Raw genomic sequence first — 57,671 nt, 5'->3', positions numbered from 1 at the left:
ATTTACGACCGGCTCTGTCATTCAAATCGAAGGCGGCGCGATCCTTTCGTAATTCTGTTCGTCATTCGACCCAAACATCGCCGTACCGGACAAATTTTGCTCGGTGCGGCGGTTTTGTATTACTTGATGGTTAGCAGAAAACTGATTATAAGAACTTAACGGGTACGATAACGCAATTGGACCAGGCTGCCCGGGAGATAGGCAGCCTGTTCAGCTAATTTCATCAACAGAGAAGGTATAAATGATCTTATATGGAATACACATTATTATTCATTTAATGGAGGGAATCATGTCTATGTTTAGAGCTGATGCATGGAAGGGCCTCGTTCTATCAATACAAGAGAACGTTACGCCACTCGTTCATTAAGACTAACGGGTACGATAGTTAAAACACTTAAAGGGATGCCGAGCGGCATCCCTTCGCTGCGCTAACGGGCAGGATAATGAAAATGTAAAATCCGTGTCAGAGCAAACGCTATTGACAAATAAACTACTACGTGTTACTTTATAGCTGTAGTAAGTATCACTTCATACCAGCGGTACAGAATAGCAAGGGGTGATTGTGCTGGAAAATCTAACGGAAATGCTCAAAGGGGCGCTTGAGGGCTGTGTCCTTGAAATTATAAGCCGCAAAGAAACCTACGGCTACGAAATAACGCGGCGGCTGAACGCCCTCGGCTTTACAGATGTTGTGGAGGGAACGGTGTACACCATCCTGATCCGGCTTGAAAAAAACAAGCTGGTGGAGATCACCAAGAAGCCCTCCGACATGGGACCGCCGCGAAAGTTTTTCGCGATCAACGACGCGGGGCGCGAGGAGCTGCGGAGGTTCTGGGAAAAATGGGAGTTTGTATCATCGAAAATTAACGAGTTAAAGGAGAAAAAATCATGAATTTTTGGGAAAAGATCACTGGCAGCGACATGACTAAAGAATTGAAATCTTTTGAATCGCGAGTCAAAAAGCTGCCGGCTGATTATCAAGCGGCATGGGGAGAAGTTTGGGCCAACATTTGGCACTACTCAGATTTCTCCGGTCGCAACCTCATGCCAATTCTTGACGGTGTGCTTGGTCTGTTCGAAGAAACGGCGGCGGACGGTCAGAGTGTCCAAGAGGTTTTGGGTGACGATATCAAAGGCTTCTGTTCAGCGCTGGCCGGCGAAGAAGGGGCAAAGTCTTTTCGTGACAAGTGGCGTGAGCAACTCAACAATAATATCGCTAAAAAATTAGGTAAATAGGAGGGTAAAATGATGAGTATACGAGATATCATCGAAGGCAAAAAAGAGTGGCGAGCGCACATGGCGCGTGTCAAGGCGCTCCCGCAAGATTATCAAATAGTTTATAAAGAAATTCAAAAATATCTCTTTAAGGTCGGCCCTGTTGAGCTAACAAACGGGACGGGTTTGCTCTCGGGGATTATCGATCTTTTTGAAGAGGGCGCGGCCTTGGGGAAAGGCGTGCTCGAAGTGACGGGCAGTGACGTAGCGGCTTTCTGCGACGATTTAATCAAAGATTCAAAAACTTACGCTGACATCTATCAAGCATCTGTTGACCAAGAAGGTAACAAGGCCATGAAAAAGGTGATGGATAAAAAACAGTAAAAAGGGGGAAACGGGATGGAAAAAGCAATTGAAGTGAAGGGTCTGCGAAAGTCCTTCAAGGACACAGAAGTCCTAAAGGGCGTGGATTTTGAAGTGAAGCGAGGTGAGATTTTCGCCTTGCTTGGCTCCAACGGCGCGGGTAAGACGACGATTGTCAGAACCCTCACCACGCTGCTCAAACAGGACGGAGGCACCGCTACCGTAAACGGATTTGACGTCGCTTCAAAGCCCGACCATGTGCGGCAATCGATCAGCCTGACCGGGCAATTTGCCGCCGTGGACGAGATATTGACCGGGCGGGAGAATCTTATTTTGATCACCAAGCTGCGGCACCTTAAAAATCCGCGTCAGTTTGCGGACGATATGCTTACACGCTTCGGTTTGACAGATGCCGCGGACCGAAAGGCATCTACTTATTCGGGCGGTATGCGCCGCAGGCTCGACATTGCCATGAGCCTGATCGGAAAACCGCAGCTCATTTTCCTCGACGAGCCGACCACAGGGCTTGACCCCGAGGCGCGGATTGAGGCTTGGAAGATTGTCAAGGAGCTTGCCGACAGTGGCACAACGGTATTCCTGACCACTCAGTATTTGGATGAGGCGGAACAACTCGCCGATAAAATTGCCATTTTGCATAAGGGAAGGATTATTGCCAATGGCACGCTTGAGGAACTGAAAAAGCTGTTCCCGCCCGCAAAGACGGAGTACGTAGAAAAACAACCTTCATTGGAGGAGATATTCCTCGCAATCATTGGTAAGAAGGAGGAAAAATAACAATGAATGAGCATTTTTTCAGCGACATGAGCGTGATGGTTGGACGTTCCATGCGCCATATTTTCCGCAGTATGGACACCATCTTCACGGTTTGCATCACTCCGATTGCAATGATGCTGCTGTTCGTTTATGTGTTTGGCGGCGCAATCCAAACCGGTGCGGATAACTATGTGAACTACCTGTTGCCTGGCATACTGCTTATGGCTATTGCTAGCGGGGTGGCCTACGTGGCTTACCGCCTGTTTCTGGATAAGCAACGGGGCATCATTGAGCGGTTTCACTCCATGCCGATTGCACGTTCCACTGTGCTGTGGGGGCACGTGCTGACCTCGGTGGTATCCAATGTTATCTCGGTTGTCGTCATCATTCTCGTAGCGCTCATTATGGGCTTTCGCTCGTCGGCAGGGGTACTGTCTTGGCTTGCCGTAGCCGGTATACTCGTGCTGTTTACGCTGGCTCTGACTTGGGTCGCGGCGATTGCCGGACTGTCCGCGAAATCGGTGGAAGGTGCTAGCGTGTTTTCCTATCCGTTAATCTTCCTGCCATTTATTAGCTCTGCCTTCGTGCCGACCGACTCAATGCCGAAAGTCGTTCGTGCCTTTGCCGAAAACCAGCCGGTGACCTCTATTGTAGAAACCATCCGTGCACTATTGTCAAGTCAACCGGTAGGCGATGATATATGGGTCGCTTTAGCGTGGTGCTTAGGGATAATGATCGTCGCATATCTATTTGCGGTGCGCGCATACAAACAGAATGCAGCTTAATGTCTGTATGCACAATAATGATAGTGGTCAACAAAAACATCAAGTAAAGGGCCCACCATATGTCAAAGCGCCCGCTTCACCAGTTTTGCTCGTTGAGATTGAGGCTGTCGCAGCGAAGTGATGTTCTATTACTCCTTTTATATCGAAGCAAGAGGCAATAAAGATAACCAGGGAGCAGACTGCCACGGGTGGACTGTTCTCTTTTTTATTGAAATAGGCGCCAAATCGTGGATGCCGGTATATAAATTGTAGTTTCTGAACACCCAATGCAATACCACATTATGCGAGAGGAGTACGAAGAGGAGTCTATTTCTGGTTTTTCTTAATTTCCAAGTATTTCTTTTTAGTCTAAGCGGAAGGTTTTACAGGTATTAAGATAGCTTGACCTTCTATTTGACGAAAATCGAATGATCGTTTATTATGCAGTCATGCGATACTAAGATGAGAAAAAGCGAGATGCAATTTTTAGAGCCACGAGGTTATTGAGGAAAGTTTGGATGAAGTAATCCAAATGAGTTGGGATGTTAAAAAAGTTTAATCATGATTTTGGTATTAAATTTAACGAACATTCCATTATTAAATGTAACGCCTAATAATTAAGGAGTGATTTGTATGTGACTGTTGAAGCCAGCCGTGCCGATGTCGGTTCTCCAAAACACTCAATATTGCAATCGAGTAAATCTGAACTGATCACTGACCAAATATTTATGTTTGGTTTAATCCAATAAAGCTTTTTTCTGGAAAAGCAAAAGCTCGCCTTTGATCTGCTCATGCATAAGAATTGCATTCTACAACGACCTCGTCTTCGGCGATGCCCGGTCATTTCTATTCTATAAGCTAGATGTACGGGCGCCGATTAAATCTAATGTAAGGGAAGGAAATTACAATGTCTGAAACTTCACTTATCACCACCCCATTTGATGCTTCATCCACTGCCAGCGATGTTGTTGCAGGTCTCGATCTCACCAACCGCAGAGCCATCGTTACTGGCGGAGCGTCTGGAATAGGCATTGAGACGGCTAGAGCACTAGCCGAGGCGGGCGCCCATGTAACGCTTGCTGTTCGCGACCTCGATGCTGGCAAGCGCGTAGCCGAAGATATTGCTGCAACTACCGGAAACCAGCTCGTTGAGGTGGCTCTGCTAAACCTTATCGATCGGTCGTCGGTGGCCTCGTTCGTGGCGTCGTGGGATGGACCGCTTCACATATTGATCAACAACGCCGGCGTCATGGCAACGCCAGAGACGCGAACGCCTGAAGGCTGGGAACTTCAGTTCGCCACCAATCATCTGGGACATTTTGCGTTGGCTAATGGCCTTCATGACGCATTGGTGGCAGCCGGCAGTGCCCGCGTCGTGTCGGTTAGCTCCGCAGGCCACCTCCGTTCACCGGTCGTGTTCGACGATATTAACTTCCTACTTCGTCCCTACGACCCATTTCTTGCTTATGGGCAATCCAAGACTGCCAACATACTATTCGCCGTTGAAGCTTCGAAATGCTGGGCCGACGATGGCATCACAGTTAACGCGTTGATGCCCGGTGCCATTCATACTCCAGGGGTTGCCGGATTACAAATCACCGCCGAGCAACGGGCGAGCGGCCAGGACTTCGTATGGAAGACACCCCAGCAGGGAGCAGCTACCTCTGTACTGTTGGCAACCTCGCCTCTGCTCGACGGTATCGGAGGCCGATACTTCGAGGACTGTAACGAGGCCGGACCAAATGTGCCCGGAAATCGAACCGGCGTCGCTTCTTACGCCCTTGATCCCGAAGCGGCCGCGCATTTGTGGCAGGTGTCAATTGACGCGCTGTCCTAGCCGTTTTAAAATGAAGTCCACCAGAAGGATCTGGTGACCTCATAATACGAACGGGTTCGATAGCGTTATACAGATCACACGAGGCAGCCGACATCAACTGGCTGCCTTCTCCCAACTAACGGGTAACGTTAGTTCAACACGCACAACAGATGAAGGCGGAAATGACAACTTGTATATTTTATGTTAAAGGAGGTATCGGCTTTGAGCAAAAAGGTAGATTATAAAAAAGATTATAAGCAACTTTATATGCCAAAAACAGAGCCAGAAATTGTGGTAGTGCCGAGGATGCCATTCTTTATGGTCAGTGGATCTGGTGATCCCAATGGCGAGGAATTCGCCAAGGCAACAGAAGCTTTGTACAGCATGAGTTATGCGGTGAGAATGTCCTATAAAAGTGAAGATGTGCCCGTTGGATATTATGAATATACGGTTTTTCCACTCGAAGGTGAATGGGATTTGCTTGACCGGTCAAAACCCGCGACAGACAAAAATAATTTTAAGTATACGATAATGATACGCCAACCCGATTTTTTGAATCAAGAAGGGTTCGAGCGATTTTTGGAACAGACGAAAAGGAAAAAACAAAACTCTTTTCTTGAGAACGTTCGGTTTGAGCAAGTGGAAGATGGATTGAGCTGTCAAATGATGCATATTGGAAGCTTTGATGATGAACCGAAAAGCTTTGCCCGAATGGAAGAGTTTTGTACAGAACAGGGATTTAACCGTTCAAGCAAAATACATCGGGAAATTTATTTGTCTGATCCCCGTAAGACTGAACCGTCCAAGATGAAAACGGTGTTAAGATTCTCTGTTAATAAAGCCTGAATAACGGATATGAGAATTCGAGTAATGTTCTGCTAACGGATTACGATAGTGGAGGAGCTTGCCTTTTGGCAGTTCCTCTTTTTCTTCATTAAAGAACGGGTACGATTGGCTCGATGCTGAAGGGCTGCCGCGCGGCAGCCCTTCACTACGCTAACAGGCAGAATTGCGTAATAAATTTATAAAGATAGGGACCTCATCGTGCTACATGTTAGTTGTAGTATTGAGGTTTTTTTCTTTATTTTATCTCAATATTTCCTTCAAATAAGATGTGATATGATCTTTCTAGTTTCACATAAAGGGAGGCGTAGCAAGCATGAATCATCCTAATCGTTTAGCTGACGACAGTTCTAGGCCGCATATTGCATTTATCGAATCCGGTTCTTATCCCGTAAGGAACGGTAATTTGATTCGCCCTTTAGTGGATAGCGCCCCTACCTTCCGGCGCATTTGTGAGGCCATCGAAGAGGCGCAGCACAGTATCTGGTTAACGATTACATTCATGGACCCAGATTTCCAGATGCCGGGCGATCGCGGCACTCTGTTCGATGTGTTGGACCGTGCGGTAGGGCGAGGGTTGGATGTTCGGATTATTTTCTGGCGTTCAAATACTGAGAGCAGTGGGTATGGTCAGGACTTTTCAGGATCTGACACTGACCGCGAAATGCTCGCTGCACGGGGATCGCGCTTTCGCGTCCGTTGGGACCGAACATATGGTAAGTATTGCCAACATCAAAAAACTTGGCTTATGGATGCAGGGTATGAATCCGAGACGACATTCGTCGGCGGAATCAATCCGACCTTCAAGGCTTTTGAACCCGGCCACATTGGTGAAGGGCATCGGCACGATGTCTATGTCGAAGTGACTGGTCCTTCTGCGACCGACGTGCATCACAATTTCGTTCAGAGATGGAACGAGGCCAGCGAACGTCTGGAAGCTGACGGCGTATGGGCCCATAACGGTGAGGATGAGCTACTGTTCCCGACACGAGTATCCACTCCGCGTGGAGACACCCAAGTGCAGATTCAAAGACAAGTATATCCGGGCCGTTACAGCGATAGTTACCCTACGCCAGGAGGATCTCCTTACGATATAGCCACTGGGGAACGATCCGTTTTAGAGCAATACAAACAGGCTATTGACGGCGCGCAACGTTCCATTTACCTTGAAAATCAGGCTTTACCGGTTCCGGAAATCGTGGCGAGACTGGAGGAAGCCCTAACGCGTGGAGTGGAGGTCGTTCTCCTCGTTCCCGATCCCGAATCCTATGTTCTTGCATTCAGTGGGATGGATATAAGAAAGTTCTTCGACCAGATGGAGGCACTCTGCCGATACGGGAATTTCACTCTTGTCGGTATTGCAGGGCCGAATGGACAGGGAAGGCGAAGCAATATCTACATCCATGCCAAGATCATGCTAATCGACGACTCGTGGGCAACGATCGGTTCCTGCAATCTTCACTCGAATTCACTTTATGGTCATACGGAGATGAACGCATCATTCTGGGATCCTAAAGTAGTGAGTTCACTTCGCCGTCAGCTTCTGTCCGAACATTTGGGTCAAGACACCCGGCAGCTTGACGACCGTGAGGCGCTTAGGCTTTACCGGAACATCGCACGCGAAAACCAGCTTAGACGAGAAAAGGGCGAATTCGATTGGAAAGGTCTTGCTTATCTCTTGGACCCTGCGAATTATGGGAAATAGCGGTTTGTGGATAAGGACAAGCCCGAAGCGCTTGGCGTTGCGAAGCAGCTAGGCTTGGCTGCGGGTACCGGCTATGATGAATTCCATCCGCTGGAAAACATCTCGCGGCAGGATATGATGGTGCTGACCGCTCGTGCTTTGGAGAAAGTCAAGCAGCTGAAAGCCTCGGGAGATCCCGCCATTCTGGCTTCGTTCAGTGACAACGGGGACATCTCAGCTCATGCGAAGGCGAGTCTGGCTGCCTGGCGGAGGAAGGTCTAATCTCCGGCTCCGGAAACAAGCTTAACCCTCAGGCGCCAACGACACGAGCAGAAGCGGCAGTATTCCTCTACCGGATATACAACCAATATTAAAGGTTAATGCAACGAAATATACTCCTGTCGGCTTTTACGCGGCAGGAGTTTTCATTTTATGGCCGACAACTTTATTTCGTGTTTTGACAGGGTTTTTGCTTATTAAAATCGTACAGTCTAAAAGTTATTTTCAAAAGACAAACGATTTTTCCAGATATCAAGCGCATAAAATCAACACTGTAAGTCCGAAACTATTTTTTCTTTGGACCAAGAGTACAATTTGAGCCTTAAGCACACAACAGGGAATATTTCCCCTGTATACGAACTGGGGTTCCCGTCATATAATATATAGGAACTAATGTTCGTGTCGAGGTGATTAAAATGGAACGGACAATATTTTTGGTTGACGGTCAATCATTTTACGCTTCGGTCGAAAAGGCAGCGCGGCCGGATCTGCGCGATAAACCAATAGCCGTTGGGGATCCGGACCGTCGCGGAGGAATCATACTTGCGGCCTGTCCAATCGCAAAGGCACGCGGGGTTACTACAGCCTCACGTGTTGGTGAAGCTATGGGGAAGTGTCCGGATCTAGTCGTCGTACGCCCTCGTATGCAAACATACGTCACGATATCACTGTTTATTTCCGAAATCTTCGCCTCCTTCACGGACCAGGTCGAACCGTATTCGATCGATGAACAATTTCTCGACGTAACCGGCTCCATTAAATATTTCGGATCGCCGCTGGAGATTGCGCGCCAAATTCAGGAACGCGTACTTTTATCGACCGGCGTATGGTCGCGGGTGGGGATCGGGCCAACGAAAATTCTCGCTAAAATGGCGACGGACAACTTCGCCAAGAAACGTCCAGACGGTATTTTCGAATTGAACCAGGGTAATATCGAAGCGGAATTGTGGCCGCTGCCGGTCCATCAAATGTTTATGGTCGCGAACCGGATGACTCAGCATTTTGTCCGGATGGGACTAAACACAATTGGAGACATAGCGCGGCTGGACTTCGGCGATTTTAAGGCGCGAATGCGGCGTCGAATGGGCCGCCAAAGCGATATTCAGGCTGGTTACTACTGGCAGACAGCACGAGGAATCGATCCATCACCGGTTGTATCGAACATCAGGTCGCAGATTAAGAATATAAGTCACGGCAAGACGCTCAGATGGCGTCTGTATACGAAGCTTACGGATATCGAAGTCGTACTGCTGGAGTTAGTTGTCGAGGTGTGTCGGCGGGCCCGCCGTTACGGGTATCAAGGCCGCGTAGTATCGGTAGGCGCGGGAGAAACGAATGGGGAAAGGTCGGCGGGATTCGGCCGTCAAATGACGTTATCTCAGCCGACATCGTTAACGCATGAGGTCGCGGCTGCCGCGCATGCGCTGTTTATAAAGCATTGGAGTGGAATGCCCATTAGCCATCTCAGCATATCATTAGGGCAGTTATCCGTAGACAGCGTAATCCAACTGACCCTATTTGAGGACCGTTCTCGCGCATACCGTAAGGAACGTGCGATCGACGAAATCAAAAACCGTTTCGGGAGCGACGCCATCATACATGCTTCTTCGCTTCTTGAATCTGGAGTCGCCCGCGAGAGAGCGGAACAGATCGGAGGTCACTTTAAATGAGCAAACTCGACGGCAATGAACGGTGGAAGTCCAAAATGCTGCTGACTGAACATGCTGAACAATATGACCGGAAACAAGCAGCAGGCACCGGAAAGAATTTGACGATGGAAGAACGCATCATGATCCGCGATTATATCCTATTGCCGCATATGGAGAAGATGATTCAGAAAAGCATATCCGATATCGAGAACTCATCTAACGTGATGAAACGACTCTACCTGGCCGCGGGCCATAAAGTCTTAACCACGATAGCCGAAGACTATTATCGATTACGGAGCGAGTTGAAGAAACGGAATATTCGCGTCGTCACGGAAGAACAAGAAGACATGGTGATTTATCATAAGTGTTATTACCGGGGTTACGAAGAACGATTCGGAATGACGCGCGACGTTATGCGCTCGGAGATAGGCATTCGGCTGACGAAGTATACAACGGAGCTGACAGCGCGGCTGAAGGCGAAAGTGTGAGTGCAGTTTATGAGAGCGACACAAGCCTCGATCGTCTGCAATCGAATAAACATGCAGCGCACAACGGCAAGCTTTCTTGGATACTCGCCCCCGATCGTCCAATAGGATGACATCCTACCTTGAATTTTGCTCTTGACTTGGAGTGTACTCCAAGTTGTAACATGAGCTTCAGCAAGTAAATTCTATCTCCAGGAGGCGTAATCATGAACATTTCGAAGACTGTTTTGATAACGGGTGGGAATAAAGGTATCGGGTTCGAGAGCGCCAGACAATTGGGCAAGCTGGGATTCACAATTTTGGTCGGTTCAAGAGATCAATCCAAAGGGCAGGAAGCCGCAGCTTCGCTGAAGAATGAGAACATAGATGCTGAGGCAATAACGCTTGACGTTACAGACCTGGATACCATTCAATCTGCTGCGAAGCGTATTGAAGATCAGTATGGTGCGCTTGATGTTCTGATCAATAACGCTGGCGTGAGCTTGGATAGAGGTCTTCCTCCGAGTCAACTGGAATTGACCGTTCTTAGGAATACTTATGAGACAAATGTTTTCGGCATGTTTTCTGTTACTAAGGCAATGCTCCCTTTGATTAAAAAATCGCCTGCTGGCAGAATTGTAAACCTTTCAAGCGGCTTGGCTTCCTTGACCATGAATATTGACCCGGAATCCGATGCCGAAAAATACGGAGTAAATTTGCTCGCCTACATGAGTTCGAAAACGGCAGTCAATGCACTGACTGTCTTGTTCGCCAAAGAATTAAAAGATACGCCGATCAAGATAAATTCAGCTGATCCAGGGTACACAGCTACGGATTTGAATGGCCATACGGGATATCGTAGCGTTGAACAGGGAGCTTCTATTGTCGTGATGCTCGCCACCCTTCCGGGCGATGGTCCGACCGGCGGTTTCTTTGATGAAAACGGAGTGATACCGTGGTAATACGTCAGGAGGCGGAAAAAATGATCGACATTCCTGAAACCGTAAGCTCAATTAAACAGGCGGCTGAATTCACGGGTCTGTCGGAAGATACGATCCGCTATTACGAGAAAATCGGCTTGCTCCCGTATGCCGACCGCAAAGCAAGCGGTCACAGAACGTACAGTAAACATCAATTGGAAGGCATGGTATTTTTAACGAGACTCAGAGCAACCGGAATGACACTGGAAGAAATGAAGCATTTCCGTAAGCTTTACGAAAGGGGTGAAGCCTCACTCCCTCAGAGAGTTGCCATTCTAATCGAACACAAGGAAAGAATTCAGAAGGAGATTGACCGATTACTGGAGACACAAAGGATTATTGAGTACAAAATTGACAATTATAATCAGGTCCTTGTAAATCCGGACTTAAACAGTACAGCCTGTGACCTGTAGAATAGTAATGAACCATAAGCTCCGAAAAAGAGGTCGATAAATCCCCAGCCTGTCGTGCAGATTATCCTACGCCATCACTTTCTAACAAGGAATAAAAATTATCGCGGTCATCGTTATCAAATTTGCCAAGCGTCCGTACCCTGACAAATTCATGTCCGCCATACATGTCTAGTTCCTCGCCATACCTATTGTAGAGTGCGATCATATTGCCATCCCGATCCAACTCCAAGTACCCGTAACATTGTGGCTCAGGCGCTTCACCGTAAAGGAGCGAAAATCTGATTTTGTCCACTTTGTTCATGCAGCCTCTCCTTCTGTCTATAGTAACGACCTTGCATGCATTTGCTCTATCTTTTGTGTGAATATCCCTTATCTTCCCATCGACCTGAAGAAAATTTTACATGAAATCGGATGATTTGAAAAAAGCGATACTGCTCTTCATATTCGGATATTTATTCCTATTTCGAAGCATAAGGGGGAGGTGCCCCGCTATGTCGCTTATTTGCACATTATCTCTTGACGAAACGAGGTTTGGGGATTATGATAACGTGCCGGTCAACTCCAGGAAATAAATCAATAAAAAGACTTTGCAAGGTATTCTTGAAAATTATAAAAGGGTCCCGGAGCAAACATTATTGCCCCGGAACCCTTCAAAGTAAGTCTACATGTGGATTGCAGCTTTAATCTGCTTCGTGTAGAAAAATCGTACAATGAAAAAATAAATGATTTGTATAACCAGGAAAACACAAAGCACAATCGCGGATTCCTTGGCCAGATCATAGAAGAAAAGGTGGGATAGCGCCGTCAATGCCACTGCCCCGTGAATGAGCGCGACGATTATCGGAGCGAAAAACAAGATCGCCGTTTGCCGGTTGAGCACCTTTTTCAGTTCTCTTTCACTTAAGCCCATTCTCGCAATTGTCATGAATTTCTGTTTATCCCCGTCCGCATCCATGTACAGACGGAAATAAAGGAAGCTTCCGGCCGAGACGAAAAAGACGACTCCAATAAACAGTCCGACAAACATAATCGGTCCATATTGTTTATTTAATTCGTAAATTTCATACTCGCCGGAAGTAACCTGATCCGGCAATTGCCGATACAGTTTTTCCGCAGCCGCCAATACATTCTGCTTTCCTTCCGCCGCTTGCCAAGCATGAAAGCTTCTTATGTCAGCCGGGGCAGGGAGCTTTTCGTAATCTTTGTCCGAGACGATATAATAATCCGATGACGGCAAAGCTTGTGAATACAGGATTTTCTCCGGCTGCAGGACGACACCTGACTTGAGTTCGATCGCTCTGTTCTGCTGCTCATTTTTCCCTCCAAAGGTTATTCCTTCAGACTTCACTATGAACACTTGTCCGTCCTTAACGTTGACCGTATCTTCACCAATCAGCTCCGCAAAGCGGTTGAAATCGGATTGCTTTGCAATAAGCGCTCTATCGTTGCCTTCTTCGAAATAGCGAAGAACGGCATGCGCTTTGTTTGCCTTTATATGTTCTTCCTGCAGCGTCTCGTTAATCAATGCCACATCCTGCTCTTCATTATCATCTGCATAATAAGTGAAAGTGTTCGGGTTAGATGTATTGAGGCCTGCGGTCAGAAACGTTTGAAATCCGAACAATGTCCCGATTGCGCTAAACGCTACCGTTGAAATGACGGCCACAAGGAAGAACGTCCGGGCATTATCCTTCATCCGGTAAGAGAGGTCAGAGAACAGAATCATATTTGTTTTACGCCAGGAGAAAGACTCCCTGTACTTTAGCCGCCGTATCACAAAGACGCTTAATTGCGTAAAAAACAGATATGTGCCGATGATTACCATTACAATCACAGGCAGCATCGCGGCAATTACAATCGTTCCCTTCACAATTAATGCAATCGCATAACCTCCGCCAAGCAAGAGGGCTCCTACAACGGTTAAGAACAGATTCGCTTTCGGTTCCCCTTTGGACTTCTTGTCTCCTTTGAGCAAGTCAATCAGCTTTCTGCTTCGCAGCACGTAGGAAACAAATACTGAAATAAAGAAAAACAATACGATAAAGGAAACAAAGGTTAAAATGACCGCAAGGACCGGTATATAGAAATTCAACTTATTATCGATGATCAGCGCATTCTCGGCCAACAGCAAAATTGCTTTGGCAAATACCAACCCAAGCACAATGCCGCCCAGTGTGGCAAAAAAACCGATGATCATGTTTTCCAGAAACACCATCGACCGGATTTGCTTCATCGACATCCCATGGATCATCAATAGTCCGAATTCTTTCTTTCGCGACTGTAAAAAGGAGCTCATCGAATAAAGGATAAAGAAGAAGGAGAAAACATAAATAATCCCAGCAGCAATGTTCATGCCTTGAGTAACACTGCGATTCATCTCATCTCCGCTCAACGCAGGATGAAACGCAAATATGGCAAACGTAAAAAAAACCATGACCGTAAACATGCTGCTTAGGAAATAGGCTGCATACAGCCTTTTGTTGCGGGCGACGTTATTAAACGCGAATTGACGAAAGGTCATTTGCGTGCCCTCCCATTAAAGAAAGTGTGTCGATGATCTTTTGGAAGAAGGCCTGACGATTATCGCCTCTGTGAATTTCCGAATACAGCTTTCCATCGCGAATAAACACGACCCGGTTACAATAGCTTGCCGCCAGCGGATCATGTGTTACAAGCATCATGGTCGTCCGCTCATTCCGATTGATGGATTCAAGCATTTCCATGACGTCCTTGGAGGATTTGGAATCCAGATTTCCGGTCGGTTCATCGGCAAGCAGCAGCTTCGGAGAATGAATCATCGCTCTGGCAACAGCCGTTCTTTGTGCTTGTCCGCCGGAAATTTCATATGTGCGTTTTTTCATGATTTCCGTAATTCCGAGCTTGTCAGCGATCGCATGCGCTTTTTGTTTCATTTCCGTCACGTTGCTGCCATCCAATGTTAACGGCAGGACGATGTTTTCTTCTACCGTCAAGGTATGGAGCAAATTAAAATCCTGAAATACGAAGCCGAGCTCACGGCGGCGAAACTTAGCCAGTTCATCTTTTTTTAGACGGTGGGGGTTATTTCCATTAATATGGACCTCGCCGGTCGTCGGTTCGTCAATCGTTGCAATGATATTGAGCAGTGTCGTTTTTCCGCTTCCGGACGGACCCATAATTCCGACAAATTCCCCCTGCAGAATCGTTAAATCGATATCCGTTAGAGCGTGGTAGGTGATTTTTCCCTCATATATTTTGCCCACCTGTTTTACATTCAGCATGCACAAGATCTCCTTTCCGTTACGATCATTTGATCTATGGTTAGCATACCGCTGTCCATCGCGCTTTAACTATCGATTATTCTTTCAATTATCTTACATGGGTGTAAGGTTCTGAGTACGGGAGAAAATAAGCCGGATTTCCGTCCCTTTGCCGACCTCCGAATCCAACTCGATCCGGTGCCCAAGATAATGGACCGCTTCTTTCGTCAAATAAAGCCCCATTCCGGTAGATTCCCGGAAGATACGCCCGTTTTCACCTGTATAAAAAGGGTCGAACACCCGCCTTTTATCCGTTTCCGGAATACCGGCGCCAGCGTCTCTCACTTGCAGTACTGCTTCTCCAGCCTTTTCATAGATGGACACGATGATGGTGTCGCTTTTTCCGGACGAATACTTGACCGCGTTATTGATCAGCTGGGACAGAATGAAAAACAGCCATTTTTCATCCGTTTCCACCGTAATCCCTTGCTTTTCCTCTTCAAGCCTCGGATACACTTTGTTCCTGATGTAAAAGCGGCGGTTCTCTTTGTTCACCTCATGTACGATTTTAGCTAACAGAACTGGCTTGATATGAAAATCTTGTTCGATTGACCGAAGCCTTGCCATATAAAGAATCGTGTTCAAGCCCGTTTTCATTCGGTCCGTCTCTTCCCGAATATTGGACGAATCGGGTTCATCCAGATTTTGCGCCGTCAGCTCAATGACGGACAGAGGCGTTTTCATCTGATGCACCCATTGATCCATAAACTTTAAATGCTGCTCCTGCTGATGCTCCAACGTTTTGATCTGATTCTTATAAAACCTGTATTGATCCCGCAACAGCTGATCAAGCGCCGCCGACACGGGGGCTTGTTTAGTCCTTTGCAAGGAATCATCGAGTGAATCCAGCGGTTCGCTCAGACGCTTGTAAAACCTGCGGCGGCCGATATATTGGTAGGAGAGGTAGCAGGCAAGAAAGAAGAAGCCGAGGAAAATCGCATAAAGTGCCGGAAGAATGGAGCGGTAGCCATCGAGCCAATAAATGGACAGAATGAAAAAAAACTGCACCGCCTGAACCGCAATTAACAAGGCGTGCTCTCTTAAAAATAGCTTCATCCCTCTCCCTCGATGTTCCAGGTGACATTCAACCGGTAACCCGTGCCGCGGACAGTTTCCACCGCATCCATGAATCCGAGCTGCTGAAACTTCTTTCTGACCCTCGTTATATTCACATTCAACGTATTTTCATCCACATATGCCTGATCGTCCCATAGCTTCTCCAGAAGATCCTCACGGCCAGCCACGCGCGGATGGCGTTCCATCAAGGTTTCAATAATATCGGATTCCTTCTTCGATAACGACACCGTTTTTGTATCAAAGCACATTTCCAGCCTTTCCGGAAAAAACTTCAGCCCCTCATGCTCGAGCACTCTCTCCTCCGCTTTTGACGCATATTCTCCATAAGCGCGGCGAAGCTGGCTGCGGATTTTCGCCATCACAATTTCCGGAGAAAAAGGCTTCGTAATAAAGTCGTCGCCGCCATTCTCCAATGCCATAACCTGATCCATTTCTCCGACTCTTGCCGAAATAAAAATAACCGGGCAAATCGACTCCTTGCGAATTTGCCTGCACCAATAATAGCCGTCATAACTCGGCAGATTAATATCAAGCAACACCAGATCAGGCGAATGTTCATGGAAGGTGCCCATAACGGCATGAAATTCGGTCACTTTGACTGCCTGGAAGCCGTATTTATGGATATAGGATTGCAAATGCTCCGCAATTTTCGGGTCATCCTCCACGATCATAATCTTTTGCATAGCCGCACCTCTATTCAAGACTATTGTTTCACAGAATGCATGTATCCATAACAATATGATATATAATCATCTGCATTGCAACCGATCATTAATACCTCCAAGTTCTTGTCGTTTAATATTGACATGTCTAAACATACAAAAACGATGACACGATTGTACCATCGAAAATAGCACAGGAGGATCCCTGGATCCACGCTATTACAGGCGCAAATCAACTATGCCGCAACTGCACCTGCATTCGGTAGTGGATTTTATAAAGATTCTATTAAGTAACCCCACTATCAACAATAAGTAAATAAAAAATACCTCGGATACACGAAGGTATTTTTTATTTAGAAGCTATTCTAATCAGTGCGTTTTTCCCCTTCAATAGCAACAATCGTCAACTTGTCAAATGCTCCATCCAAGCTTCCAAGCTCAACTCCTTCTCCATTTTCATCATAAGTACCATAAGTTGTGACGCCAGCCATCCATTGATGCAAGAAATAAACATAGGACCCGTTATAAACAGGACGCTTTCCCCATTCTTCGCTTACGGCAGGAACGAGATATGCAATCACATCAAGTTGATTTGCTTTCTTCGTCGTAACATGCCCTTCCCAAATTTGCCATGCCGCATGATCTTTAACCTCATAATACCGAGTATAGTCCCCTTCTATGATAAAGAATTTTGAGTTTGGCCATATGGGAAATAATACTGCGTTGTACGGATGTCAGGGGTAGAACCAAGGTGTTCCTGCAAACTGATTTTTGGCAGAGCAAGAACTGCTTGTCGAGCAGTTGCTATATCTTGGCTCTCGATGTCAAGATCACTGGATGCGTTATAAATCACGGCAGTTTTCGTTTCCGTATCCCATGTAACAAAGGCATCCAGTGATTCTCCAATAAAACGCAAAGGTACATAGACGGAGCCGTTAATATTTCGTGGAGACACACTAACTGTCACATTATTTGTGCCTAGCATGCCCTCCTTTTTCCCAACTGTAAGCTTGAGGACTTCTTTGGAAGTCTTATTTATAACGGTGACTGTTTTTGCTTTATTATCCCAATCAACGCTAAAATCGGGAAGGAGAGAAACTGTCCGAATAGGTACCATTGTAGTTTGATTAATAATGACAGGTTTTTGATCCGTCAGTTTCTCCCCATTCACATTCAAACTAATCGACAAATCTGCCGCTGATACCATACTTCCAATAGAAAAGACCATGACCGCCAAAAGTAAACTTGTGAATACAGATTTTTTCAACATTATTACAGCCTCCTTACTTAATTTAATAAGCATTTTCAAATAAATCTTTTCTGATCAAACAGTTTAGTGTTATATCGTCAATTTATCTTGCCATCCCTCCTTTTCTTAAACACAAATTACCTTACCTTTGTTGCGCAAATTGTTCACCATGTTTAAATTTTATTACCTAATATTAAACATGATAGTAATAAAATGTTTGTCATGCGATTTGAACTTCATAATAGAGCATCCTCTTGGATGATGGGATTAAGAGGGCCATGCCCGGTTGCGTACTACCAGCGCACCGAGGTTCGTTTTTTTGCAAAGTGAAAATTTTACGCTCTACAGGAATGCTAACTGGGTACGATAGTGTAATAACGAGGAGCAGGTTACCGCTGCAGCTGCTTCTGCTTTTGTTTGAAATAATGAAGCAGATTAGTTTAATAACGGTATATAATTGATTAAGTAAGATATCACTTGGAGGGGATCGAACCACGGAATGAATTTACAAGAATACTTGACTATGAGGAGTTTTTGTCTTAGTTAAGACATATAAAAGTCTTGAACCATTTGAGGTTCTTAACCAAGGGATTGATATTTTCCCTAACACAGAAACAACTCATTTCTTCTTGATATTCTTAAAAATGAGGACGAACAAAAAACATGCAAGAGATACAAATAACACTATGACTACAATGCCAAAGAGACTTATTACACCCACTTCTTTGTCACCCCTTATTAAAAGAATTTTTCTTTAGATTTTACCATAAAGAACGGTTTTTCCGTCTTTTTCCAAATAAATTAATTTATTGATCTAACGGATCACGATAGTTTAACAAACCTTTATGACGAGGATATCGCAATTGATCGGCTTCCACGTTTTGATTATGGGAAGGATAGTTACCAGCATACAAAAATACTGGAGTTGATTCTATGAAAACGCAGGAACAGGTTGTTCCCGTACTGAATATTATTGGACCTGTTGGCATTGGAAAGTCGAGTACCGCAGATGCCATATCAGAAATTCTGGGGCATGACTATACTCTTCCGCATGCGGTAGTCGACCTTGATTATGTAAGGCATGCCTTTCCTGCGCCAAGAGAAGATCCTTTCAACATGGAGCTTGGGTTTAAAAATCTTGCTGCTGTCTGGAATAACTATCGCTCTATTGGGGCCAAGTGTCTAATCATCCCAAGCGTCATGGAAAGCAGAGAGCATCTGGAACAAATGCGATTATCAGTACCAGGAGCGGATATATTCGTCGTACGCCTTGTTGCATCGCTTGAAGTCAACCACGCTCGGATACGTGGTAGGGAAAAGACCATCGATTCACTAAATTGGCATCTACAGCGCTCAACCCAACTCACTAAGGAACTCGCCGAAAAGAAATTGGAGAATGTGATTGTAGACACTGAGAGTAAGCTGCCATCTGACATAGCTCGAGAAATAATCCGCAAATGGGGGATCGTTGAGTGGTATGGTTCTACATTTGCGCAAGAAAAGGAATAGTCGGACAATCGTTTATCTGGTAACGGTAGGTGGAAACTGGACTATTGAGAGCTTTTACGATAACGAAACCGTTCAACTGGTATGTTGATAATTGAACTAATGAGGAACGATAGTGAGGAGTTTGCCGCGGCAGCTCCTTTTTTATTTGCTGAAGTAACAGGCAGTCATGCGCAACAGGATATATCTGGAAATTGAAGTTGGGGTATCGGTCGGCACATCGGATATTGGAAAAATTAACGAGATAGACAAGAAACAGATTGAGTTCTCCTAACTTATCATTGCGCTAACGGGTACGTTAGTGTCATGACGCTGGCTGACGGCCCGTTCAACTCTCTCGGTACGATTTAATTTTCTAATTCTGACTCAGGAATTCACAGGATTTCACCCTCGGCTTGGCTAAGAGGAAGAAGTCATTGGGGGAGCAGGCCGCACACGCGATAGTTTCATCCAACAAATGGAAGGCTACCCCGCCGGTGATAATCTACCGGCGGGGTAGCCTTCAGTAGTCGTTCATAAATGTGGAGCAGGCGAATCGGTCGTTTACTGCAATTTGGCTACACTGACTGCCACCTTCTCGATCTGCGCGCTCTTCAGCGAATGATCCGGCGAGCTGATCGTGATGGTCCGGTCGTCCAGCTTGAAGCTCAGCATCGCGGTGCCGTCTGGCGTGTACCATTTGGCCTGGGTGCCGTTGGACAGCGAAACCGCCTTGCTCTCGTAGCCGTCCGAGTAATCCCGCGGCGAGACGTTGACGATCATATGGCTGAACACCAAGTTGACACCGTCATCGGTGGCTGCCGCATTTAGGTATGCGTCGCCCTTGACGATCTGCGTCGGTGCATAAGCCGTTTCAAAAGACTGAAATTTTGCGAATTCTTTCTTGATCGCACCAACCTGCGGGGCACTGTATGTCAAGCCGGACAGCTCACCGTTCGCCACCGGAGCCGATCCAATCAGGATCTTGGCTACACTGGCCGCCACCTTCTCGATTTGCGCGCTGTTCAACGCATGATCCGGCGAGCTGATCGTGATGGTCCGGTCGTCCAGCTTAAAGCTCAGCATTGCGGTGTCTACTGGCGTGTACCATTTGGCCTTGGTGCCGTTGGACAGCGAAACCGCCTTGCTCTCATAACCGTCCGAGTAATCCCGCGGAGAGACGTTGACGATCATATGGCTGAACACCAAGTTGACGCCGTCATCGGTTGCAGCCGCATTTAGGTATACGTCGCCCTTGGCAATTTGCGTCGGTGCATACGCCGTTTCAAAAGACTGAAATTTTGCGAATTCTTTCTTGATCGCATCGACCTGTGCGGCACTGTACGTCAAGTTGGACAGCTCATCGTTCGCCACTGGCGCCGACCCAATGAGAATCTGATGGTTTTTGCCGTCGTACGCGATCGGAACATGGAGCGCACCCGCAATCGACCGGACCGGCAGGTAAGTAGTGTCCCGATACGTGATCGGCGTCAATTTGCTGCCGTTGCCGTCCATCGGCGTAAATGCCGATCCGTTTACAGTGATGCCAACTTCATGGTTCAGGTATGCTGTAATTTTCTGCATATTCGATCCTGCATATACGCCCGCAGCGCCCGATACCGTCATACCCAGCACCATCAACGATACCACTGATTTTTTTACATTGTTTTTCATTTGTTATCCGCCCTTCAGCATTGGATTCGATCTCCATAAACACAGTATAGAAGCGCATAATATCCAAAACATATCGGCTGTATATCGAACTTGTAAACATTGCTTGTCCGAACACCGGGTCCGTAAATATTCACAGATAAGGAGTGGCGAAGCACTGGTTATGGTCGACTATCACCCTGGCTATCCCACAAAACCGAAGGCAATCATTTAACCTGATGAATGCCGCAAACGTTTGGTCCGTAACACGAAGCGACCCTTAGAGGTAATGTGATGTATCGTCCTTTTAAGGAACCTAATTGAAAGGCGCGTCATGTAGTATTTTTTGAAATGTCGCGCACATCCTCAAAGTGACTACACTAACGGGTACGTTAGCGCTATACAAAAATGAGGCAGCCGGCCAAGAGATCGATCGGCTGCCTTTGTTCGCTGACGGGCTGGTTTATGCAACCTCCCCCAATTTTATCGTTTAATTAAACAGGGGGGAACCGTATGCGAAAACCTATATTAGCAAGTGTTATTTTGACTCTTGCGGTTGGCATGGTGTTACTGTACACGTTTTTACTTCCAAGGGGTTCGCTTAGATTTGATGAAATTGCACCAGGTGATGTCGTAAAGATTGAATATCGACACGGAGGAAACGGCTTGCTCTATGAGACAGAGAACAAGACAGAAATTAATCATTTTATTCATTCATTGAGAGCAACCCAATATAATAAGACCGATCCAAATCCATGGGCTGGAAGCGGAAGTCTTCACTTGTACGATATGGATAACAAAAAGATCATTGGTTTGTCGTTTGGTCCGAATCAAGATATGCAAAGTAACTAATGAGAAGGAAAATGAAGCGTATTGTGGTAATATTGGGATAATCACAATGGAGGTGATTTAGTCATTATAAAGGGACAGAGCTGGAAAGCCATAAGAAGATCATTTTTAATAGCTGGGCCAACTTTCATATAATCCGGAACATTACTATTTTGGTTTGGTATATTTAGCAATTGCAAACTATGCTCCCCATATGACACAGATAAAAAGGACTATTTTAAGGAGGAAGGCTGGGATTGGAATACTGCAAAAGAATACATATTATCGGAGAAGTAGGCAGTGGTAAAACATATTTAGGCAAGAAATTGTCGACACAACTTAACATTACCCATTATCAACTTGATAATGTTGTTTGGAGTAGGGGAGAAGAATCCGACACACGAAATCCTCCAGAAGTTCGTGACGGAATTCTTAATGATATTCTGAATCAGGAAAAATGGATTATTGAGGGTGTCCATTATAAATGGGTTCAGCGAAGTTTTGAGCTAGCCGATATAATCATCTACTTGGAAACGAATGTGTACATACGAGATATACATATGATAAAGAGATATATAAAACAAAAACTTAAACACGAGACAGGGAATTACAATCAAACAATTGAGAACTTGTATGAGATGATAAAATGGAACCATAACTTTGATTCCAATCGAAAGCCGTTAATTGATCAGATGTTATTTCCGTTTGACAACAAAGTACAAAAGTTTAAAAGCAATAAGCAAGTTATAAAGTCGATGAAAAGAGCACTTTAGTTTTTTGGATTGTTCGAAATAATAAAGAGAGTGTTTTGCTACGCTAACGGGAAACGTTAGTTGAACGCATTTTGGAGCAGTTTGCCGGCGGCAGCTGCTCCATTCTTCATTAAGCTACCCCGAAAATTACTCTTAGCACAAACCCAAAAGTGAAACATTAGGAAGTTAAGAAGCCTCCGAATTAGAAAGAGCGACTTGAAAACCAAGATTCTCGAGCTTTCGTACGGCTTGTGTAACAATCAGGTTATTATTGGAAAAATTACTTGTGAGGAGAGATGCGGATGTCGGACATACAGGCAATTGTATTAGACCTGGACGGAACATTGCTCGGCAGTGACAAATCCATATCACCTAGAAATTATCAGACGGTTAAAAGATGTTTTGATTCTGGAATTCATATTATTGTTGCCACGGCGCGACCGCCTAGAGCGGCTAATCAATTTGTGAAGAATTTTCCTTTTGTAGACTACTTGGTTTATTACAATGGTGCTCTAGTAACATGCAAGTCTAAGCAAATTCAGCGGCACATTAGTATCCCAAATGAGATTAGCCAACAGATTAACAAATTCATCGAGTTACATGCTCCTCAATCGTTAATTTCTTACGAGGTTAATGATTCATGGTATGCGTGTAAACCAGTTCCCGAATCGTTGCGTGCTCAATTCGGACTCCGTTCGAATGATCCGAAACCCCAGGTTATTGATAACGATTTTATTAGTTCACTCTCCCCAACCAAAATATTGGTTCAAGGTTACATCACATGGAGGGATATAATAGAGCAATTCGGCGACCATGTGAACGTAATCGCAACCGATGGAGGGGTATTGGTTCAAATCATGCAAAAATCAGCATCAAAAGAAGATGCCGTGCAATGGGTGCTTAATGATATCGGGGTGAAGCCAGAAAATGTAATGGTATTCGGGGATGACTTTAACGATTTAGGACTATTCCAAATGTGCGGATTTCCGATCGCAATGGAGAACGCGATAATTGAACTAAAAAATTGTGCAGCCCACGTAACCGATTCAAATGATAACGATGGTGTTGCTGTTGCAATTGAGAAATTAGTGGTGTTATCACTTGCTGATAATGATTCAACTAACGGGTACGTTAGTGAGGAGCTTGCCGCGGGGCAGATCCTCTTTGGATTATTGAAGTAACGGGGAGTTTAGCGGCAGATAGACATATCCAATATATTATGCTTATCCAGTTGAATGGAGGGTCTAGCCATGGGCATTAGGAATTATCTGATTGAAGGCGTTTCCGGCACCGGCAAAACTTCGGTCTGCAAAGAATTGCAGCGGCGCGGCTACCATGCCATTAATGGTGACCGTGAATTGGCTTATCAAGGCGATCCGGAAACTGGTACATGGACGGATGGCGTCACGCACGAGCACCACATTTGGCATGTAGATAAAGTAAAAGCTTTGGTCGCCAACCAGGATGAGGCGGTAACATTTTTCTGTGGTGGTTCCAGGAACTTTTCAAAATTCATAGATCTATTTGACGGCGTGTTTGTCCTCGAGGTCGACCTTGACACATTGAACCGGCGGCTTGACGAGCGACCGGAAAATGAATGGGGCGGAAAGAAAACGGAACGGGAACTCATTGCGCGATTGCACCAAACGAAAGAAGACATTCCGAAAAACGGAATTATAATCGACGCCACCGCACCGATCGAGCACGTCGTTGACGAGATCGTCCGTCAAAGCGAAGGAAATAAACGCCAACGACAGTAACTTATGGTCGCTCACGGACAGCCAATACACCGGTGCACCAGGATACGAATAGTCCCATCCACTGCGCTAACGGGCAGGATATTGCAGTCAGTTAATGGCACGATTATCGTCGATCGCTCAAGAGGCTTCAGTGTCACTATATTTAATTCCTCACGGATAAGATGAGTTTAAATAGGAAGATTCTCAGGGGTTAAGGATGAACTTGTGCACTGTCACAGGGGCATCCTTTTTTATTACAATTACATTATCCTAAAGACGAAACGGGAGTGTTACGCATGAACGGACTTGAAATTAAGCAGCTTATGAAATTTGGTGATTTGGCCATTAACTTGATTGTCTCTCAGCTCCGGGTCACCAAGGGTGAAATCGAAGATCTTGGCAAGAGTATTGCTAAACACGGTAATTTTGCGAAGATGAACATCGGGATTGTACCGCAGGAAATGCAATCACACATCGGCCAAGCTGCTCATAATGGATGAGCCAACGGTGGGCATTATAGCCGTCTATAAGTTTGGCAGGAATAATGGATACTCGAAGCTATATGTAAGAAAATAAGCTAATCCCCTATTTTAATCATACATTTCGAGTCTACTTTAATTCAATTAAGAAAGTAGGAGACAGAATGAAAAACAATTTGAAGGTAGGATTTGTTGTTGGAATTGTAGCTGGTGGTCTCAGTATTATCCTATACTATATTTTGTGTAGTTTGTTGGAGGTCAGCTTTGTACAGTTAAATCCTGTTTCGATTCTCATTGTGTCCATTATTGTAAATGTAATTGGTGCACTTATTTACAGTAAATTACGGCAAAAAACTGCTAGACCTGTTATTTATTACAGTATGATCACCATCGGGACTGCACTATTGCTTTCATGGTATGATTGGGCAATTCCTATAGAACCGCACATCACAGATGTAGCTAACACGATTCATGCACTCGTCACTGGAATTTCCATCGCTTGGATTCCTACATGGGTAAACAAAAATTCCCATAAAAATAAATTGGTGGTCAAAACTTGAATAGAAAAAAACCAAATGGTTTATCTTTTTACACTTTTGTTCTCCCAACCATTTACTTTTTTTCATGCCATTTAATAAAACAAAGTTCAATGGGTGGAGAATGTGGTAGAGAAGGCAGATATCGCCGAACATCTTTAAGCGAACGGGTACTATGGTTCAACCAGAAACAGGGAGCAGACGCCGCGGTGCTGTTCCCTGTTCCATTGAAGTATCTGGCAGGTTAGCATGGAAAAATTCATTATACCCGATTTCCAATTCTCCAACGTGGCAGCCTTACAGAAGTCCGGGCACTACGCGGGGGGAGAAGTTCAGGTTGTTCATGTTTCAGGTTGAACCGGCATAAATAAAGGAAAAATTTATATATTCCTTGACGGGAATATTCCGGAAGTGGTATATTTTCTCCATAAGCAATGAACTATCCAAATAGGAGGGAAAATAAAGTGAATCAGGAAGTTACGGCCTACATCGAAAATTTGCCAAAATGGCAGGGGGGATTCAGTTCAACCCTGCGGGACATGATTCATGGGACGATTCCGGAAGCCGAAGAACGCATTCAGTACAAGAAACCGCATTTTCTGAAAAATGGACAGTATGCAGCGGTTATTTCGCCTTCAAAGGACGCCATTGCGTTCATGATCATGAATGCAAACGGCATCGACTTTCCGAAGGGATTCGAAGGACCTGCCGAACGGAAGTGGATCAAATTGCGGGAAGGGGACACTCCGGATCTTGCCCTGCTGTCGGGCCTTCTGAAGCAAGCCTCCAGCACACTGTAACAGAAATCATCGGGAGGGGCCAATGAATACGACAACCTTGAACGCGCTCGCGGAACCCAACCGATTGCAGATCATCGAACTGTTGCGCGAAGGTCCGCTTACGGTCGGGGACATCGCGGATCGGTTGCACCTTCGTCAACCCCAGGCATCCAAACATCTGAAAATCTTGAGTGAAGCAGGTCTTGTCGAAGTACGGGCGGACGCCAACCGGCGAATCTACCGACTGCGCCCGGAACCCTTAATTGAAATGGATGAATGGCTTGGATCGTTTCGCGGCATGTGGGAAGAACGTTTTGACCGTCTATCCGATTATCTCATTCATTTGAAAAGAACAGGTTCATCCCTAAATTTCAAGGAGGAAATCTAATGAACAACCAACAACAAGGACTTTTATTAAAACGTGAGTTTAACGCCCCTCGTGAACTGGTCTTTAAGGTGTGGACCGATCCGGCGCATTTTGGCAATTGGTGGGGGCCTCAGGGGTTCTCGCTTGATGTAGCAAAAATGGACGTCCGTCCAGGCGGTATGTTCCTCGGCTGCCAGAAGTCTCCGGATGGGCAGCACGCCATGTGGGGCAAGTTCGTTTACCAGGAAGTGCAGGCGCCGGAGAAACTGGTATGGGTCCAATCCTTTTCCGATGAAGAAGGGAACACCGTTCGCGCCCCGTTCAATCCGAACTGGCCGCTTGAGATTCTGAATATTCTAACGCTCGAAGAAAACGAGGGAACGACGGTTTTGACGCTGCAGGGCGGACCGCTCAATGCTTCTGCTGAGGAACAGGAAGCATTCGACGCGATGGCACCGATGGTTGCACAAGGGTTCGAAGGCACGTTCGAGGAACTTGCCAATTACCTGGCTAGTCAACAGTAAGCAGACACAAATCGGTGAGACGGAAGCCTCGGGGGAATTACTCCGGGGCTTTTTCGTTTGCCTCTATCTGCGGCGAGCGTACTGAACATTACATCGTCCGCTGGCAGACGTACAGGTGCAAGTCCCCCGTAAGGGAAGTAAGTATTTGTGGTTCGAGATGGAGGGTGTGTCCATGAGGAAGATACTGGAGCTGATGCAGTTTACATTCACACACCTAATCCTGACACTCAGGAATTTCCAGTAAACTTTGATTTTATAATGATGAATTCCAAGCTTCCAAATACATTCAGGGACCTCATAGATATAACACAATATAATGTTGGTTATTATGAATCGGAGTTCGAGCGTGTTTATTACATACAATCAAGATACCTCAAATTCCCATTATCAAACTAAAGATTATTGAGCTAACGGGTACGAGAGCTCAAACACCAGGAACGAGGCGAGAATGCCAGGGGGTTCCTCTTCTTCTTGCCCGGAGAAGTAAATTATGCTAACAGAGACTATAGTTTAAAGCAACACGACAGCAGCCAGCACATGATCGGCTGCTCTTTTGTTGAAGTGAAAGGCAGGTAGCAAAGTGCCTTATTGAAAGTGCAGCGTCAATATCATAGAATAAGTTATGACTAAAAGAACAGCACTTATTTTGACAACTATTCTTTTTCTTCCATTTTTGGGCGCCTATCTGTGGTTTTATGGGCGCTTTGGGAGCTATTTGCTCAGGCTTATGTTTGGAGTGGCTGCTACTGGTAGTATCTGGCCAGCCACGGCTCTCATTCTTTTGACCAATCTGGTTTTTGCGGCTAATATTTACCAGCTTTGCCGTGGGCGCTTTTACAAATGGTTTGTTTGTTTGGAAGTCATCGTATATTTTCTAAGTAGCATGATTTTTATTCTTTTCAAGACTTACGGTGATGGCATTGCCGGGGTTAATCTGCAGTGGCGGGCGGTCTTCTGGAATTCTAATGCAGAAACTTTGGCCAATATTCTGATTTTTATTCCTATTGGTTGGATGCTTTATCTGCTGTTGCGAGGTTTCTGGCGGACAATGTTCGCGGGATTGGCTTTGGTCCTGCTGATTGAGCTCTCTCAATTTGTTTTTCGTCTGGGTATCACGGATGTTGTGGATGTGATGACCAATGTGACGGGGATTTTGGTAGGTCTTCTGATCATTGCTCTAATCCGACTCTTTGGCGTCAAATTTTATGACAGAGGGATTTATTGGGCTTTTAGACAACAAGGTTAGCAGACAACCCACATCGTTAGTTAAACTAACGGATCACGATGGCTTAATCAAGGTATTGACGAAGGAGCTGCTGCGGCAGCTCCTTTTTTGCTTCTTTGCAAAGATTTGGACAGTAAGGCTAGTCGGCCTTGAAATCCTGCTCAATATTCTCTATTTCGTCCTCGCGCTGTTTATGTTCTCGGATATGGCGATATGGAATTCCGGTTTTATGCAGTAACTCGCGCAATCCGGTATAACGCCGGTCCGCAGCGAGGCATATGAAGTCGGTGCAAACTATTTAAGTGACAGATTCTCATCTAATCGATTGTTTAAGGGGATAAATAATGTTAGAGAAAGTAGATGTAAACAACATCATCAAATATCTTCATCATGAAAAAGGGATTATTGATAATACTGTTAATGCGATTAATAATAAGTCTGGATCAACGGACGGGCTTGTTTATATTCTTTCAGGCGAAATTTTTGGAGGAAACCCTGAAATGGCGAAGGAAACAGGATGACGGGCGGCAAGAACTTCCTTACAATTACGCCGACAGATATACATCCCTCCATCTCATGCCATCAACGAATACAACATATCTCTCCGGTTGACAATATTCTTTTATATGTGTAAATTTTAAATAGCGTTTACAGATGTAAACGAAAAGTTTGGGATTGAAAAGAGGTTAAGACTATGAATAATCCCCCTCACATTACCGATGCCGAACTTGAAGTCATGAAGCTTCTTTGGCAGAAAGAGCCGTTATCCGCTAATGAGATCATTATCAAGCTGACGGAGCAGATGCAATGGTCGGATCAGACAATCAAAACCTTTCTGAACCGCTTGCACAAGAAGAATGCGATCCGTTTCGAAAAGTCCGGCAGGAATTATCTCTATTATCCGTTGGTTTCATATGAAGATTACTTAAAAACCGAGAACCGATCCTTTCTGGACAGGGTTTATAACGGTGCCGTAGGCATGCTTTTTGCGAAATTTCTTGAGGAAGAGACTCTTTCGGAGAAAGATATCGAAGAGCTCCAACAGCTGCTGGAAGAGAAGAAAAAATCATGATCATCATGAAAACGATGTTCGCCGTTATCTTGCACACATCGTTGGCATCGTCGGTAATCGTCTTGCTGCTGCTCGGCATTCGGTTGCTGTTCCTTGTGCGGCTGAAACCCAGATTCATTTACGTCTTATGGTTCCTTGTATTAATTAGGCTTCTTATTCCTGTCGGTCCGCCGAGTTCCATCAGTTTGTTTAATCTGGTGCCGCAAGCGACAGCCGACAAATGGACAACCGTTCAAAGCCGTCCGGCCGACCATTCCGGATCCGTAAATCAGAGCGGGGATAACGGGTCTTCCTCTCCTGCTGCTTTGGCATCCGGTAAGGCGCCTTGGCCGCAACGAACAGAAGAAAACCTGCCTTCCAATTTATCGGCAAAGCAGCCTGAAGAACCTGTTTCAGCAAGGGCAACTTCTCTTCCTCCTGCCGTTGAGAAAAAACAGTTGTGGTCCAATATACTTAAAGTCGGTTTATGGATATGGCTTGGAGGTTTGGCCGTACTTGGGATGTATTATTTGATTGTGACGCTCAGATTCAGAAAACAACTCAAGCACTCCCGTCCGATCGACGACGAAGAGGTGCTTTCCGTTCTTAAAGCGTGCAGTGAACAACTCGGAATCAAACAAATCATTCCGGTGTATGAGATAAGCGGTTTTCACAGCCCTTGCATCTACGGAGTGAGAAAGCCGAGAATTTATTTGCCGGAGGATTTTGCTGTAATCGCCGATTCCCGGCAGCTGGCGCATGTTCTTTTACACGAGCTGGCCCATTATAAACGCAAGGATTTAGGGTTCAATTCCTTGTGGACGTTAGCGGTATGGCTGCATTGGTTTAATCCTTTCGTGTGGCTGGCCCGGCGCAAAATGGCCTCGGATCGGGAAATAGCCTGCGATGCGGCTGTGCTTGAGTTGCTGGGCGAGCGGGGATCTTCTTCCTACGGCATGACACTTCTTATGCTGTCGCGTTTATTTTCCCGAAGCTCTTCGCCGCGGGTTCATCTTTCCTATTTTTTCAACAACAAGAATGAAACGAAACGGAGAGTTACCATGATCACGAAGTTCAAACAAGGTTCATACAAGCTGTCTGCCATGGCTGTTGTGTTGATCCTCCTCTTGGGCGCAGTTTTGCTCACCAATGCTAAAGTCGAATCAAACGCCTCCTCCCGGGCGGAGAGTCCGAGGGAAGAGAATCCGGTTGCCCAATTTGAGGTCAACAGACTGATTCCCTCGTACAAATGGTTTAATAACCTGAAACGGGCAATCACTTTTTCAAAGTTTGAATTCAAAGTACCTGATTATATGCCTGAACGGTATCAATTGGAAAATATAAATTTGGGCGAGAGTTTCGCGAAAGCACATAAAGCGGACTTGATTAATTCAGTCTCCATCACTTTCGTATCCAACTTTGGCCAGAAAGACGAACACTATTTCGAGATGGATGCTGCCAAAGGAAACGGCACGCTGCTGGAGCATAATTTTTTGTGGGGTGCCCCGTATCCCCAAGCGCTGGACCGCGCGCCATCCGACAAGCATGAAGACATGACAATCGGCAATATTAATGGTGTTATGTACACTACTACCAAGATCTGGTCCAAGCAAAAACCTGAAACGGCCAAAAGCTTTGTATGGCAGGATAACGGTGTCATGTATGCGATCAATTTCTATAGCAATGATCTTTCCCGGGATGAACTGGCGAAAGTCGTGCAATCCTTTGTTTCGCCGGGCCAAGTTCAACATGTCAACTATAAAGGTGAGGGCAATTCATTCGCTTTATATGACGAGACGGACCTGCAGGAAGCGAAGCGTATCCTTGGCTTTCCAGTAAAGATTCCGGTGGATGTCTCAGACTATGGTCTTAAACTTTCCGATTCATCTCTGATGCAGGATGACGATCAGAACACCAAGTTCCCTTTTAGACCGGACACGGATGTTTTGTGGAATTCATATCGAGTTCCTTTCAATTCTCCTCTGTATGAACTAAATGACAGTATTGAGTTTTATCAAAGCAAGGCACCTGTTGTGGACGTGAAAAGGCTGTCGGTCCTGCGCAAGTTGGAGATGAACGGGATCGGAATTACCGCCTATGCGGATAACGATAATATCTATACGAAGCCTGTCCATTCCGATAGCAATCGATTGAAGTTCAAAACTCAAACGTTTTACGTGTGGCAGCAAAACGGTGTTTATTATACGGCTCATTTCTATGGGGTGGACAAACATCAGGAAGAAAACCTTAACGCCCTAGTACTCGCTCCCGTTGAATGACCAGGAAATAACAAAGCATGATTTACGCTTGAAGATTGCTAGCTTGCTTGTTGATCCAGATATATCCCTTCGTCATTTCTTGGCGTCGTGTTTGCAAACTATGTGAAGATGCGCTGAGATCGGTTGATTTGAGTCGTTCGGATCATCTTTCGATGTGTAAGCAAGGCTCCCGAGAGGGAGCCTCCCAAATAGCGGGCATTCATCGAATGCAATCGTCATCGGATTTGGTCTAACTGTCAAGCACTGATTGTGAGATAGAGCAAAAATATTATCATTGTTCAATTTTTAAGACGATGGGTTTAATAGTTCCATTCTCTACAAGAATGGGACTATTTTTTGTTAGCTCTATTGTTCTAGCATTTTTATACATAAATTCTCTTATATCATAAATGTAATCGAAAACAAATTTCCCTTCATTCACAAAAATAATTCTACGTTTAATATCAGTTTCTAACCTATCCAAATTAGTTTTAACCCCAACAATCTTATCAAGAGCTTCTTCATTGAAAAAAGGATCTTCAATTATAAAAGCCTTATCCCAGACAAAAGGAGTAAGATCAGCGAATTTTGCAGTACGATTTTCATTCTTTAGTTTTATAATATTCTGCTCAATAGTTTCAGTGTTATTATTAGTTTTTTCGTTAGTTGTAAGCACCAGATACCCTATAGAAATAATTCCAACCAATACAACTAATAGCAGTATAGTTCTTCTCATATGCTCGACAGGGTGTAGTTATTCTTGATAATACGTGATTCAGCATCTTGAAGCCAACAGTGACGTTGACCTAGCCATTGTTCGACATGGTTAAATATCTTACTCATAGATAAATCTCCCCATTTAATAAATTATAGTATCATTTTACCATATACCAACTTATTCCAATATCTCATGGTAACTTTTGCTCATTCATTGCGTCTTACTTATTAAGCGCCGGATGGCAAGATGAGGATAGGGGGAGGAAAAGAATTGAATAGGAAAGCAAAGCGCGGCTTGTCGGTCTGCTTGTTAAGCGCATGCGTCTTGGCTCAGTTCATGCTGCCGGGCCGACTGCCCGCTTATGCAGCTCAAACGCCTTGGGACGTTAGTGCCGTTTCGTCGAGTGCGCCGGAACTGCATCCCGAATGGACACAAAACATTGGCGGATATCAGAACAAAGGCGACCAAGCGATCAAAGTAGGGGCAGCGTTGCTCACGATGAAGGAAGGCCAGCTTCTCGCTATCGACACGTTAACCGGAAAGCGGATATGGAAATTCGGAGCCTATCTGGAGCCGGCTCTGGCGACATGGAGCGACCAAGAAGGCGATCACATCTATACAGTGACCAACGGCGGCATGCTGGTGGCCGTATCCTGGTCGGGGAAGACGATATGGACAGCGCAAACCGGCGGCTATGAAGAGAACGAACATGTGCAAGCGGCCGGCGGTTACGTCTTTGTTCTAAAGTCGCATGTGACGGAGATCTACGACGCTGACAGTGGGAAGCGCCTGACCAAAATTTTCCACCCGGCGGATGAAGGGGTCGGAGACCCGAACGTGACGGTCTCGGTGTCGGGAACGACGATGATTCGAGGCTTCGAAGCGGACGGCGCGTACATTTCCGGGAATCTCGAGGCTTATGATATTCGAACGGGCAAGCATCTTTGGGAGCATCGCGGCCATTTGTTTTCGATGCTTAACACCAATTCCAATCTCTATTCGCTTGTGGAGAACATGCCGCTTGATCTGGATGCCTCCGAGCGTCATGTCACGATCGACAAGATCGATATCCAATCGGGGAAGGTTGCGGGTTCCCTTATCTATAATTGGACCATTCCACAGTCGGAAGTGCAGACGACGCCGTACGCATCGGATGCGGTTCTTGCATATGACCGGATATACATCAATCAAGGCAAAGCGATTGGCGTCTATAATTTCTCTGCTTATTCGAAAGGACAAGCGCCGCTGCGTACGATACCGCTTGCGGCCGATTATTATATGACGGGGAGTTACGCTGCAGGCATGCTGTTCCTGGGGGATACGCGGGGCGGCGACCTGAAGGCTCTCAACATTGCAACAGGCGAAATCATGAGCTGGGGAAAAGAGTCGCAAGGCAGCGACAGGCTCACCGTTGCCAATAGAATTGTGATCAGGGAAAAAGATAACGGCATCGTCGAATTCTACGACCTGATAACCGGCCAATTAAAGGCAACGCTATCGCTTAAATCCGACGGAAGCTACGGTCCCGTTATGTACGATAGCAACTCCGCCTTAATCTGGAAAGGGAATCAAATTTACGGCATCCAGCTGCCGAAATAACCGAAAACCGTCTTGGCGCCTGTTTGTCGACGGCGTCGTGCAGGAGAAGTCGGCGACCGTAAGAATAAGATGCTGCGCTCCTCTAAATACTGGATAACGGCTTAGTGATAGTGTCCCGTTTATTCTAAAATAACAATCGGGGCTTTTTCGGCTTTCATCTGCACGTTGGCAATAACGTCTAGAAGCTGCTTAAGCCCATCTTGTTTATGCTGAATACAAAAGGGGTGTCCAAAGGGCTGGCCTTTGTCTAAGAAAACTTGTCCATCACATTTACCTTTTGAAATATCCGGGCCAATGACTGGATTCATGAAAACTCTCTCTCATAAATATTGCCGGTACCCCTAAGTACTGCCCATAGTTCCACAACATTGCTACCTTTTCTCCGCTAACGGGAGCAAATATTGAAACATGCAATTGCGGATTTGCTATTCCCGCTGGCTGCTGGAGAACATCGATTTGTCTCAGGAAGAGTCTGCGATTTGAGAATGAAACTCGATATAATTTGAGCAGTGAACGAAGAAATTCATTATAGACCGCGTACCTTTTGCTAAAGGGCGGTCTATTTCTTCATTTGTCATAGCCAGCTCCAGCCTCGTTCATTTATAAATAAGCAAGAAATCTTATCTTTTGTTAAGCTTTTTTTAAAAGCCTCTTAATGAATCAGGGTTATCTTGAAGTAGGAGCATTCGATTCTCATAACCTATCACAAACATTCGGGAGGCTCACATACGATGAGACAAACAAACCACGCATCTCAGATTCAAAAAAGCAGTTATTCAGGTGTAAGGCGTACTTCCTACCAGGCAAGCAGAGCTGAGGTCTACGAAGGGCATTTGGTGCTGGTGAATCTCGCAAATCCCTTTAGACAGCCGCTTCCGCCAGGTAAGCTGACGTCGTTAAGCTCAAACCCGGCCATACACGAACTGCATGAAGGCATGCTTTTGGAACATACATGTTTACGGCATTTCAATAATCTGCTTGAAGCTTGGGGCGGCAAGCTGAAGGATTCATCGCGACGGCATTCGCCGGTTTAGGATAACATATCCATGCTGTCTAAACGGAATGAAAGCGGGCTGGACCTATTGAAATTTCTGGCCGCCCTGCTCGTCATTGCCAATCATACCAGCCCGCTGCTATCCTTCAATCCGCATGCTGATTTTCTGCTAAGCGGTCTCGTTAGCCGAATTGCCGTTCCGGTTTTTTTCCTGACCTCCGGCTTTTTTTATTTCCGTAAGCTGAGCGGCGAACCCCGAGCGGACAAGAAGGCGCTGCTTGGGTATTCGAAAAAAATCGGGAAGCTCTATGCGATTGCCATCGTGCTGTATCTTCCGCTTAACGTGTACACGGGCTATTTTTCTAATCATTTCACTGTCTATTCCTTTATCAAGGATATCGTATTCGACGGGACCTTTTATCATCTATGGTATTTGCCGGCTCTGCTGATCGGGATAGGGATAACTTCCTTCATGCATAAGTTGATGTCAATGAAAGCGATGCTCGCTGCAGCAGGGTTCTTGTATATCATAGGACTGCTGGGTGATAGCTACTATGGAATGATAGAGAGCACAGAGGGGATTTCGCGAGTATATGAGGGGTTGTTCACTATATTTGATTACACGCGCAACGGATTATTCTATGCTCCGGTCTATCTGGCATTGGGGGCTTGGGCAGCCAAACGGAAGGAGCCGGTAAGAAGACCACTCACGAATGCATGCTTGTTTGCCATATCGCTCGCCATGTTGCTAGCGGAGGGAATCTTTCTGCATGCAGCGGGAATTCCCAGACATGACAGTATGTTTATCTTCGCATTGCCTGCTGCTTATTTCTCGTTTCGGTGGGCGCTCCAGTGGCGGGGAAGGACGAGGAAAGCGCTCAGAGAGGGGCGCGTATGGATTTATATTCTGCATCCCCTTGCCATCGTACTCGTTCGCGGGTTGGCAAAGGCTGCGAAACTCGAATCTTTATTCATAACGAACAGTCTGCTTCATTTTGCCGCTGTCTGTCTGTTGTCGATTATGATGGCTGCAGCAGCCGTACGATTATCTGCTATGAAATTCAACTTTGGGCGCTAAGCCATTACAATAGGGCCAAAGTATTTTATCGAAAAAGGGGAGAAGGCGTTAAATCGCCATCATCTTATGTTATTACCGAAAGCATTCATCATGAAGCGGTTCGTTGCCGTTTTCGTTCTCATTAGTCTATTGTTCACGTTCGGCGTTTCCTCATTGGCATCTGCTGCGGATGTCCCCGCTGCAGCCCCTAAGCTGCAAGCGAAATCAGCCATCCTCATGAATGCGGAAAACGGACAAATCCTATATCAATCCAACGCGGATGAACCGAAGCCACCTGCCAGCATGTCTAAAATGATGACCGAATATCTCGTCTTCAAAGCCGTACAGGAAGGAAAGCTTTCTTGGGACCAAACCGTTAAGGTAGGCAAGAACGCGGCGTCGCAGATCGGAAGCCGGATTTTTCTGGCGGAAGGCGATCAGCATACGGTTAAGGAATTGTATACGGCGATGGCCGTCGGCTCCGCCAACGACGCGACAGCGCAATTAGCGGAGTTGGTTGCCGGCTCCGAGGAAAATTTCGCGAAGCTGATGAACGAAACCGCGGTCAAGCTCGGTATGAATACGGCGCACTTCATTAATTCCACGGGACTCGACCGAGCGGATATGCCCGAGGAATTCCGTCCTACTTCCATCGATGGGGAAACGGTAATGTCCGCCCGCGATTCCGCGACTTTAGCCTATCACATTCTAAAGGAAGCACCCGAATTCCTGAATACTTCCAAAATCCAGTCCTACAGGTTCCGCGAACGGGATAAATCGCCGATCACGAACGTGAACTGGATGCTCGCAAGCAACAAGGACGTTCCCAACTTCCGCAAGTTCGCCTACGAAGGCGTAGATGGATTGAAAACGGGACATACGAGTAAAGCCGGCAACTGCTTTACGGGAACCGCTTTGCGTGACGGAACTCGACTGATCGCTGTCGTCATGGGAGTTCCCGGCGATACGAACGACGGACAGCGTTTCTTGGAGACCGCCAAATTGTTCGATTACGGTTTCTACGGCTTCGAGAAGAAAACGATCGTCGACGCGAAAGCCGTCGTACCGGGATACGCAACGTTAAAAGTCAAAAAAGGGAAAGCGAAAAGCGTACCGGTCGTCACGACGTCCGATCTGACCGTATTGATTCCTAAAGGCCAGGCCGTGGAAACGACGGTGCAAGAAGTGAAGAGCGCGCAGGACCCATTGGTCGCTCCGGTCAAGCTCGGCGCTAAGGTAGGTACGGTTACTTACAAATACAAAGACCCGTCCACCCAAGAAGAAAAGACGGTTACGATCGACTTGGTCGCTACGGAGGCCGTTAATAAAGCAGGTTGGTGGAGGCTGTTATTCCGTGCGATCGGCAGCTTCTTCTCCGGACTGTTCCAAGGGATCGTAGATCTTTTCTAAATTCCGACATAAGCGGTTGCCTATTACACCTTCTTTATGTTTAGGATCTTCGGGAGGCTTACATAATGGAAACAGGAAAGTAACCATTGAAGAGTGAGTCCATGACAAAAGGAAATTTGATTTTTGGAATTTTACTGATTTCGTTCATTTCATTTGGATGTCCAGCCTATGAAGTCCAGTTTGACGATCGATGGGCGCCGCGTGCGCAATTGCCTGGGTGTTGTTCGCGATCAGCATGATCCTGTCCGTCATCATTTAATGGCCACAAACAACTATTCCGGTATGAAAACATTGCTGTTATATCTTGTGCTTCTCTCCGGTTCGGCCGTTTTTATTCTGCCCCTGGTGTGGATGGTGCGCAGCGCGGTAATGGACTCTTCTCAAATTTTTATCGTCCCCCCGTCTGGATTGGGTATTACACGGCCCAATGGGAGTTGCTGATGGGGCGGCTACGATGGTTCTTATCCCTCCCGTTCTATTATTTGTTATCGGACAGAAATCCTTTATCCAAGGAATCGCCGTGTCTGGGATCAAGGGTTGGGAATTTCTATAGTTTGAAGGGGAAATGCCAAGTGATTGACGGGTAGTTTCTGACCGATGAAAGTGTTAGTTTTTAAATGGGTTTACTCTTATGCGGAACTTCTTATTCAAAGAGACCGAGTAAACAAGGGATGTTCGGGTCAGTTTAGACAATGGATTAATGGGAGGTGCCAGTGAGTGGAAGAATTGAGGGGGGAGCATGTCCTCATTCGCGATGGCGAATTAAAACGCAGGCAGGAAGCGAACCGGGAGTACTTGATGAAGCTGAACAGTGATCACCTTCTCTTTAATTACAGACTGGAAGCCGGCCGATACTCGGGGAGGGGCATTCCTCAGGGGGCGCACGGAGGTTGGGAGTCGCCGGTCTGCCAGCTTCGGGGTCATTTCCTCGGCCATTGGCTGTCGGCAGCGGGTATGCATTACTTTGGGACCGGAGACCCGGAGCTGAAAGTGAAAATGGATCTCATCATTGATGAATTGGCCGAGTGCCAGAAGGACAACGGAGGTCAGTGGACAGGTCCGATTCCCGAGAAATATTTGCATTGGATCGCGAACGGAAAGGGTATCTGGGCCCCGCAATATAATCTCCATAAACTATTCATGGGTCTTGTAGATGTTTATCTTTATGCCGGGAATCAGAAGGCGCTTGAGATCGCGGATTCGTTCGCGGACTGGTTCGCGGATTGGAGCGGCCGATTCTCCAGGGAGAAATTCGACGACATCCTGGATGTGGAGACCGGCGGGATGCTGGAGGTCTGGGCAGATCTCCTTCACATCACAGGAAAGGATAAATATAAGACGCTGCTGGAACGTTATTATCGCAGCAGGCTCTTCCAGCCCTTGCTCGAAGGCAAAGATCCGCTGACGAATATGCATGCGAACACGACCATCCCGGAAGTGCTCGGCTGCGCCCGAGCGTATGAAGTGACGAGCGAAGAGCGATGGATGGATATCGTGAAAGCTTATTGGAACTGCGCGGTGACGGAAAGAGGACACCTGGCGACGGGGGGACAGACGGCCGGGGAAGTCTGGATGCCGAAGATGAAAATGAAGGCACGTCTGGGGGACAAGAATCAGGAGCATTGTACGGTCTACAACCTGATCCGGTTGTCGGAGTTCCTGTTTCGGCATTCGGGCGACCCCGCTTATGCCCAATATATCGAATACAATCTCTATAATGGCATCATGGCCCAAGCCTACTACCAGGAATATCATTTGGCCGGCAACAAGCACGACCACCCCTCGACCGGACTGTTAACGTACTTCCTGCCGATGAAGGCTGGTTTGCACAAGGATTGGAGCACGGAGACAGACAGCTTCTTCTGTTGTCACGGAACCATGGTCCAAGCGAACGCGGCCTGGAATCGAGGCCTTTATTATCAGGACCGGAACGGCATTTATGCATGCCAATATTTTGACTCCGAGGTGACTCTGGAAATCGGGGGAGACCCCGTATGGATCCTTCAATCGCAGGATCGGATGAGCGGAAGCATGCTGAGTTCTTCGAACACAGCGGGGTATCAGGAAATTAACGAAATGACCGCGTACCATGAAAATAGGCCTCCGTACCGAAAGTATGATTTTGTCATTCGCACATCCGCGCCGAAAGCGTTTACCTTCCATTGCCGGATTCCGGAATGGATCACGTCCGAGGCTATTATTTACGTCAACGGTATCCTTCAGGGGAAAACGGAGGACAGCGGCCGATTCTATCCTATTCAACGAATCTGGGTGGACGGTGACAGGATCAGCCTGATCCTGCCGATCGGTATCCGCTTCATTCCGCTGCCGGATGACGAGTGCACGGGGGCTTTCCGTTTTGGTCCCGAAGTGTTGGCAGGCGTATGCGAGGCCGAACGAATTTTGTATGCGGAGAATGACGACATCGCTTCCGAGGTCGAAATGGAAAACGAGCGCGAGTGGGGGAGCTGGCGTTTCTTCTTTAAGACGGTAAATCAGAACCCGGCGATTCAATTGAGGCGAATTCGCGATATCGGGTATGAGCCGTTCCAGATTTACTTCAAGGTGAAGAGGGGCCGATAGGCCCTGTCAAACCGGCACGACCTAATACCTGAATGGGCAAGTAGTTCTGTAGCCGCTCTAATAGATCTGAACATCATCAACAGAAAAATGGCAATTTGTTTGACCCAAGCGGATACGCGACGCGCGCGGAATCGGCAACCATTTTGATTGCGATGATGGAATATAACGAGTTGGAGATGTAACGGCAAAGTAGGGGACGGCAGCGGGGAGAAATTCCCGGCCGTCCTCTGCCATTCATTCAAGCATTGCCCTTTTATTCAGGTGGTAGCCATTTGGCATGGGGGCCGCAGAATCGGAACAAGAAGCAGATCCGCCAATCTATGATTCCTACAACTAATCGATCGTAATTTTAAAGCAAACCGGATATTCGGTCAGAATATTCCCTTGAACGGTAATCCTTAATCCGGCTTCTTCACGGCTGAATGCTGCAGCATGATCAAATCCTAATATTTCAACGGATACAAGATCTCCGTTGAAATATTTGCTGTCTTTCTTCAGTGATTGGATGATGACTTCATTGTTCGCTGGCCAACTGAGTACAGTCGCGTAAAGATAAGGTGCCTTATAGGTGAAACGGATATCTTCACTTGTGAAAGGTTCCCGTCCGACATCTGTAAATGCACCCTCAGGTACTATTGTGGAACCTTCACCGAATATATTCCAGTATGTCGTATCATAGATAGACTCGCCATTCGTATCCAGCCATCTTCCAATGCTAAGAAGCACTTCTGTCTCTTCTTTTGTAATTGTTCCATCTGATTTGGGTCCAATATTAAGGAGCAGGCAACCATTTTTACTAACAATATCAATGAGATCACAGACGATATCTACAGGATTCTTAAAGTCGTTGTTATTTGTAAAACACCAAGAATTTATCGCTATTGCCGTGTCGGTCTGCCACAATCTCGGTCTGATATTACTTAGCTGTCCACGCTCAACATCGAAGATAGCTGTACCATAGGCAAACGCATCATACTTATAATTAATCGCTACATCGATGCCCCATTCAAGCGAGCGATTATAATAATAGGCAGCAAATTTTTTGATATATGGTTTAAAGGAGGCGTTGTGAATCCACCAGTCAAACCAGACGATCTTCGGCTGATATTTATCCACTAACTCACAGGAGCGGACAAGCCAATCCTCAAGATGCTCCTGAGGTGCGGGCGAAGAGAAGATGTTATGCGAATCCTCCACACTCGCTGAAGAATAGATAGGACTCGCATAACCATAAGGCTCCTGGAACGTGATGTTTTGAATACCAGAGTCGAACGTTCTGCCACCTCCGTAAAAGAAGAAATTCTCCGCTCGATGACTCGATACGGCAAATATAAGCCCTTCCTTCTCTACTGCTGATTTTAATTCTCCAATAACATCACGTTTCGGTCCCATTTTGGCAGCATTCCAATCAGATAACTCACTGGCGTACATCTGAAAACCATCATGATGTTCGGCTACAGGCATAATATATTTGGCTCCTGAGGCTTTAAACAACTCAACCCACTTCGCTGCATCGTAATGCTCTGCTTTAAATTGCGGTATAAAATCGGCATATCCAAAATCCTTGTGTTCGCCATAGGTTTGAATATGATGCTCGTATTCTTGAGTGCCCTGAATATACATATTACGGGGATACCACTCATTCTTAAAAGCCGGGACGCTGTATACACCCCAATGGATAAATATTCCGAATTTCGCCTTTTGATACCAAGAAGGTTCGGGATATTCACTCAGAGATGCCCAAGAATCTTTGTAAGGACCGTTCGCGACAACCTTATCAATCGCTTTCAAATGCTGTTCATATTTTCTATTCATCATAAGGAAACCTCCTTAATATCAGCCTTTCTTTTTTAAGTATAGCAGGGTCATGGCGATATTGAAGGGTGTATTTGAACGTGTATGTGGACGATATTAATCCAATATGATATTTTTATGATGTTTAAACAGTAGGAAGAAGGGACCTGACCTTAAATGTTCAATATATTTGAGAATATATCCGTTAAGAGTCTGATAAGCAGAGTAAATGTTTGCGCTCCGGATTGGGGAGAAGAGAACTGTGTGTATGCCTATAATAAATTTTATTATTTTTTAGAAGGGCAGTGCACCCTCATTCTGAATGGGGATACCTTCATTCCCCAACCGGAGGAACTCTTCTTGATACCTGCTTATACTCCGCATACTTACTATCAGAATCCTGATCATCCCATCATGAAGTATTGGACCCATTTTAATCTCATCTTTCATCAAGAACAACAAAAACTCGTCTACCACAAAGAAACTGTCAAATGTACCATCCCGAAACATCAAATCATACCCGTCTTTGCGGCATTAGCCCAAACTAATCTTTCGACGAACCCGCTGGATACTTTGACTGAAAAATCGGCATTATTGGAAATTCTGAGAATTTTTCTGGGTAATGTGAATTTGGATAAGATATTACCGATAAACAAAGACCACTTTATGAGTAAGATGGATCATTATATTAAACAGCATCTACATACTGAGATCAGTTTGAATGAGCTTGCCGATCTGGTGCATCTGCACCCGAACTATTTTATAAAATATTTCAAAAAGCATTTTTCGGTTACACCTATCGAGTATGTCAATGCAATCAGACTTCAAACGGCAACACATCTATTAAGGAATCAATCCGATCGGAGCATTCAGCGTATTGCACATGACGTAGGATTTAATGACTACAGGTATTTCTCGCGAATATTCAAGAAGAAGTACGGAGTGTCTCCATCGCAATATTGAGGAGACTGCAGAATAAATGAATTGAAATTATGGAGATTTATATCACCGAAAAAACGAAAAAGGCAGTCCTTTCTCAACTGAGGGGGGCTGCTTTTGCTCGATTAGGTGGGTATTGTATTCATTCGCTGGATTGCTGTACCAGATCGAGTAGAACTTTGAAGAACACATGGCAACACTCCAAAGCACAATGGCTTGTGGTGGAACTGGCAGGAAAATGACTTCCCACAGTATTGGATAATCCCCGGCTACCGCTACGGTCAGGAGGTTTGGCTGACCGTAATTCCCCGCAAATAATATGGAACCTGGCTGATCAAATTGATTAAATCGTACAGGCTGATCAGGCACAAGACGATTCTTTATTTTGCGGGATCCGGCTCCCACGGCACGAACGTTCAACCACCGGCTACCGCTAACTTACGGCCACATAAAAATGAGGTCCACCAGAAAGATCTGGTGACCTCATAATACGAACGGGCAAGATAGCGCAAGACAAATATGAGGCAGCCGGTCACGATCAATCGGCTGCCTTTATTCAACTAACGGGCAGCATAGTTTCACCAGTATCGGGCATAATATGCAAATCTAGAGGGGGTTTCCTGTTTAAATGGATATTTCACTTATCGTTGGTGGTTTCATCAGATGTTAGAATAGATAAGTTAAAAAATGTTACGGATTTTAATTTACTTATCTTCACGTTTGAGGCTGGATTTAGGTTGGTGTCTGATAAAGTGTTTTCCGGCTGGAAGCACATTATGAAGCCCGTCATATTTCCCCGTTATTTCACAACCGTTCCCCGTCTAACGAAAACGAGGGGGATGCTACATTTAGAGGAAGCTAAAGTTAACTTGGAAAGAAGGGGAGCACATTGAGAAACAAGAAGAAAGGCATTGCGGTCGCTCTGGCAGGCATAGTTCTTCTCGTAAGCGCTTGCGGTACATCGAACAACCCGAATTCAACTTCCAACAACGGAGGGAACTCGTCCGGCAATACGCCGGCCGGATCCGCCGCTCCGGCGGATCCGTTCGGCAAATACGCCGATCCGATTACGATTAATGTCGGACAGCAGGTCGACCCTGCAGATACGACGCTGCCTGCCGGCGATACGCCGGACAACAACCAGTATACGCGCTATATCAAGGACAACCTGAACATCGATGTGAAGGACGCCTTCACGGCATCGCCGACCAACTACAATCAGAAGGTCAGCCTCGCGATCTCCAGCAACGATCTTCCGGACGCGATGGTCGTCAATGCCCAGCAATTCCTTAACATGAGCGATAACGGGCAATTGGAAGACTTGACCGATGTCTTCAATCAGTATGCATCACCCGCAATGAAGCGCGTATTTGCCGACTCCAATAAACGGGTGCTTGACACCGTTACCTTCGACGGCAAGATTATGGCGCTGCCGCAGCCGGATGACGCCGGCATACACGAAATGTGGATCCGCAAGGACTGGCTGGACAAGCTAGGCCTGCAGCCTCCGAAGACGATGGAAGATCTGGAGAAGGTCGCCGACGCTTTTGTCAACAAGGACCCTGACGGCAACGGCAAGAAGGATACGATCGGCATTGCCGCGCCCGACAGCAGCGACGCCAGCAAGCTGTATGCAAATTTCCTCAATTCCTCAAACAATCTGTACGGCTTCGATCCGATTTTCTCGGCTTATGACGCCTATCCGGGCTACTGGGTCAAGGATGCTAACGGCAACCCGGCTTACGGATCGACGCTGCCGCAGACGAAGGAAGCGCTCGGCGAGCTTAGAAATCTATATGCCAAAGGGCTTATCGACCAGCAAATCTCGGTCCGCCAGGATTCCGGTGAGCCGATCGTCAGCGGTCAAACCGGAATGTTTTTCGCTCCATGGTGGATGGGCTACGGTCCGCTTACCGACGCAGTCAAGCAAAACCCGAAAGCGGACTGGCAGGCCTACGCGCTGCCGCTTGACGCCAACGGCAAATTCAGCCCGCATCTGAGCGCGCCGGCCGGATCATTTCTTGTCGTGCGCAAAGGCTACAAAAATCCCGAAGCGGCAATCAAGCTGGAAAACCTGTTGCTACGCGACGAAAGCAAATTCGATCTCGCCAAGGGTTCGATCGGCTACTACCCGGTACGTCTGCCTCTTGCGCCTTCCGACGAATCGGAATTCACGGTTCAAGCTCTGCGCGATGTACTCGCAGGGAAGAAGACGGCGGCAGACTTTGCTGACAAGCCGGAATACAAGCTGCTTGCAGCCGATCTCGCCAATATCAAAAAAGTAAAGCTTCAGCCATACGACGACATGGATATCCAATACTGGAAGCCTTTGGCCGATTGGGGAGCGTGGACTCGTCTGTACTCGCTGATGGTCGGCGTCGCTCCCAATGTGGACGTTCAAATGAACCGGGTAAGCAGTCTGATCTACTCCCAGACGCCTACGATGGAAAGCAGATGGGTCAATCTTCAGAAGATGGAAGACGAAGTATTTCTGAAAATTATCGTCGGCACTGCTCCGCTCGATTCGTTCGACCAATTCGTTGCCGACTGGAAGAAACAAGGTGGCGATCAAATAACCGCCGAAGTGGCTGATGCCATTAAGTAACAGACCCTAAAGGATGACAAGAGGCGCTTGGAACGATCGAGGTCACCGGCAATCAGTTAACGAATGACAAACCGTCTCAAACCTTATTGGCCTACCGAATACTGCCTTCCAGGGTGACGAAATTCTGAGAGACGGGTACGATAGTTGAACAAGCCACGACAGCCGCCGGTCAAAACGATCAACTGCTTTTCTAAGTAACGGTCAGGATACCATTAAAAAGAGTTGAGTCGGAAAATGAAGAACTTTCCAATTACTGCGAAAATAAAATGGCACCCGGAATGGGTGCCATTTGTATTGGGCTAAGAAGCCACTTTAGAATCCATATCACCCGGCTAGCGCGAGACTCTTTATAAATTTTTTGCTTTCACTTGCAATGGTTTCATATTCAAAATCTTGGACATAGTGCCCGCAATCGAGTATAACCTGTTCATTCACTTTTATTTTTGCAAGGTAGTTTTTTTGATTTTTCTGCCATTCTTCCGTACCGATCCCGGTCCCTTCGCCATTTGATGTGAAGAACAACATAGGAATCTGCGGCGGTGGCATTTCATCCACCTTCTGAGCATTGGCTTTAACGCTTTCTATCTCCGTTATCATTGGTTTTGTTTCTGTTCTTCTATAGAAAACCGCTTTATAGATTTCCTTCTCATGATCGGTTAGGGAACCCCCTGTAATGGCCGATTCTCCATTGGCAAAAGAGGGAATGAATCGCGTGATACCCGTCTTTGCTCCAAATGAAAACAAGTCGAACACGATTTTATTGGGGATTTTAACATCAGTATACGCAGCGGGAACAGCTGGATCTAACCCTACAATGCCGGACACTTCACCGGGATATTTTTGGGCCCAGTATAAGGCCTCTAATCCGGACATCGAATGAGGAAACAGTACATAAGGAGCTTGCGCGCCCGTTAAACGCAGCGCTTTTCTTGTTTCTTCGAGAACGGTATCGATATCCCGGGGAACATCCGCGACTTCGCTGAACCCGTATCCCACTCGCTCGACCACGGCAATGCTATAGTCATCACTTAAGCGAGAAAAAAGACTTTTGAAATCCAAGATTGGCGAAGCCGTACCGCCTCCCGCCAAAAATACGAGTGTGGTTTTACCCTTACCTTCCATATATACGCTCATCGCATGTCCGTTTACGTTAACCATTTTACCTAAGGGTGCAACTAATTCAGACTCTCGATTCAATTGAATGTTATGATTAATAAAGCTGCCCAAAATAGCCAAAATTAAAATCCCGATTATTACCCCTACACTTATTCCGGTCCTCTTCAAAATCTTTCTCCCCGTACCTTTAACTTCATGTTGTTTTGCCATTCTGTCAGCCCCATCTCATCGAAGTTCTCCGTCACATCATAGCAAGATAAGCAGTCGGTTAACATGGACCGAAGTCGGGTTGACGATAGACAAAAGTCCAGGCTGGCTTATGATGCGGCCCAACCCGACATGGTACAAGGACCTGTTCATAATTGGCTGGATCGGTACTTTCCCGAGTTCCTTACGGTCACGCAGCCACCGCAGCTGACGGTAAATAATACAAGCCCGCCGCTGTCGGACCATGCGGCGATGATTGTAACCATTTTGTCATCGGGCCTTAAATGTATTGTAACTTCTGTCACCTGGGAATGAAATAAGATGAATTCCGTAAGGGATCCCTAATAAACATGACGAGGTGTACAAATATGAATCGCATAACAAACAGCAAAAATCTTCGCAAATGGTCCACAATCGGTATGGCTGCCATGATCTCGCTCGGTACGCTGGCTAACGTAATTCCTGCTCATGCGGCAAACACGACGAAGACTGCCGCACAAGCAGCAGCGACAAAAGATAATGGATCTTCCTATATCAAGAACATTCTAGCGCACGCTGAGCAAGGCAAGGTGCAAGGAAGCAGCTTTGTGTCCGGTAAAACGAACATCAAAGAGGTTCACAAACTTTGGGGCTCTCCGGAAAGCTTGGGCAATGGTTACGAAAGGTATGATTTCAGCATGGGCAGAGGCGCATACGATTTCGGTATCAGCAGCAAAACCGGCATCGTTTACGATCTTCGCTTTTACTTGCCGCCGAGTGACCCGTCGAGAGGCCTCAGTGAAATTACATTTACTTCTGTCATAGCCGCGCTCGGCATGCCGAAAGCAGTCAAATTCAACGGAGACGACAAAATCTACGTGTATCCGGCCGGCGATCATCAACTTAAATTCGTAGGGTCGAAGACGGCTCCTAAAGGCAAAATGGCGCATATCGACCACATCAACGTCTATACACCGAAAGCTGACGTCTAAGCGCGTATCCACTGAATCATAAGAAGCTATATTAGAGAAACCCGCCGTTTTATTAGGTGATTTCTGATGCAATTAGCGCTTCAAAATCAGAAGGAATAGTGAAGCATTTTACCTCAAAAGAAGATCTTGTATAATAAATATGATGTCATAATTAGTAAAGAGATCACGAGGTCTTAGGCTAGAGGATATTTGTAATTCCTAAAATAATTGACAAAACTATAGACTCCCCGATCCGAATCTTAAGCTATCGGGTACGATAGTACCAGCAGCAGCTTGCCGGGCAAAATTATCACTGCAAGCATCAAACACTTAGAAAAAAGGAACGCTATCGAGGTGCTGAGAGATGTCTAATAGGGGTATTAAATCAAGAATATTAAGAAAGTACAATGTTAGTGAAACAGAAATAATAGGCTGGGGAATGGAAGCGGAAGTATATATTTATGGTAAGGATAAAGTGTTAAAGATATATGGTAGTATGTCGAATTTCAAAAAACAAGAAATTTTAAAACGGTTTTACGATTCAGTTCAATTCAGTGATATCAGTTATAAGCTTCCCCACATTTACAATATTTTTGAAGAGGGGGACATAGTAGTAACGATTGAAAAACGAATCAATGGGGAAAATATGCAAAATCTTTTACCAAGCATGAGCAATGAGCAATTAAATACTGTCATGAAGGCCTATCTTTCTGCACTTTTAGAATTACAAACAGTCAAACTAGTTCCAAAATTTGAAGGATTGAAGTTATTTAACGAATATAAAATTCCCGTGTCTCAACAGAAGGATTGGCATGGTTTATTAGAACAATTTCTTATAAAAAAACAAAAAGAGGTGCATGGATATCTTTCAAAGGATGTTATGCACTATCAAGATAAATTAGGGATATTAATGAGAATTTTATCAGTCGAATATCAAGGTAACTATTCATTAATTCATGGAGACTTTTTCCCCGGTAATTTACTTATTAATGAAGAAAGTGAAATTACTGGCTTACTTGATTTTGGCTTAATGACAATGTATGGTGATTATTTATTTGACGTTGCTACAGGTTGGGTGTTTTTTGACATGTATGATGAATTAAAGGCAAATATATTGGAAAGATACCTTAATTTAATTGTTAATACCCTTGGTAAAGAAGTAATAGAAAAACTCTATCTTTATGTTTTGATATACAGCATTTTATCTGCGAATTTTTATTCCGAAAATTGTAGTGATGGTCATTACCAATGGTGTGTACGGAATTTAGAAAATAAAATGTACTGGGATGCCTTATATTAAGCGAAAAAAAGAATGATTAAAGTTGATGAAAAGATTTACAAAAAAATTATGACTGTAATGTTTTGATTCGATAAACGAAACGTCCCGTAAAGGGGCGTTTTTGTTTAGTTATAGGACATTTTTTTTCGGTAAAGGCAAAGAAGCCCCGCCATTCATCCACTTGATTTGGAAAACTACTTAAAAGCATTGAAGTATTGGAAAGGACTTTCGCTTAATTAATTCTTGTCTTCCTCATTTGGGTTAATCAACTAGTTGTTGAGACGTTTTGAGCTAATTGGGCACGATAGCATAATACCGAAGGCAGTCGCGCGGCGCCCTTTACTACGCTGACGGGCAGTTGAACGCAACAAAGCTTCCGGAAATTTGTATCTATAGTGGATTAGATAACGTACTCTATAGATGAAGAAACCATTATAAATCAATGTATTTCCGTTTTTTTAATTTTGCGGCTGTATCATGCTCTTAATTCTCCTGTGAGAAATTGAACATATAAATTTGAGGAGGTTGTGAATGGAGTTGAAAGGGAAAGTGATTAGAAATTTATTAATAGTTTTTTTTGCAATAATCATTCTTAATGGGTGCAGCAGTATTAACTCATTTATAGAGGGATTAAAACCACAACGTAGTAATTATAAATTACATTTGTTTTATATTGGAGATACACCTCGAAATGAGATGGGTGAAGTACAAACTTTCATGCATTCAAACCGCGTAATTCTGGATAACGTAACGGAAATGGCTGGCCATTCTGAAAATAAGCGCTTGAATAAAAATCTAAAAAAGTTGGGCATAAAATCATATCCGATGTACGTCCTGGTAAATAAGGATGGGATCGTTTATAGCTCCCCTTACTTAAGTGAGATGGAAGCATTCATAAAAAAGGAACTGAAGGCTTCCGATAGTTAAGCAACGAATCAGATTAGCACAAGTGAAATGGAACAACTTGCACTTTCCTGGTTTATAGAAAATTAACCAGTAGGAGGTTTTTATTTTGATAAGGAATGCCTCTAAGGCAATTTTAATCCATGACAATAAATTGCTCACAATAAAATATCAAGATGATAAAGGTATCTTCTATTCATTACCAGGCGGCGGACAGGAATATGGTGAGACCCTAATTGAGAATGTTCGACGGGAATGTAGGGAAGAGGTCGGGATAGATGTTCTAATAGGTGATCTATTATTTGTAAGGGAATTGATAGATGAGACAAAAAATATCCATCAAATTGAATTTATTTTTTTATGCTCATCAAATTCCATTGAGGAAGCTTGCATGGGGGAACTCCCAGATGCTGGACAATTGGCAATTGAGTGGTTGCCTTTAAGTAACTTATTGGATTATAGACTATACCCACTGGAGGCTCGTAATTATTTAAAAGATTTATCAAAGTGTAAAACAACATTCCCGGTTTATTTAGGAGCTGAATAATAAAGAAGGTTGCATGCGATGGACGGAAGAACGAGAGGAGTATTCCCCTGATGAAAAAAATTCTCATCGTTGAAGACGATATCGAAATTAATCGGCTCATAGCCAAATATTTGGAAAAAGAAGGATTCGGCATCTGCTCTGCCTATGACGGAGAGGAGGCGTCCGCGGCCATTGCCGATCATGATTATCAGCTCGTCATTCTCGATTTGATGCTGCCGCGCATCGATGGCCAGGATATTTTGCGCAAAATCCGGAAAAAGGGGACGATCCCCGTCATTATTTTGTCAGCCAAGGACCGGGAGATGGACAAAATATTGGGGCTGGAGCTTGGCGCCGATGATTATATGACCAAGCCGTTCACAATCGGTGAACTTGTCGCACGGGTGAAGGCGCAGCTGCGCCGCTATGTGGATTACAATCCTAATGCCGCCGACTCCGCAGCCGAGATGATCCGGCACGGGGATTTGGAGCTGAATACGAGCACGTTCGAAGTAACTGTCGCCGGCCGGCAGACGCCGCTGACCGCTAAGGAGTTTGCTATTTTGAAGCTGTTCCTGACCAATTCCACCCGCGTGTTTACGAAATCCCAGATTTTTGAAGCGGTCTGGCAGGAGGAAAGCATATCCGACGATAACACGGTGATGGTGCATATCAACAGACTGCGGGCGAAAATCGAACGGGATCCGTCATATCCCGTCTACATCAAGACGGTTTGGGGCTTCGGCTACAAGCTCGGCGGGGGAGGCTGAGGATAAGAATGCTGCTGCAGATTCTCGTCGTTCTCCTCTTTCTGGTTTGTTTGCTCCTCTTCCTTCATAACCGCCGCTTGCTGAACGAATTCAAACGCATCACCTGGACGACTGAAGGAATCCGGGCCGGCAATTTCAACTTGCGATACCGGATACGCATGTGGAACCGACCGGTCCGGGATGCGGGCGGAGCGTTGAATCGTTTCATCGAGCATGTTCAGACGAGCCTGGATCGGACCCGATTTCTGGAGGACGAGCGCAAACGGATGATTGCCAGCATCTCGCATGATCTGCGCACGCCGCTCACTTCTTTGCTCGGCTACATGGAGGCGCTTCTGAACGACCCGACGCTGACGGACGAGGAACGAAACGAATTTACCCGCATTGCCGCCGACAAAGGAAACGTGCTGCTGGAGAGGCTGCAGGAGTTTTTTGAGTTGGCTAGGCTGGAAGCGGACGATTCGGAGGTTGAGCTCTATCGCGTCGAAGTAAGCGACGTTTTGCAGGAGGTACTGGTCGGGTTTTATCCGGATTTTCAGAAAGCATCGATTACGCCAACGGTTCATATTCCGGATGCGTCTCTCTTTGTGATGGGCGATCGGGCGTTTTTGCGGCGCGTCTTTGAGAATCTGATCTCGAATGCTTTGCGCTACGGCCGGGAAGGCCGGGAAATCGGCATCGAGGTTCGGGAAGAGCCGGACTTAATCCGGGTCGAGATATGGGATCGCGGTCAAGGTATTTCACCGCAGGACATGCCGCGCGTGTTCGAGCGATTTTATACAGGAGAAGCTTCCAGAAACGCGGCCCTTCGCGGCAGTGGGCTCGGTCTTACCATCACGAAGCATCTGGTCGAAAAACTAGGCGGCCGGATCGCCGCATCCAGCACATCGGGCGGTAAAACCGTGTTCTCGGTCGGGCTGGTCAAAGGTTGATCGCCAGTCTTTCGAAACGTAAGAATTTTGTTAGAAAGTCGAGAGCCGCCTGTTAGAAGGCGGCTGTATACTGGGCTTCAAAAGGAGGAAGCCCTATGAGAGTTTTCGAAGTCGCATTAATTGCTGTGAATGTGCTGACCTTGTTGTCCATGATGCTGAAAAGCAGGTCCAAAGCCGCGTTGCTGTGGCTCGCGGGCATCAATGGAGCGGTGCTCGGCCTGCATGGCGTTATCGAAGGATATCGCTATCAAATGATGTTCGCCTACCTATTAGCCGGTCTGTTTGCAATTTACGCCTTGTCAAGGGCCATGATCGGATTCACCGAAAACCGGGGTATGGCCGCAAAAATCGCGAAGGGCATTGCCGTCAGCCTGTCCTTCCTGCTCCTCGCTTTCACGACCCTACTGGGTTATGCCTTCCCCGTATTCAAGCTCCCGGCGCCTGCTGGCGATTATGCCATCGGCGTTCAATATGTCCACTTGACGGACGAGTCGCGCATGGAGCCTTTTCTGTCCGGAACGGCGGACAAGCGGGAGCTGGCAGTGAAAATCTACTATCCGGCGGTGAAGGATCCGTCCAAGCCGTACGCCGCTTATTTCCACAATTCCCGCGCACTCGTAGACTCGTTCGCCTCGGGCTACGGAATGCCAGGCTTCCTCTTCGATCAATTGCGGCTGGTCGGGACGCACACCCAAGAAGGGCTGCCCGTATCCGATAGGCAGCCGAGCTATCCCGTCCTATTATTCTCGCATGGCGGCGGCACGAATATGGAAGTGCATACGTCGCAATGCGAGGATCTGGCAAGCCACGGTTACATCGTCGTTGCCGTGAACCATACGTATGTCTCGTCGGGAACCGAGCTTCCCGGCGGAATCGTCACCGATAAGGATGCAACGGCAAGCTTCGACCAAGGCGATCCCTTGGATGCGATCACCCGAATTATGGCGGACGACGACAGCTTTGTGATCGGTCGCCTCGCCAACATGAACGCAGGGAAGACGAATTCCATATTTGCCGGGAAAATCGATCTGCAGCACATCGGCGTCATCGGCCATTCGCTGGGCGGAGCGGCGGCGTATAATTTAGCCCTCCATGACAGCAGAATCAAGGCCGCCATCAATCTGGACGGCGCTGTCTATGCCGTTCCCGACAAGGCGAAGCCGGGGGCTCCTCTTCTCATGCTGGCGAATGATGAATTTCAAATCCAGGCGATTTCGAAGCGTGAGCCGCTGATGAAGAAGTGGGAGGATATGCCCGCCGATGAGCAGCAGGCTGTGGCGTCTGCATACGGAAGCAAGCAAGCTTATATCGACATTTACGACAAGCAAACGCAGGCGATCGTCGGACTTGCCGATACCTTGAAAGCGTCCGACAGCTTATTTACAATCGAAGGCAGCGCCCATATGAAATTGGCTGATATCGGACTGTATATCGGTCCTGGGTTCCGACGCTTCATCGGTATTAACGGGGCAACCCCGTCCGAGCAATGTCTGGACATTACGAAGGCCGTAACATTGGCGTTTTTCGACCGGCATCTGAAGAACGAGACCGGGGCTTCGCCTGAATCGCTGCTGCAGCAATATCCGAGATTGCATAAAGTCGGGCTGGCATGATGGCGTTGTTGCGTAAGACTGTTCGGTCTGAGCAGCGCAAGATCATCAACGGACCTGTCAAGAAACTTGGTGGATAAAGGGGAGTTGGCCTACGAGCACGATTTTGCGAACGAATAGTCTGACGAAGCGTTATGGCGTCAAAGCGGTTGTGACAGACTTGAATATGACGATCAAGCCCGGGGATATTTACGGCTTCCTGGGGCAGAACGGAGCGGGTAAGACGACGACGCTGCGGATGATTATGGGGTTGATTCATCCGTCCGCAGGGGAAATCGAATTGTTTGACGCTCCGCTGCGCGGGAATAAAGACAGGGCGATGGAGCGGATCGGCGCGATCATTGAATATCCGGGCTTCTATCTGAACCTGAGCGCGGTGGATAATCTGGACCTCCATCGCCGGCTGATGGGCATGGGCAACCGGGAATCGGTCGACGATGCGCTCGCGGCCGTTGGGCTGCTTGATGCCAAGCATCAGAAGGTCAAGCAATATTCACTCGGCATGAAGCAACGCCTCGGCATTGCCCGCGCTTTGCTCCATCATCCCGATCTGCTTATATTAGACGAACCGACGAATGGCCTGGACCCAATGGGAATGAAAGATATGCGGCAGCTCTTCATGGAGCTTGCCCGCAAGAGGGGCATTACGTTTCTCATATCCAGCCACTTGTTGAGTGAAATCGAGCTGCTGGCCAATAAAATCGGCATCATTCACAAAGGCCGGCTGCTGGAAGAAATCGATTATGAATCGCTGCAGCGGAAGACCCGTCACTGTCTCGACCTCATGGTGACCGACGAGAAGAAAGCAGCCTTTATTTTGGAGCAGAAGCTCGGAACGACCGACTATGTCGTATCCGGACCTGGCAGACTGCGCATTTACAATCATCTCGACGAGCCGGATAGGATCAGTCTGCTGCTGATCGGAGGCGGAGTCGGCTTGAAGGAAATAAAGCTGTCGGGAGACAGTCTCGAGGAATATTTTCTGAAGCTGACGGGAGGCGAGAGGTTTGCTTAACGTGCTATTTACCGAATTGATGAAGCTGAAAGGCACCAAGATGCATTGGCTCGTTCTGCTCGGCGCCCTACCGGCGAACCTGGTCACCTTGACCGCGTTTCTGCCGAGAGTGACACCCGAGGGCGTACGGGCAGGTATCGACCTGCAGGATATGTTTTATCGGCAGGGGATGGTTATTACCATTCTGGGGCCGTTCATGTTCGCTCTCATGACCGGTTACATCATTTCGCGCGAGTACCAGGAACGCACGATCAACCAGCTGTTTTCCTATCCAATCTCCCGAATTCGGATTCTTCTTACGAAGCTGGCGGTCGTGCTGCTGCTGATCGCCGTCACCTCGGCCCTCTCGTGCGTTACGGTAACGGTGGCCGGCATTATCCGATCTTTCACGCAGCCTATCGATTTTGCGATTGTCTGGTCGGGCATGCGTATGAATATGCTGGCCTGCCTTCTGGCATTCGGCGTAACGCCTTTGTCGGCCGCGCTCAGCATGGTCGGTAAAAGCGTCATCCCTTCGACTGTGATGGGCGTGTTCGCCACGATCGTCACACTCATCGGAGAAATGGGGCATGGCATGAAAGGAATTCTGTTTCCGTGGCTGATGCCTTTTTGGCCGGTCCGGGAACTGGCCCGGGGATTGGCGGAAACCGGCCCAAATCCTTATGCGGTCCCGGGTTCCCTAATTCTTGCGGTAACCTTTGTCATATCGCTCGCGTTCTGCATCATTTATTACGAGAAATCGGAAATCCACAGCGGGTCCTGACGCTGCTTGCCGCTCGAACGAAGGAACGGTTGTCCGGATCGTCCTTCCCGGATTATACAACTAATTTACAACTTGCCGATAGTTATGAAATATGGCTTTTTTATAATGAAATTGCAAGTTGGAACTGCGCATTCCAAATGCAAATCACAAATCCGGAGGTAAAAACATGAAACTTCTCGAAGCGGTCAAAAGCAAAAAAATAACTGGAACGGTCCTGGCGTCGGCTCTCGTCATCGGAAGCCTCGGCACCATTACTGCATTCGCGGCAAACGGAAGCGACGCGATTCCGAAAAATACGGTCATGACGGTGTCTGCACCGACTGACGCGTCGGTTGCATCATCGGACAAAGTCCAGGGAACGATCGAATATGGTAAGACCACTTATTCGAGAAGCGACGGCAGCCAGAACTTTACATTGGAACATTGGTATAATCCGCAAACGAAGGATTACAGAACGGATTTAAAAGATTATTCAGCCGATCATCAGCTTCTGGGCTATCGAAGCACCTACTTTCTCAATGGTCGCAACGATATAGTCGTGATTCAACGGAACCAAAACGGCGATCCCGTAAGCGGAAAGATTCTCAAGAGAGCGGATGATTCGAAGCCATTCGAACCATTGGATAAAAAGAATCTCGATTTTAGCGCCGTAAAGGAAAATTACAAAGGCAGCAGTTGGACTTCTGTCGGAACCGAGCAAACGCCCGATGGGAAGACCCTGAATAAGGTCATGGAAAGCTATGAGAGCTATATTAATGACAACACGCTTGCCAATATGCAGTACATCGTGTATCTCGATCAGAAATCCGGATTTCCGGTCAAGGAAGATCTTTATGAGGATTCCACCGGTACATTCAAGCTCTTCAGCACCGATACGGACGAATACCAATACGTATCGGATGACGGATCCATCTTCAATACAGACGGAGTAACGCTTACCCCTGTCAAGACTTCCGCCGATGTTTATGCAAAATAATAGGTCTTCGGATTAAGCTCAAAGCTTATTGAACGTCATAGCCCTCGCCTAGAGGCGGGGGCTATTTGACGTTCATCACCATGCCCGACCGGCTGCTCGACACCAACCGCTCCCCCTGCCTACGGCAGCCCGCCAAAGCTCACTCACGGGCGTATCATCTCGGTTTTATTCTTCGATTGCCTGATAGACCGTGGTCCAGAAGTCGTGGATAAGATGCACGGAATCCGCAGTGGACATCCCGACCTGGGTGAGGAGGATTCCGGTGAGCTGTTTGCCCGGGTCGGCGTAGGTCGAGGTGCCGGTACCGCCGTCCCAGCCGAACTGGCCGATGGAGGCGTAGTCGCCACGGTAGGTGCGCACCGCCATCCCAAAGCCCCAGCCGCCATGCTGCGATTGGCCGAACGAGTTCCTGTACATGGCGTCCCGGGCAGCTTGTTGCTCGGACGTGAGGCGATTGGTGGTCATCAGCTCGACGGCTGGCCGGGACAAGATCCGTTCGCTCCCGTGCATACCGTGATTCAGCAGCATCTGGAAGTAGGCGTGGTAGTCGTCGACGGTGGAGACCAGCCCACCGCCGCCGCCCTGGAATGCCGGAGGCTGGCTGAGCCTTCCGCCTGCCGCCTCGTCCCACACGATGAACTCTCCAGTCTGCGGGTCGGGCCCGTACAGGGTCGGCAGCCGGACGATCTTGCCGGCGGGCACGTGGAAACCGGTGTCCTTCATCCCCAGCGGATCGAGGATGCGTTCGCGTAGGAACGTCTCCAACGACTGGCCCGTGACCCTGGCGACAAGCACGCCGACTACCTCGTTGCTGAGGTCGTACTGCCACCGCTCTCCGGGCTGGTATGACAGCGGCAGCTCGCCAAGGCGGCGCATCCACTCGTCCGGCCCGGGCGCCGGCCCGGATACCACGCTGTAGTCGGTCCGCTCGAAGGTCGCCGCCCTGATCGGGGAGTCCATCAACGCGAAGTCCACTCCGAGCCCGAACGTGGAGGTCAGCAGGTCCCGTACGGTGATCGGCCGCCGCGCCGGCACGGTGTCCTCCAGCGGGCCGTCGGCCCGTTTCAGCACCCGACGGTCGGCGAGTTCGGGCAGCCACGGATCTACCGGGTCATCCAGCCGCAGCCGGCACTCATCGAGCAGGACCATCGCCGCCGCCATCGTGACCGGCTTGGACGTCGACGCCATCCGGAAGATCGTGTCCCGGCGCATCGGCGCGCCACCATCATGCCGCATCGTCCCGATTGCTTCGACATGCGTCTCACCGCCCCGGCTGACCAGGGCGACCAGCCCGGGAATCTTCCCGGACTCGACATGCCGTGCCAGCACCTCGCGCATTCTGCGCAGCCCTGTTTCGGAGAAGCCAACAACATCCTTCATATTTTCTGACGAACTAAAATCTTCTGTTGTAATCTTTTTCATTTGGTTTCCCTCTCTTCCCTTTTTTAACAGCCCTATTGTTTTAAACTATAAATCTTCTTTTGTTATTCATGCTTTAAAGCTCCTTGTCAAAAAGTATATTCGATGCATTATAGAATCTGAATATTGGAAATATTCTGGGTAATCAGAATCGAGATATGTCCTGTTTGCCGTCTCCATTTATATGGCCTCCTGCGGCGCATCCCGCCCGAATACGTAGACGCCCTGCGGTCGGCGGCGTCTGTCAAGCCGAAGCGTTGAAGCAAGTCGCCTGCAGCCTGACGCGGATTTTTGAGGTAGCG

Annotated in this window: 60 protein-coding genes and 2 pseudogenes (1 of these 62 running past the window's edge); 48 read left to right on the top strand and 14 right to left on the bottom strand. The window is 46.8% G+C overall.

What is annotated here, in order from left to right; translation table 11 throughout:
* From AC0YOB_RS37455 to AC0YOB_RS37385, 15 genes are all read left to right on the top strand, one after another.
* A protein-coding gene (locus tag AC0YOB_RS37455; RefSeq protein WP_475797079.1) for an SDR family oxidoreductase crosses the window boundary here: on the top strand, window positions 1-52 show its end. Its footprint begins 668 nt before the window's first position; only the last 52 of its 720 coding nucleotides appear in the window; its start codon lies off the left edge, out of view; the stop codon is at window positions 50-52.
* Window positions 53-583: 531 nt separating this feature from the next.
* Window positions 584-892 carry a PadR family transcriptional regulator gene (locus AC0YOB_RS37450; protein WP_379114507.1) on the top strand — a complete coding sequence of 103 codons (309 nt, stop codon included), beginning with the start codon at window positions 584-586 and terminating at the stop codon, window positions 890-892.
* Window positions 889-1,236 carry a DUF1048 domain-containing protein gene (locus tag AC0YOB_RS37445; protein ID WP_210047136.1) on the top strand — a complete coding sequence of 116 codons (348 nt, stop codon included), beginning with the start codon at window positions 889-891 and terminating at the stop codon, window positions 1,234-1,236. Before AC0YOB_RS37450 ends, AC0YOB_RS37445 begins: the two co-directional genes overlap by 4 nt.
* A 12-nt stretch (window positions 1,237-1,248) precedes the next feature.
* The gene (locus tag AC0YOB_RS37440) at window positions 1,249-1,599 is read left to right on the top strand and encodes a DUF1048 domain-containing protein (RefSeq protein ID WP_475797085.1); all 351 of its coding nucleotides are present in this window, start codon (window positions 1,249-1,251) and stop codon (window positions 1,597-1,599) included.
* A 15-nt stretch (window positions 1,600-1,614) separates the two neighbouring features.
* The gene (locus AC0YOB_RS37435; protein WP_475797078.1) at window positions 1,615-2,373 is read left to right on the top strand and encodes an ABC transporter ATP-binding protein; all 759 of its coding nucleotides are present in this window, start codon (window positions 1,615-1,617) and stop codon (window positions 2,371-2,373) included.
* A 2-nt stretch (window positions 2,374-2,375) separates the two neighbouring features.
* On the top strand, window positions 2,376-3,137 hold the full coding sequence (locus tag AC0YOB_RS37430; protein WP_475797077.1) for an ABC transporter permease: 762 nt from the start codon (window positions 2,376-2,378) through the stop codon (window positions 3,135-3,137).
* Between the two features lie 886 nt (window positions 3,138-4,023).
* Window positions 4,024-4,953, top strand: coding sequence for an SDR family NAD(P)-dependent oxidoreductase (locus AC0YOB_RS37425; RefSeq protein ID WP_475797076.1), 930 nt, complete (start codon window positions 4,024-4,026; stop codon window positions 4,951-4,953).
* A gap of 201 nt (window positions 4,954-5,154) precedes the next feature.
* On the top strand, window positions 5,155-5,778 hold the full coding sequence (locus AC0YOB_RS37420) for a GyrI-like domain-containing protein (RefSeq protein ID WP_475797075.1): 624 nt from the start codon (window positions 5,155-5,157) through the stop codon (window positions 5,776-5,778).
* Window positions 5,779-6,091: 313 nt separating this feature from the next.
* Entirely contained in the window at window positions 6,092-7,480 is a 1,389-nt protein-coding gene (locus tag AC0YOB_RS37415) for a phospholipase D-like domain-containing protein (RefSeq protein WP_475797074.1), read from the top strand.
* A 6-nt stretch (window positions 7,481-7,486) separates the two neighbouring features.
* Window positions 7,487-7,741 (top strand): hypothetical protein, encoded by a 255-nt coding sequence (locus tag AC0YOB_RS37410; RefSeq protein ID WP_475797073.1) that lies wholly within the window; start codon window positions 7,487-7,489, stop codon window positions 7,739-7,741.
* A complete protein-coding gene (locus tag AC0YOB_RS37405; protein ID WP_475797084.1) occupies window positions 7,723-7,833 on the top strand; it encodes an S-layer homology domain-containing protein in 111 nt (36 codons plus the stop codon). The genes AC0YOB_RS37410 and AC0YOB_RS37405 overlap by 19 nt, the downstream gene beginning before the upstream one ends.
* Window positions 7,834-8,154: 321 nt before the next feature.
* The gene (locus AC0YOB_RS37400; RefSeq protein ID WP_475797072.1) at window positions 8,155-9,408 is read left to right on the top strand and encodes a DNA polymerase IV; all 1,254 of its coding nucleotides are present in this window, start codon (window positions 8,155-8,157) and stop codon (window positions 9,406-9,408) included.
* Window positions 9,405-9,875: a YhjD family protein gene (locus AC0YOB_RS37395; protein ID WP_475790818.1), complete on the top strand. Its 471-nt coding sequence runs from the start codon at window positions 9,405-9,407 to the stop codon at window positions 9,873-9,875. Before AC0YOB_RS37400 ends, AC0YOB_RS37395 begins: the two co-directional genes overlap by 4 nt.
* A gap of 203 nt (window positions 9,876-10,078) precedes the next feature.
* The gene (locus tag AC0YOB_RS37390; RefSeq protein ID WP_475797071.1) at window positions 10,079-10,813 is read left to right on the top strand and encodes an SDR family oxidoreductase; all 735 of its coding nucleotides are present in this window, start codon (window positions 10,079-10,081) and stop codon (window positions 10,811-10,813) included.
* Between the two features lie 20 nt (window positions 10,814-10,833).
* Window positions 10,834-11,244 (top strand): MerR family transcriptional regulator, encoded by a 411-nt coding sequence (locus tag AC0YOB_RS37385; RefSeq protein WP_475797070.1) that lies wholly within the window; start codon window positions 10,834-10,836, stop codon window positions 11,242-11,244.
* A 61-nt stretch (window positions 11,245-11,305) separates the two neighbouring features.
* On the opposite strand, the gene AC0YOB_RS37380 is transcribed toward AC0YOB_RS37385, so the two are convergent.
* The 7 genes from AC0YOB_RS37380 to AC0YOB_RS37350 all read right to left on the bottom strand — a co-directional run bounded on the left by AC0YOB_RS37380 (window position 11,306) and on the right by AC0YOB_RS37350 (window position 17,552).
* Window positions 11,306-11,545: a hypothetical protein gene (locus tag AC0YOB_RS37380; RefSeq protein WP_475797069.1), complete on the bottom strand. Its 240-nt coding sequence runs from the start codon at window positions 11,543-11,545 to the stop codon at window positions 11,306-11,308.
* A gap of 360 nt (window positions 11,546-11,905) precedes the next feature.
* Window positions 11,906-13,765 (bottom strand): ABC transporter permease, encoded by a 1,860-nt coding sequence (locus tag AC0YOB_RS37375; RefSeq protein WP_475797068.1) that lies wholly within the window; start codon window positions 13,763-13,765, stop codon window positions 11,906-11,908.
* The gene (locus AC0YOB_RS37370) at window positions 13,740-14,504 is read right to left on the bottom strand and encodes an ABC transporter ATP-binding protein (protein ID WP_475797067.1); all 765 of its coding nucleotides are present in this window, start codon (window positions 14,502-14,504) and stop codon (window positions 13,740-13,742) included. Before AC0YOB_RS37370 ends, AC0YOB_RS37375 begins: the two co-directional genes overlap by 26 nt.
* A 93-nt stretch (window positions 14,505-14,597) precedes the next feature.
* The gene (locus AC0YOB_RS37365; protein ID WP_475797066.1) at window positions 14,598-15,599 is read right to left on the bottom strand and encodes a sensor histidine kinase; all 1,002 of its coding nucleotides are present in this window, start codon (window positions 15,597-15,599) and stop codon (window positions 14,598-14,600) included.
* A complete protein-coding gene (locus AC0YOB_RS37360; protein ID WP_475790825.1) occupies window positions 15,596-16,303 on the bottom strand; it encodes a response regulator transcription factor in 708 nt (235 codons plus the stop codon). The genes AC0YOB_RS37365 and AC0YOB_RS37360 overlap by 4 nt, the downstream gene beginning before the upstream one ends.
* A gap of 344 nt (window positions 16,304-16,647) precedes the next feature.
* Complete coding sequence (locus AC0YOB_RS37355) at window positions 16,648-16,863, bottom strand: hypothetical protein (protein WP_475797065.1); 216 nt, start codon at window positions 16,861-16,863, stop codon at window positions 16,648-16,650.
* 95 nt (window positions 16,864-16,958) lie between these two features.
* Complete coding sequence (locus AC0YOB_RS37350; protein WP_475797064.1) at window positions 16,959-17,552, bottom strand: copper amine oxidase N-terminal domain-containing protein; 594 nt, start codon at window positions 17,550-17,552, stop codon at window positions 16,959-16,961.
* A gap of 912 nt (window positions 17,553-18,464) precedes the next feature.
* Between AC0YOB_RS37350 and AC0YOB_RS37345 the strand changes: the two genes are divergently transcribed.
* The gene (locus AC0YOB_RS37345) at window positions 18,465-19,040 is read left to right on the top strand and encodes a hypothetical protein (RefSeq protein ID WP_475797063.1); all 576 of its coding nucleotides are present in this window, start codon (window positions 18,465-18,467) and stop codon (window positions 19,038-19,040) included.
* A gap of 540 nt (window positions 19,041-19,580) precedes the next feature.
* On the opposite strand, the gene AC0YOB_RS37340 is transcribed toward AC0YOB_RS37345, so the two are convergent.
* Window positions 19,581-20,690: a hypothetical protein gene (locus tag AC0YOB_RS37340; RefSeq protein ID WP_475797062.1), complete on the bottom strand. Its 1,110-nt coding sequence runs from the start codon at window positions 20,688-20,690 to the stop codon at window positions 19,581-19,583.
* 489 nt (window positions 20,691-21,179) lie between these two features.
* On the opposite strand from AC0YOB_RS37340, the gene AC0YOB_RS37335 reads away from it, so the two are divergent.
* The 13 genes and pseudogenes from AC0YOB_RS37335 to AC0YOB_RS37275 all read left to right on the top strand — a co-directional run bounded on the left by AC0YOB_RS37335 (window position 21,180) and on the right by AC0YOB_RS37275 (window position 31,225).
* Entirely contained in the window at window positions 21,180-21,518 is a 339-nt protein-coding gene (locus AC0YOB_RS37335) for a hypothetical protein (RefSeq protein ID WP_475797061.1), read from the top strand.
* A 233-nt stretch (window positions 21,519-21,751) separates the two neighbouring features.
* Complete coding sequence (locus AC0YOB_RS37330; protein ID WP_475790830.1) at window positions 21,752-22,267, top strand: P-loop NTPase family protein; 516 nt, start codon at window positions 21,752-21,754, stop codon at window positions 22,265-22,267.
* A 281-nt stretch (window positions 22,268-22,548) separates the two neighbouring features.
* Window positions 22,549-23,427 carry a Cof-type HAD-IIB family hydrolase gene (locus AC0YOB_RS37325; protein ID WP_475790831.1) on the top strand — a complete coding sequence of 293 codons (879 nt, stop codon included), beginning with the start codon at window positions 22,549-22,551 and terminating at the stop codon, window positions 23,425-23,427.
* 69 nt (window positions 23,428-23,496) lie between these two features.
* A complete protein-coding gene (locus tag AC0YOB_RS37320) occupies window positions 23,497-24,006 on the top strand; it encodes an AAA family ATPase (protein ID WP_475797060.1) in 510 nt (169 codons plus the stop codon).
* Window positions 24,007-24,281: 275 nt separating this feature from the next.
* Window positions 24,282-24,449: pseudogene (locus AC0YOB_RS37315) on the top strand (export ABC transporter ATP-binding protein); the annotation flags it as partial.
* Window positions 24,450-24,628: 179 nt separating this feature from the next.
* Window positions 24,629-25,024, top strand: coding sequence for a hypothetical protein (locus AC0YOB_RS37310; protein ID WP_475790833.1), 396 nt, complete (start codon window positions 24,629-24,631; stop codon window positions 25,022-25,024).
* Window positions 25,025-25,464: 440 nt separating this feature from the next.
* A complete protein-coding gene (locus tag AC0YOB_RS37305) occupies window positions 25,465-25,800 on the top strand; it encodes a DUF1801 domain-containing protein (protein ID WP_475790834.1) in 336 nt (111 codons plus the stop codon).
* Window positions 25,801-25,822: 22 nt separating this feature from the next.
* On the top strand, window positions 25,823-26,167 hold the full coding sequence (locus AC0YOB_RS37300; protein ID WP_475797059.1) for an ArsR/SmtB family transcription factor: 345 nt from the start codon (window positions 25,823-25,825) through the stop codon (window positions 26,165-26,167).
* The gene (locus tag AC0YOB_RS37295; protein WP_475797058.1) at window positions 26,167-26,670 is read left to right on the top strand and encodes an SRPBCC family protein; all 504 of its coding nucleotides are present in this window, start codon (window positions 26,167-26,169) and stop codon (window positions 26,668-26,670) included. The genes AC0YOB_RS37300 and AC0YOB_RS37295 overlap by 1 nt, the downstream gene beginning before the upstream one ends.
* A 622-nt stretch (window positions 26,671-27,292) precedes the next feature.
* A complete protein-coding gene (locus AC0YOB_RS37290; protein WP_475797057.1) occupies window positions 27,293-27,916 on the top strand; it encodes a VanZ family protein in 624 nt (207 codons plus the stop codon).
* 323 nt (window positions 27,917-28,239) lie between these two features.
* Window positions 28,240-28,416, top strand: a complete 177-nt coding sequence (locus AC0YOB_RS37285) for a hypothetical protein (RefSeq protein ID WP_475797056.1) — start codon at window positions 28,240-28,242, stop codon at window positions 28,414-28,416.
* A 173-nt stretch (window positions 28,417-28,589) separates the two neighbouring features.
* Window positions 28,590-28,967, top strand: coding sequence for a BlaI/MecI/CopY family transcriptional regulator (locus tag AC0YOB_RS37280; RefSeq protein WP_475790839.1), 378 nt, complete (start codon window positions 28,590-28,592; stop codon window positions 28,965-28,967).
* Window positions 28,964-31,225: a M56 family metallopeptidase gene (locus tag AC0YOB_RS37275; RefSeq protein WP_475797055.1), complete on the top strand. Its 2,262-nt coding sequence runs from the start codon at window positions 28,964-28,966 to the stop codon at window positions 31,223-31,225. Before AC0YOB_RS37280 ends, AC0YOB_RS37275 begins: the two co-directional genes overlap by 4 nt.
* Window positions 31,226-31,496: 271 nt before the next feature.
* Here the strand turns inward: AC0YOB_RS37275 and AC0YOB_RS37270 are convergent, their stop codons facing one another.
* Window positions 31,497-31,940, bottom strand: coding sequence for a hypothetical protein (locus tag AC0YOB_RS37270; RefSeq protein ID WP_475797054.1), 444 nt, complete (start codon window positions 31,938-31,940; stop codon window positions 31,497-31,499).
* A 252-nt stretch (window positions 31,941-32,192) separates the two neighbouring features.
* On the opposite strand from AC0YOB_RS37270, the gene AC0YOB_RS37265 reads away from it, so the two are divergent.
* Window positions 32,193-33,521 (top strand): outer membrane protein assembly factor BamB family protein, encoded by a 1,329-nt coding sequence (locus tag AC0YOB_RS37265; RefSeq protein ID WP_475797053.1) that lies wholly within the window; start codon window positions 32,193-32,195, stop codon window positions 33,519-33,521.
* Window positions 33,522-33,640: 119 nt separating this feature from the next.
* On the opposite strand, the gene AC0YOB_RS37260 is transcribed toward AC0YOB_RS37265, so the two are convergent.
* Complete coding sequence (locus AC0YOB_RS37260) at window positions 33,641-33,829, bottom strand: hypothetical protein (protein ID WP_475797052.1); 189 nt, start codon at window positions 33,827-33,829, stop codon at window positions 33,641-33,643.
* A gap of 423 nt (window positions 33,830-34,252) precedes the next feature.
* Between AC0YOB_RS37260 and AC0YOB_RS37255 the strand changes: the two genes are divergently transcribed.
* The 5 genes from AC0YOB_RS37255 to AC0YOB_RS37235 all read left to right on the top strand — a co-directional run bounded on the left by AC0YOB_RS37255 (window position 34,253) and on the right by AC0YOB_RS37235 (window position 39,565).
* Window positions 34,253-34,555, top strand: coding sequence for a hypothetical protein (locus tag AC0YOB_RS37255; protein ID WP_475797051.1), 303 nt, complete (start codon window positions 34,253-34,255; stop codon window positions 34,553-34,555).
* Window positions 34,556-34,567: 12 nt separating this feature from the next.
* Window positions 34,568-35,593: an acyltransferase family protein gene (locus AC0YOB_RS37250; protein ID WP_475797050.1), complete on the top strand. Its 1,026-nt coding sequence runs from the start codon at window positions 34,568-34,570 to the stop codon at window positions 35,591-35,593.
* Between the two features lie 90 nt (window positions 35,594-35,683).
* Complete coding sequence (locus AC0YOB_RS37245; protein ID WP_475797049.1) at window positions 35,684-36,982, top strand: D-alanyl-D-alanine carboxypeptidase family protein; 1,299 nt, start codon at window positions 35,684-35,686, stop codon at window positions 36,980-36,982.
* A gap of 168 nt (window positions 36,983-37,150) precedes the next feature.
* A complete protein-coding gene (locus AC0YOB_RS37240; protein WP_475797048.1) occupies window positions 37,151-37,423 on the top strand; it encodes a hypothetical protein in 273 nt (90 codons plus the stop codon).
* 276 nt (window positions 37,424-37,699) lie between these two features.
* Window positions 37,700-39,565: a beta-L-arabinofuranosidase domain-containing protein gene (locus AC0YOB_RS37235; protein ID WP_475797047.1), complete on the top strand. Its 1,866-nt coding sequence runs from the start codon at window positions 37,700-37,702 to the stop codon at window positions 39,563-39,565.
* 333 nt (window positions 39,566-39,898) lie between these two features.
* Here AC0YOB_RS37235 and AC0YOB_RS37230 read toward each other — a convergent pair whose 3' ends face one another.
* Window positions 39,899-41,383 carry an alpha-L-fucosidase gene (locus AC0YOB_RS37230; RefSeq protein ID WP_475797046.1) on the bottom strand — a complete coding sequence of 495 codons (1,485 nt, stop codon included), beginning with the start codon at window positions 41,381-41,383 and terminating at the stop codon, window positions 39,899-39,901.
* Between the two features lie 240 nt (window positions 41,384-41,623).
* Between AC0YOB_RS37230 and AC0YOB_RS37225 the strand changes: the two genes are divergently transcribed.
* Both AC0YOB_RS37225 and AC0YOB_RS37220 read left to right on the top strand, forming a co-directional pair.
* Entirely contained in the window at window positions 41,624-42,322 is a 699-nt protein-coding gene (locus tag AC0YOB_RS37225; RefSeq protein ID WP_475797045.1) for a helix-turn-helix transcriptional regulator, read from the top strand.
* 865 nt (window positions 42,323-43,187) lie between these two features.
* Window positions 43,188-44,903 (top strand): extracellular solute-binding protein, encoded by a 1,716-nt coding sequence (locus AC0YOB_RS37220; protein ID WP_475797044.1) that lies wholly within the window; start codon window positions 43,188-43,190, stop codon window positions 44,901-44,903.
* 324 nt (window positions 44,904-45,227) lie between these two features.
* On the opposite strand, the gene AC0YOB_RS37215 is transcribed toward AC0YOB_RS37220, so the two are convergent.
* Complete coding sequence (locus AC0YOB_RS37215; protein ID WP_475797043.1) at window positions 45,228-46,229, bottom strand: alpha/beta fold hydrolase; 1,002 nt, start codon at window positions 46,227-46,229, stop codon at window positions 45,228-45,230.
* Between the two features lie 63 nt (window positions 46,230-46,292).
* Between AC0YOB_RS37215 and AC0YOB_RS37210 the strand changes: the two genes are divergently transcribed.
* The 11 genes from AC0YOB_RS37210 to AC0YOB_RS37160 all read left to right on the top strand — a co-directional run bounded on the left by AC0YOB_RS37210 (window position 46,293) and on the right by AC0YOB_RS37160 (window position 55,950).
* Window positions 46,293-46,541: a hypothetical protein gene (locus AC0YOB_RS37210; protein ID WP_475797042.1), complete on the top strand. Its 249-nt coding sequence runs from the start codon at window positions 46,293-46,295 to the stop codon at window positions 46,539-46,541.
* A gap of 53 nt (window positions 46,542-46,594) precedes the next feature.
* Window positions 46,595-47,197: a YjgB family protein gene (locus AC0YOB_RS37205; protein ID WP_475797041.1), complete on the top strand. Its 603-nt coding sequence runs from the start codon at window positions 46,595-46,597 to the stop codon at window positions 47,195-47,197.
* A gap of 343 nt (window positions 47,198-47,540) precedes the next feature.
* A complete protein-coding gene (locus AC0YOB_RS37200) occupies window positions 47,541-48,476 on the top strand; it encodes a phosphotransferase (RefSeq protein WP_475797040.1) in 936 nt (311 codons plus the stop codon).
* 510 nt (window positions 48,477-48,986) lie between these two features.
* On the top strand, window positions 48,987-49,382 hold the full coding sequence (locus AC0YOB_RS37195) for a hypothetical protein (RefSeq protein ID WP_475797039.1): 396 nt from the start codon (window positions 48,987-48,989) through the stop codon (window positions 49,380-49,382).
* A gap of 85 nt (window positions 49,383-49,467) precedes the next feature.
* Entirely contained in the window at window positions 49,468-49,905 is a 438-nt protein-coding gene (locus AC0YOB_RS37190; protein ID WP_475797038.1) for an NUDIX domain-containing protein, read from the top strand.
* 50 nt (window positions 49,906-49,955) lie between these two features.
* The gene (locus AC0YOB_RS37185; protein WP_475797037.1) at window positions 49,956-50,654 is read left to right on the top strand and encodes a response regulator transcription factor; all 699 of its coding nucleotides are present in this window, start codon (window positions 49,956-49,958) and stop codon (window positions 50,652-50,654) included.
* An 8-nt stretch (window positions 50,655-50,662) separates the two neighbouring features.
* Window positions 50,663-51,586, top strand: a complete 924-nt coding sequence (locus AC0YOB_RS37180; RefSeq protein ID WP_475797036.1) for a sensor histidine kinase — start codon at window positions 50,663-50,665, stop codon at window positions 51,584-51,586.
* A gap of 95 nt (window positions 51,587-51,681) precedes the next feature.
* Window positions 51,682-53,199 (top strand): alpha/beta hydrolase family protein, encoded by a 1,518-nt coding sequence (locus tag AC0YOB_RS37175; protein WP_475797035.1) that lies wholly within the window; start codon window positions 51,682-51,684, stop codon window positions 53,197-53,199.
* A gap of 103 nt (window positions 53,200-53,302) precedes the next feature.
* A complete protein-coding gene (locus AC0YOB_RS37170) occupies window positions 53,303-54,211 on the top strand; it encodes an ABC transporter ATP-binding protein (protein WP_475797034.1) in 909 nt (302 codons plus the stop codon).
* A 1-nt stretch (window position 54,212) separates the two neighbouring features.
* Complete coding sequence (locus tag AC0YOB_RS37165; protein WP_475797083.1) at window positions 54,213-54,974, top strand: ABC transporter permease; 762 nt, start codon at window positions 54,213-54,215, stop codon at window positions 54,972-54,974.
* Window positions 54,975-55,140: 166 nt separating this feature from the next.
* Entirely contained in the window at window positions 55,141-55,950 is an 810-nt protein-coding gene (locus AC0YOB_RS37160) for a hypothetical protein (RefSeq protein WP_475797033.1), read from the top strand.
* Window positions 55,951-56,115: 165 nt separating this feature from the next.
* Here the strand turns inward: AC0YOB_RS37160 and AC0YOB_RS37155 are convergent, their stop codons facing one another.
* Complete coding sequence (locus tag AC0YOB_RS37155) at window positions 56,116-57,372, bottom strand: serine hydrolase domain-containing protein (RefSeq protein WP_475797032.1); 1,257 nt, start codon at window positions 57,370-57,372, stop codon at window positions 56,116-56,118.
* A 107-nt stretch (window positions 57,373-57,479) separates the two neighbouring features.
* Window positions 57,480-57,671: pseudogene (locus tag AC0YOB_RS37150) on the bottom strand (hypothetical protein); the annotation flags it as partial.

It is taken from the genome of Paenibacillus sp. JT31N17 (genome assembly GCF_056269255.1).
Note: the sequence above shows the minus strand (reverse complement) of the source record. Positions and strands in the feature narration are given on the sequence as shown.

Coding starts and splice junctions, on each gene's coding strand:
- AC0YOB_RS37450 (WP_379114507.1), top strand. CDS start 584: ATGCTCAAAGGGGCGCTTGAGGGCTGTGTCCTTGAAATTATAAGCCGC.
- AC0YOB_RS37415 (WP_475797074.1), top strand. CDS start 6,092: ATGAATCATCCTAATCGTTTAGCTGACGACAGTTCTAGGCCGCATATT.
- AC0YOB_RS37175 (WP_475797035.1), top strand. CDS start 51,682: ATGAGAGTTTTCGAAGTCGCATTAATTGCTGTGAATGTGCTGACCTTG.
- AC0YOB_RS37380 (WP_475797069.1), bottom strand. CDS start 11,545: ATGAACAAAGTGGACAAAATCAGATTTTCGCTCCTTTACGGTGAAGCG.
- AC0YOB_RS37445 (WP_210047136.1), top strand. CDS start 889: ATGAATTTTTGGGAAAAGATCACTGGCAGCGACATGACTAAAGAATTG.
- AC0YOB_RS37320 (WP_475797060.1), top strand. CDS start 23,497: ATGGGCATTAGGAATTATCTGATTGAAGGCGTTTCCGGCACCGGCAAA.
- AC0YOB_RS37215 (WP_475797043.1), bottom strand. CDS start 46,229: ATGGCAAAACAACATGAAGTTAAAGGTACGGGGAGAAAGATTTTGAAG.
- AC0YOB_RS37425 (WP_475797076.1), top strand. CDS start 4,024: ATGTCTGAAACTTCACTTATCACCACCCCATTTGATGCTTCATCCACT.
- AC0YOB_RS37340 (WP_475797062.1), bottom strand. CDS start 20,690: ATGAAAAACAATGTAAAAAAATCAGTGGTATCGTTGATGGTGCTGGGT.
- AC0YOB_RS37275 (WP_475797055.1), top strand. CDS start 28,964: ATGATCATCATGAAAACGATGTTCGCCGTTATCTTGCACACATCGTTG.
- AC0YOB_RS37370 (WP_475797067.1), bottom strand. CDS start 14,504: ATGCTGAATGTAAAACAGGTGGGCAAAATATATGAGGGAAAAATCACC.
- AC0YOB_RS37335 (WP_475797061.1), top strand. CDS start 21,180: ATGCGAAAACCTATATTAGCAAGTGTTATTTTGACTCTTGCGGTTGGC.
- AC0YOB_RS37435 (WP_475797078.1), top strand. CDS start 1,615: ATGGAAAAAGCAATTGAAGTGAAGGGTCTGCGAAAGTCCTTCAAGGAC.
- AC0YOB_RS37180 (WP_475797036.1), top strand. CDS start 50,663: ATGCTGCTGCAGATTCTCGTCGTTCTCCTCTTTCTGGTTTGTTTGCTC.
- AC0YOB_RS37160 (WP_475797033.1), top strand. CDS start 55,141: ATGAAACTTCTCGAAGCGGTCAAAAGCAAAAAAATAACTGGAACGGTC.
- AC0YOB_RS37250 (WP_475797050.1), top strand. CDS start 34,568: ATGCTGTCTAAACGGAATGAAAGCGGGCTGGACCTATTGAAATTTCTG.
- AC0YOB_RS37240 (WP_475797048.1), top strand. CDS start 37,151: ATGAAGTCCAGTTTGACGATCGATGGGCGCCGCGTGCGCAATTGCCTG.
- AC0YOB_RS37200 (WP_475797040.1), top strand. CDS start 47,541: ATGTCTAATAGGGGTATTAAATCAAGAATATTAAGAAAGTACAATGTT.
- AC0YOB_RS37155 (WP_475797032.1), bottom strand. CDS start 57,372: ATGAAAAAGATTACAACAGAAGATTTTAGTTCGTCAGAAAATATGAAG.
- AC0YOB_RS37300 (WP_475797059.1), top strand. CDS start 25,823: ATGAATACGACAACCTTGAACGCGCTCGCGGAACCCAACCGATTGCAG.
- AC0YOB_RS37270 (WP_475797054.1), bottom strand. CDS start 31,940: ATGAGAAGAACTATACTGCTATTAGTTGTATTGGTTGGAATTATTTCT.
- AC0YOB_RS37375 (WP_475797068.1), bottom strand. CDS start 13,765: ATGACCTTTCGTCAATTCGCGTTTAATAACGTCGCCCGCAACAAAAGG.
- AC0YOB_RS37400 (WP_475797072.1), top strand. CDS start 8,155: ATGGAACGGACAATATTTTTGGTTGACGGTCAATCATTTTACGCTTCG.
- AC0YOB_RS37210 (WP_475797042.1), top strand. CDS start 46,293: ATGGACCGAAGTCGGGTTGACGATAGACAAAAGTCCAGGCTGGCTTAT.
- AC0YOB_RS37325 (WP_475790831.1), top strand. CDS start 22,549: ATGTCGGACATACAGGCAATTGTATTAGACCTGGACGGAACATTGCTC.
- AC0YOB_RS37350 (WP_475797064.1), bottom strand. CDS start 17,552: ATGTTGAAAAAATCTGTATTCACAAGTTTACTTTTGGCGGTCATGGTC.
- AC0YOB_RS37205 (WP_475797041.1), top strand. CDS start 46,595: ATGAATCGCATAACAAACAGCAAAAATCTTCGCAAATGGTCCACAATC.
- AC0YOB_RS37195 (WP_475797039.1), top strand. CDS start 48,987: ATGGAGTTGAAAGGGAAAGTGATTAGAAATTTATTAATAGTTTTTTTT.
- AC0YOB_RS37395 (WP_475790818.1), top strand. CDS start 9,405: ATGAGCAAACTCGACGGCAATGAACGGTGGAAGTCCAAAATGCTGCTG.
- AC0YOB_RS37345 (WP_475797063.1), top strand. CDS start 18,465: ATGAAAACGCAGGAACAGGTTGTTCCCGTACTGAATATTATTGGACCT.
- AC0YOB_RS37245 (WP_475797049.1), top strand. CDS start 35,684: ATGAAGCGGTTCGTTGCCGTTTTCGTTCTCATTAGTCTATTGTTCACG.
- AC0YOB_RS37285 (WP_475797056.1), top strand. CDS start 28,240: ATGTTAGAGAAAGTAGATGTAAACAACATCATCAAATATCTTCATCAT.
- AC0YOB_RS37440 (WP_475797085.1), top strand. CDS start 1,249: ATGAGTATACGAGATATCATCGAAGGCAAAAAAGAGTGGCGAGCGCAC.
- AC0YOB_RS37295 (WP_475797058.1), top strand. CDS start 26,167: ATGAACAACCAACAACAAGGACTTTTATTAAAACGTGAGTTTAACGCC.
- AC0YOB_RS37310 (WP_475790833.1), top strand. CDS start 24,629: ATGAAAAACAATTTGAAGGTAGGATTTGTTGTTGGAATTGTAGCTGGT.
- AC0YOB_RS37385 (WP_475797070.1), top strand. CDS start 10,834: ATGATCGACATTCCTGAAACCGTAAGCTCAATTAAACAGGCGGCTGAA.
- AC0YOB_RS37230 (WP_475797046.1), bottom strand. CDS start 41,383: ATGATGAATAGAAAATATGAACAGCATTTGAAAGCGATTGATAAGGTT.
- AC0YOB_RS37360 (WP_475790825.1), bottom strand. CDS start 16,303: ATGCAAAAGATTATGATCGTGGAGGATGACCCGAAAATTGCGGAGCAT.
- AC0YOB_RS37430 (WP_475797077.1), top strand. CDS start 2,376: ATGAATGAGCATTTTTTCAGCGACATGAGCGTGATGGTTGGACGTTCC.
- AC0YOB_RS37185 (WP_475797037.1), top strand. CDS start 49,956: ATGAAAAAAATTCTCATCGTTGAAGACGATATCGAAATTAATCGGCTC.
- AC0YOB_RS37260 (WP_475797052.1), bottom strand. CDS start 33,829: ATGAATCCAGTCATTGGCCCGGATATTTCAAAAGGTAAATGTGATGGA.
- AC0YOB_RS37255 (WP_475797051.1), top strand. CDS start 34,253: ATGAGACAAACAAACCACGCATCTCAGATTCAAAAAAGCAGTTATTCA.
- AC0YOB_RS37390 (WP_475797071.1), top strand. CDS start 10,079: ATGAACATTTCGAAGACTGTTTTGATAACGGGTGGGAATAAAGGTATC.
- AC0YOB_RS37280 (WP_475790839.1), top strand. CDS start 28,590: ATGAATAATCCCCCTCACATTACCGATGCCGAACTTGAAGTCATGAAG.
- AC0YOB_RS37290 (WP_475797057.1), top strand. CDS start 27,293: ATGACTAAAAGAACAGCACTTATTTTGACAACTATTCTTTTTCTTCCA.
- AC0YOB_RS37365 (WP_475797066.1), bottom strand. CDS start 15,599: ATGAAGCTATTTTTAAGAGAGCACGCCTTGTTAATTGCGGTTCAGGCG.